The sequence below is a fragment of the Pantoea sp. C8B4 genome (genome assembly GCF_051336905.1).
Taxonomy (GTDB): domain Bacteria; phylum Pseudomonadota; class Gammaproteobacteria; order Enterobacterales; family Enterobacteriaceae; genus Pantoea; species Pantoea rwandensis_B.
The window spans coordinates 345,512-400,970 of record NZ_JBGMNK010000002.1 but is presented as its reverse complement, the minus strand read 5'-3'; the positions used below and the strand labels follow the sequence as shown (position 1 = coordinate 400,970).

General features: G+C 53.0%; 49 protein-coding genes and 1 pseudogene. 21 read left to right on the top strand and 29 right to left on the bottom strand.

Going from position 1 to position 55,459, the window contains the following annotated elements; translation table 11 throughout:
- Positions 1-652: 652 nt before the first annotated feature.
- Positions 653-1,003, top strand: a complete 351-nt coding sequence (mdtJ, locus tag ACCW76_RS04635) for a multidrug/spermidine efflux SMR transporter subunit MdtJ (RefSeq protein WP_038644517.1) — start codon at positions 653-655, stop codon at positions 1,001-1,003.
- On the top strand, positions 990-1,319 hold the full coding sequence (gene mdtI, locus ACCW76_RS04630) for a multidrug/spermidine efflux SMR transporter subunit MdtI (protein WP_436337892.1): 330 nt from the start codon (positions 990-992) through the stop codon (positions 1,317-1,319). Before mdtJ ends, mdtI begins: the two co-directional genes overlap by 14 nt.
- A 139-nt stretch (positions 1,320-1,458) precedes the next feature.
- On the opposite strand, the gene ACCW76_RS04625 is transcribed toward mdtI, so the two are convergent.
- The 10 genes from ACCW76_RS04625 to ACCW76_RS04580 form a co-directional block, all read right to left on the bottom strand.
- Positions 1,459-2,433 carry a glutathione S-transferase family protein gene (locus ACCW76_RS04625; RefSeq protein ID WP_436337891.1) on the bottom strand — a complete coding sequence of 325 codons (975 nt, stop codon included), beginning with the start codon at positions 2,431-2,433 and terminating at the stop codon, positions 1,459-1,461.
- An 80-nt stretch (positions 2,434-2,513) separates the two neighbouring features.
- Complete coding sequence (locus ACCW76_RS04620; RefSeq protein WP_034829198.1) at positions 2,514-2,924, bottom strand: DoxX family protein; 411 nt, start codon at positions 2,922-2,924, stop codon at positions 2,514-2,516.
- Between the two features lie 206 nt (positions 2,925-3,130).
- On the bottom strand, positions 3,131-3,415 hold the full coding sequence (locus ACCW76_RS04615; RefSeq protein WP_038644523.1) for a YqjK-like family protein: 285 nt from the start codon (positions 3,413-3,415) through the stop codon (positions 3,131-3,133).
- The gene (locus tag ACCW76_RS04610) at positions 3,412-3,807 is read right to left on the bottom strand and encodes a phage holin family protein (protein WP_034829196.1); all 396 of its coding nucleotides are present in this window, start codon (positions 3,805-3,807) and stop codon (positions 3,412-3,414) included. Before ACCW76_RS04610 ends, ACCW76_RS04615 begins: the two co-directional genes overlap by 4 nt.
- Before the next feature lies 1 nt (position 3,808).
- A complete protein-coding gene (locus ACCW76_RS04605; RefSeq protein WP_034829194.1) occupies positions 3,809-4,114 on the bottom strand; it encodes a DUF883 family protein in 306 nt (101 codons plus the stop codon).
- A gap of 34 nt (positions 4,115-4,148) precedes the next feature.
- Complete coding sequence (locus tag ACCW76_RS04600) at positions 4,149-4,520, bottom strand: DUF1090 domain-containing protein (RefSeq protein ID WP_034829192.1); 372 nt, start codon at positions 4,518-4,520, stop codon at positions 4,149-4,151.
- Between the two features lie 172 nt (positions 4,521-4,692).
- Positions 4,693-5,061, bottom strand: a complete 369-nt coding sequence (gene mzrA / locus ACCW76_RS04595) for an EnvZ/OmpR regulon moderator MzrA (RefSeq protein WP_045814841.1) — start codon at positions 5,059-5,061, stop codon at positions 4,693-4,695.
- A complete protein-coding gene (locus tag ACCW76_RS04590) occupies positions 5,058-5,735 on the bottom strand; it encodes a DedA family protein (protein ID WP_034829190.1) in 678 nt (225 codons plus the stop codon). The genes mzrA and ACCW76_RS04590 overlap by 4 nt, the downstream gene beginning before the upstream one ends.
- Positions 5,736-6,056: 321 nt before the next feature.
- Positions 6,057-6,830 (bottom strand): transcriptional regulator ExuR, encoded by a 774-nt coding sequence (gene exuR / locus ACCW76_RS04585; protein ID WP_045814840.1) that lies wholly within the window; start codon positions 6,828-6,830, stop codon positions 6,057-6,059.
- A gap of 95 nt (positions 6,831-6,925) precedes the next feature.
- Complete coding sequence (locus ACCW76_RS04580; RefSeq protein WP_038649846.1) at positions 6,926-8,227, bottom strand: MFS transporter; 1,302 nt, start codon at positions 8,225-8,227, stop codon at positions 6,926-6,928.
- A gap of 388 nt (positions 8,228-8,615) precedes the next feature.
- Between ACCW76_RS04580 and uxaC the strand changes: the two genes are divergently transcribed.
- From uxaC to ACCW76_RS04565, 3 genes are read left to right on the top strand one after another with little or no spacing between them, the layout of a single operon-like run.
- Positions 8,616-10,031 carry a glucuronate isomerase gene (gene uxaC / locus ACCW76_RS04575; RefSeq protein ID WP_045832876.1) on the top strand — a complete coding sequence of 472 codons (1,416 nt, stop codon included), beginning with the start codon at positions 8,616-8,618 and terminating at the stop codon, positions 10,029-10,031.
- Between the two features lie 2 nt (positions 10,032-10,033).
- Entirely contained in the window at positions 10,034-11,482 is a 1,449-nt protein-coding gene (locus tag ACCW76_RS04570; RefSeq protein ID WP_436337890.1) for a tagaturonate reductase, read from the top strand.
- Between the two features lie 4 nt (positions 11,483-11,486).
- Positions 11,487-12,977: a UxaA family hydrolase gene (locus ACCW76_RS04565; RefSeq protein WP_436337889.1), complete on the top strand. Its 1,491-nt coding sequence runs from the start codon at positions 11,487-11,489 to the stop codon at positions 12,975-12,977.
- A 134-nt stretch (positions 12,978-13,111) separates the two neighbouring features.
- On the opposite strand, the gene sstT is transcribed toward ACCW76_RS04565, so the two are convergent.
- From sstT to ACCW76_RS04550, 3 genes are all read right to left on the bottom strand, one after another.
- A complete protein-coding gene (gene sstT / locus ACCW76_RS04560) occupies positions 13,112-14,356 on the bottom strand; it encodes a serine/threonine transporter SstT (protein ID WP_436337888.1) in 1,245 nt (414 codons plus the stop codon).
- Positions 14,357-14,584: 228 nt separating this feature from the next.
- Positions 14,585-15,556, bottom strand: a complete 972-nt coding sequence (locus ACCW76_RS04555) for a TerC family protein (RefSeq protein WP_045831851.1) — start codon at positions 15,554-15,556, stop codon at positions 14,585-14,587.
- Between the two features lie 263 nt (positions 15,557-15,819).
- Entirely contained in the window at positions 15,820-16,800 is a 981-nt protein-coding gene (locus ACCW76_RS04550; RefSeq protein ID WP_200536607.1) for a Gfo/Idh/MocA family protein, read from the bottom strand.
- Between the two features lie 139 nt (positions 16,801-16,939).
- Here ACCW76_RS04550 and ACCW76_RS04545 point away from each other — a divergent pair, with 139 nt between their 5' ends.
- Positions 16,940-18,619 (top strand): chloride channel protein, encoded by a 1,680-nt coding sequence (locus tag ACCW76_RS04545; protein WP_436337887.1) that lies wholly within the window; start codon positions 16,940-16,942, stop codon positions 18,617-18,619.
- Here ACCW76_RS04545 and ACCW76_RS04540 read toward each other — a convergent pair.
- Positions 18,616-19,116 carry a M48 family metallopeptidase gene (locus ACCW76_RS04540; RefSeq protein WP_045831849.1) on the bottom strand — a complete coding sequence of 167 codons (501 nt, stop codon included), beginning with the start codon at positions 19,114-19,116 and terminating at the stop codon, positions 18,616-18,618. The two genes, ACCW76_RS04545 and ACCW76_RS04540, sit on opposite strands and share 4 nt — an antisense overlap.
- 81 nt (positions 19,117-19,197) lie before the next feature.
- Between ACCW76_RS04540 and rlmG the strand changes: the two genes are divergently transcribed.
- Positions 19,198-20,316, top strand: coding sequence for a 23S rRNA (guanine(1835)-N(2))-methyltransferase RlmG (rlmG, locus tag ACCW76_RS04535; RefSeq protein ID WP_436337886.1), 1,119 nt, complete (start codon positions 19,198-19,200; stop codon positions 20,314-20,316).
- On the opposite strand, the gene ACCW76_RS04530 is transcribed toward rlmG, so the two are convergent.
- Positions 20,317-22,320, bottom strand: a complete 2,004-nt coding sequence (locus tag ACCW76_RS04530; protein WP_436337885.1) for an FAD-dependent oxidoreductase — start codon at positions 22,318-22,320, stop codon at positions 20,317-20,319.
- 460 nt (positions 22,321-22,780) lie between these two features.
- Here ACCW76_RS04530 and idnD point away from each other — a divergent pair, with 460 nt between their 5' ends.
- The 3 genes from idnD (at position 22,781) to ACCW76_RS04515 (ending at position 25,985) form a co-directional block, all read left to right on the top strand.
- Positions 22,781-23,812: an L-idonate 5-dehydrogenase gene (gene idnD, locus ACCW76_RS04525; protein ID WP_436337884.1), complete on the top strand. Its 1,032-nt coding sequence runs from the start codon at positions 22,781-22,783 to the stop codon at positions 23,810-23,812.
- A gap of 9 nt (positions 23,813-23,821) precedes the next feature.
- Positions 23,822-24,586: a gluconate 5-dehydrogenase gene (idnO, locus tag ACCW76_RS04520; protein WP_436337883.1), complete on the top strand. Its 765-nt coding sequence runs from the start codon at positions 23,822-23,824 to the stop codon at positions 24,584-24,586.
- 79 nt (positions 24,587-24,665) lie between these two features.
- A complete protein-coding gene (locus ACCW76_RS04515; protein ID WP_045831845.1) occupies positions 24,666-25,985 on the top strand; it encodes a gluconate:H+ symporter in 1,320 nt (439 codons plus the stop codon).
- Between the two features lie 31 nt (positions 25,986-26,016).
- On the opposite strand, the gene ACCW76_RS04510 is transcribed toward ACCW76_RS04515, so the two are convergent.
- Positions 26,017-26,727: a polyphenol oxidase family protein gene (locus tag ACCW76_RS04510; protein ID WP_436337881.1), complete on the bottom strand. Its 711-nt coding sequence runs from the start codon at positions 26,725-26,727 to the stop codon at positions 26,017-26,019.
- Positions 26,728-26,836: 109 nt separating this feature from the next.
- Between ACCW76_RS04510 and ACCW76_RS04505 the strand changes: the two genes are divergently transcribed.
- From ACCW76_RS04505 to ACCW76_RS04490, 4 genes are all read left to right on the top strand, one after another.
- Positions 26,837-27,646, top strand: a complete 810-nt coding sequence (locus ACCW76_RS04505) for a 5'-nucleotidase, lipoprotein e(P4) family (RefSeq protein WP_038644554.1) — start codon at positions 26,837-26,839, stop codon at positions 27,644-27,646.
- A gap of 580 nt (positions 27,647-28,226) precedes the next feature.
- Positions 28,227-28,868 carry a carbonic anhydrase gene (locus tag ACCW76_RS04500; RefSeq protein WP_436337902.1) on the top strand — a complete coding sequence of 214 codons (642 nt, stop codon included), beginning with the start codon at positions 28,227-28,229 and terminating at the stop codon, positions 28,866-28,868.
- Positions 28,865-30,340 carry a SulP family inorganic anion transporter gene (locus ACCW76_RS04495; RefSeq protein WP_436337880.1) on the top strand — a complete coding sequence of 492 codons (1,476 nt, stop codon included), beginning with the start codon at positions 28,865-28,867 and terminating at the stop codon, positions 30,338-30,340. The genes ACCW76_RS04500 and ACCW76_RS04495 overlap by 4 nt, the downstream gene beginning before the upstream one ends.
- 294 nt (positions 30,341-30,634) lie before the next feature.
- The gene (locus ACCW76_RS04490) at positions 30,635-32,059 is read left to right on the top strand and encodes a GGDEF domain-containing protein (protein ID WP_045831843.1); all 1,425 of its coding nucleotides are present in this window, start codon (positions 30,635-30,637) and stop codon (positions 32,057-32,059) included.
- Between the two features lie 169 nt (positions 32,060-32,228).
- On the opposite strand, the gene ddlA is transcribed toward ACCW76_RS04490, so the two are convergent.
- The 13 genes from ddlA to ACCW76_RS04425 all read right to left on the bottom strand — a co-directional run bounded on the left by ddlA (position 32,229) and on the right by ACCW76_RS04425 (position 50,261).
- Complete coding sequence (gene ddlA, locus ACCW76_RS04485) at positions 32,229-33,323, bottom strand: D-alanine--D-alanine ligase (RefSeq protein WP_436337878.1); 1,095 nt, start codon at positions 33,321-33,323, stop codon at positions 32,229-32,231.
- A gap of 104 nt (positions 33,324-33,427) precedes the next feature.
- Positions 33,428-33,877 carry an IrmA family protein gene (locus tag ACCW76_RS04480; RefSeq protein ID WP_436337877.1) on the bottom strand — a complete coding sequence of 150 codons (450 nt, stop codon included), beginning with the start codon at positions 33,875-33,877 and terminating at the stop codon, positions 33,428-33,430.
- A gap of 8 nt (positions 33,878-33,885) precedes the next feature.
- The gene (locus ACCW76_RS04475) at positions 33,886-35,472 is read right to left on the bottom strand and encodes an SUMF1/EgtB/PvdO family nonheme iron enzyme (RefSeq protein ID WP_436337876.1); all 1,587 of its coding nucleotides are present in this window, start codon (positions 35,470-35,472) and stop codon (positions 33,886-33,888) included.
- Positions 35,473-35,521: 49 nt separating this feature from the next.
- A complete protein-coding gene (locus tag ACCW76_RS04470; protein WP_436337875.1) occupies positions 35,522-36,736 on the bottom strand; it encodes an ABC transporter permease in 1,215 nt (404 codons plus the stop codon).
- Positions 36,726-37,454 (bottom strand): ABC transporter ATP-binding protein, encoded by a 729-nt coding sequence (locus tag ACCW76_RS04465; RefSeq protein WP_436337874.1) that lies wholly within the window; start codon positions 37,452-37,454, stop codon positions 36,726-36,728. The genes ACCW76_RS04470 and ACCW76_RS04465 overlap by 11 nt, the downstream gene beginning before the upstream one ends.
- A complete protein-coding gene (locus tag ACCW76_RS04460; RefSeq protein ID WP_436337873.1) occupies positions 37,454-39,415 on the bottom strand; it encodes a vWA domain-containing protein in 1,962 nt (653 codons plus the stop codon). The genes ACCW76_RS04465 and ACCW76_RS04460 overlap by 1 nt, the downstream gene beginning before the upstream one ends.
- Positions 39,412-40,407 carry a hypothetical protein gene (locus ACCW76_RS04455; protein WP_436337872.1) on the bottom strand — a complete coding sequence of 332 codons (996 nt, stop codon included), beginning with the start codon at positions 40,405-40,407 and terminating at the stop codon, positions 39,412-39,414. The genes ACCW76_RS04460 and ACCW76_RS04455 overlap by 4 nt, the downstream gene beginning before the upstream one ends.
- A complete protein-coding gene (locus ACCW76_RS04450) occupies positions 40,401-43,064 on the bottom strand; it encodes a virulence factor SrfC family protein (protein ID WP_436337871.1) in 2,664 nt (887 codons plus the stop codon). Before ACCW76_RS04450 ends, ACCW76_RS04455 begins: the two co-directional genes overlap by 7 nt.
- Entirely contained in the window at positions 43,064-46,132 is a 3,069-nt protein-coding gene (locus ACCW76_RS04445) for a virulence factor SrfB (RefSeq protein ID WP_436337870.1), read from the bottom strand. The genes ACCW76_RS04450 and ACCW76_RS04445 overlap by 1 nt, the downstream gene beginning before the upstream one ends.
- Before the next feature lie 17 nt (positions 46,133-46,149).
- Positions 46,150-47,673, bottom strand: coding sequence for an SrfA family protein (locus tag ACCW76_RS04440; protein ID WP_436337869.1), 1,524 nt, complete (start codon positions 47,671-47,673; stop codon positions 46,150-46,152).
- Positions 47,674-47,722: 49 nt separating this feature from the next.
- A complete protein-coding gene (locus ACCW76_RS04435; protein ID WP_436337867.1) occupies positions 47,723-48,862 on the bottom strand; it encodes a tellurite resistance domain protein in 1,140 nt (379 codons plus the stop codon).
- Between the two features lie 84 nt (positions 48,863-48,946).
- Positions 48,947-49,429, bottom strand: coding sequence for a hypothetical protein (locus tag ACCW76_RS04430; protein WP_436337866.1), 483 nt, complete (start codon positions 49,427-49,429; stop codon positions 48,947-48,949).
- A gap of 91 nt (positions 49,430-49,520) precedes the next feature.
- Positions 49,521-50,261 (bottom strand): hypothetical protein, encoded by a 741-nt coding sequence (locus tag ACCW76_RS04425; protein ID WP_436337865.1) that lies wholly within the window; start codon positions 50,259-50,261, stop codon positions 49,521-49,523.
- An 858-nt stretch (positions 50,262-51,119) separates the two neighbouring features.
- Here ACCW76_RS04425 and ACCW76_RS04420 point away from each other — a divergent pair.
- The 7 genes and pseudogenes from ACCW76_RS04420 (at position 51,120) to ACCW76_RS04390 (ending at position 55,328) form a co-directional block, all read left to right on the top strand.
- Complete coding sequence (locus ACCW76_RS04420; protein ID WP_034828565.1) at positions 51,120-51,824, top strand: MgtC/SapB family protein; 705 nt, start codon at positions 51,120-51,122, stop codon at positions 51,822-51,824.
- Positions 51,825-52,470: 646 nt separating this feature from the next.
- Positions 52,471-52,653 (top strand): hypothetical protein, encoded by a 183-nt coding sequence (locus tag ACCW76_RS04415; protein WP_436337903.1) that lies wholly within the window; start codon positions 52,471-52,473, stop codon positions 52,651-52,653.
- On the top strand, positions 52,647-52,946 hold the full coding sequence (locus tag ACCW76_RS04410) for a DUF1493 family protein (protein ID WP_436337864.1): 300 nt from the start codon (positions 52,647-52,649) through the stop codon (positions 52,944-52,946). The genes ACCW76_RS04415 and ACCW76_RS04410 overlap by 7 nt, the downstream gene beginning before the upstream one ends.
- 182 nt (positions 52,947-53,128) lie before the next feature.
- Positions 53,129-53,500: pseudogene (locus ACCW76_RS04405) on the top strand (replication endonuclease); the annotation flags it as partial.
- Positions 53,501-53,601: 101 nt separating this feature from the next.
- On the top strand, positions 53,602-53,790 hold the full coding sequence (locus ACCW76_RS04400; RefSeq protein ID WP_436337863.1) for a hypothetical protein: 189 nt from the start codon (positions 53,602-53,604) through the stop codon (positions 53,788-53,790).
- A gap of 358 nt (positions 53,791-54,148) precedes the next feature.
- Positions 54,149-54,601 (top strand): hypothetical protein, encoded by a 453-nt coding sequence (locus ACCW76_RS04395; protein ID WP_436337862.1) that lies wholly within the window; start codon positions 54,149-54,151, stop codon positions 54,599-54,601.
- A 4-nt stretch (positions 54,602-54,605) separates the two neighbouring features.
- Positions 54,606-55,328, top strand: coding sequence for a hypothetical protein (locus ACCW76_RS04390; protein WP_436337861.1), 723 nt, complete (start codon positions 54,606-54,608; stop codon positions 55,326-55,328).
- Positions 55,329-55,459 lie beyond the last annotated feature (131 nt).

Here is a 55,459-nt window from a genome sequence, read left to right as displayed (position 1 = left end):
GGCGGGGTTTTTGCTATCTGACGTCCAGCGGCAAGATGAATGACTGTCCACTCCACTCTCTATGAAAAGAACGCGGCTTATCGGTCAGTTTCGACTTCTTTATGGAAAAAATCCGCTCCGGCGGGGTTTTTGCTATCTGACGTCCAGCGGCAAGATGAATGACTGTCCACTCCACTCTCTATGAAAAGAACGCGGCATACCGGTCAGTTTCGACTTCTTTATGGAAAAAATCCGCTCCGGCGGGGTTTTTGCTATCCACTACACTCTCTATGAAAAGAACCCGGCATACCGATAATTAAATAAATTCTCGTTCGCAGAGAATAAAAAATGCCAAAGCGTAAAGAAATGAAAATCCCGCATAATAAAATAGACCTTATGCCAGAATAGGCGCGTGTTTAACTACCGAGGACAATTATTCATCCACATCGACGAAAAGCAACAACGTGGATAAGTTGTAAAATTATGGACAAAATGCTCGCCCCAATGATGGCAACCTCTATTTATCTCTCTGAACACTTCCACTGCTCGATCTGCGACCAGCACTGGCGTTTCGCGCTGTAGCGCCACACTCTCCTTATTTAAAAATATTCTTAAAATTTTTCACGCGTCTATTCCGCGTGATGGCTCTTTATTTCTCTTAAGGAGAGAAAATATGCGCTATTGGTTTCTGTTAGCTCTCGCTATCCTGGCTGAAATAACCGGCACGCTCTCAATGAAATGGGCTAGCGTCAATGACGACAATGCGGGTTTTATTTTTATGCTGGTGATGATCGCGCTCTCTTATATTTTCCTGTCTTTCGCCGTAAAACGTATCGCTTTAGGCGTGGCCTATGCGATGTGGGAAGGTATCGGCATTCTGTTTATCACCCTGTTCAGTGTCACGCTGTTCGATGAAACCCTATCGCTGATGAAAGTGGCTGGCTTAATCACGCTGGTGGCGGGAATTGCGCTGATCAAATCTGGCACGCTGACACGCAAGGAGCTGCACCATGGCCACGTTTAATGCGATACACGTTGCCTGGCTGGCACTGGCGATTGGGCTGGAGATCGTCGCGAATATCTTTCTCAAATACTCCGATGGTTTCCGCCGTGTAATTTACGGCGTGCTCTCACTGGTCGCGGTGCTGGGGGCATTCAGCGCCTTGTCACAGGCGGTTAAAGGGATCGAACTCTCAGTCGCTTATGCGCTGTGGGGCGGTTTTGGTCTGGTGGCAACGGTGGCAGCCGGATGGGTGCTATTTGGTCAACGTCTGAACCGTCTCGGCTGGCTTGGTGTTGGGTTGCTGATTGCGGGGATGATGTTGATCAAGTTCGCTTAAACCTGGCTTTAGCGGCACGAGCTGTCCCGGGTTGTGCACAACAGGAATGGCTAATCGGGTGTTTTTACACCTCGCATTCAATCGGTAAACCGCGCTCAACGCACTCCTTCAGGAAAAGAGTGTGTTGAGCGCAACGTGCTTAACCGCGGCCGTGTGGCTCATCCCAGTCAAACGCCGGGCCCAGCGAAATTACGCCGCTCGGGTTGATGGTCTTGTGGCTACAGTAATAGTGATGGCGAATATGCGGCAGATTCACCGTATCGGCGATGCCCGGCATCTGATAGATATCACGCAGGAAGCCGCTCAAATTGCGGTAATCACTGATGCGGTGACGATCGCATTTGAAATGGGTTACATACACTGGGTCGAAGCGGACTAAGGTGGTCCATAAACGCAAATCCGCTTCCGTCAGGCGATCGCCAGTCAGATAGCGATGCTGGCCGAGGATCTGCTCAAGTCGTGCCAGCGAATGGAACAGCGCGGTGACTGATTCATCATACGCCGCCTGCGAGGTCGCGAATCCGCTCTTATACACGCCATTGTTCACCGTGTCGTAAATCCAACCATTCAGCTCATCGATCTTATCGCGCAACGCCGGCGGATAATAATCTCCGGCGCGGGCACCCTGTGCATCAAAGGCCGTGTTAAGCATACGGATGATGTCAGCCGATTCATTACTGACGATGGTGTGCTGAGTTTTATCCCACAGCACCGGAACGGTCACGCGGCCGGTGTATTGCGGGTCGGCGTGCAGATAGAGCTGATAAAGGTATTCGTTTTGATACAGTGAGTCGCCAGTTGCGTCCGGGAAATCGTCGTCGAAGGTCCAGCCGTTTTCCAGCATCAATGGATGCACCACTGAGACGGAAATCATCTCTTCCAGCCCTTTAAGCTGGCGCATCAGCAGCGTGCGGTGTGCCCACGGACAGGCAAGAGAAACATAAAGATGATAGCGATCGCGCTCGGCAGCGAAACCCGCCTTGCCAGTTGGGCCTGCACTGCCATCTGCGGTGACCCAGTTGCGCCAGACTGCTTCTGTGCGTTTGAAGCGGCCACCGGTTGACTTCGTATCGTACCAGGTGTCATGCCAGACACCGTCAATCAGTTGTCCCATAAGCCCTCCATAAAGAAAAAGGGCGGGGAAAATCCCCGCCCCTGCAAACCAGTATATGTGTTCTGGCAGCGCTTGTGTGCTTAGCGTGCGGCTGCTGGTGCGAAACGAGCACGAATCAGACGGTCGATGCTGTAAGCACCTGGACCTACCAGACCCAGCACCAGGAAACCACCGGCGATGGACAGGTTTTTCATGAACATCAGCTGGTTAACGCCTTCAGCAAAGTTGCTGTGGAACAGGAACGCTGTCAGCAGAGTAAAGCCCGCAGTGAACAGTGCGGTGAAACGAGTCAGGAAACCGAACAGAATTGCCAGACCGCCGCCGAACTCCAGCAGAATAACCAGCGGCAATAAGAAGCCCGGGACGCCCATCGCCTGCATGTATTGTGCGGTACCGGCATAACCGGTGATTTTGCCCCAGCCCGCAGTGATGAACAGAATGGTCATTAATACACGTGCCAGCAGCAGGCCTGAGTCTTCGAATTTTTTCATCATTTACTCCAACAAGAATTAAGAAGCAGGTTGTTGGCCTGCAAGGTTTTGATCCCGCTGAATCGCGGGTCGCAATTCGTTGGGCTGATGGAGGAAGATGATAGTCGCAGGTTGCAACAGTTGTAAGCGAGTTAAACTGTCAATGTTGTTCAGGGATTTTGATAAAGAAAAACCGAATCTCTTAGATCCGGTTTCAAATGAAGGCGTTAGCGAGGTTCGAGCGTGGATTTAATCATGCGCCAGGTACTCCAAAGACCAAAACCGCGTTTTGCCCAACGCAAAATACGGTTAGGACTGCGGATTGACCAGATGGCCAGCGCGCTGCTGCCAATCGCCAGATAGCGGCGTAAGCTGAGAAACGTTAGCCAGCCGCGATCGTAGTGAGCGGTGCCATCCAGCCAGTCACGGCGCGCAGCACTGAGATCCAATCGCTGCTGCTGAACCTGATTCAACAGTTCATGAATGCGTGCTTCACGTTCACGACGGCTCATGAGCGATGCTCCTCCAGCAAGCTGCGATCGGTTTCCAGCTCCTTGCGGGTATGACGCAGCAACGTTGACTGGCGTGACTTATACAGTGTCCACACACCAAATATCAGCGCCAGCGCAAACAGCACGGCGGTGGTAATGGCAATCGCCATCAGCCGATACTGCGCATCCACCGCCCAGATGATCAGCACCATCAGGCTCATTAAACCAAAAGCGGTAAACAGCATCGTCAGTCCAACCATCATCAGCATCTGAATCAGATTGGCTTTCTCCTCCTCCAGCTCGACAATCGCCAGACGGACGCGCGTTTCCACCATCCCGACCAGGGTGGTGACGATGCGCTGACCGATGTTGAAGACCCCTTTGCCTGGGCCGTGGCTCTGACTATCGCTCATATCAACGACGTGAGATCAGGATGCCGATCAGTACACCGACAGCTGCACCGATGCCTACGCCGTGCCACGGATTATCGCGCACATACTCGTCGGCCTTTTCTGCCGCTTCACGCGTAGATTGCGCGATGCGTTCACCGGAATCGCCCAGTCGCTCACGCGAACTTTCAATGGCGCCGCGCGCTTTGCTGCGCAATTTGTCCAACTCGGTTTTCGATTTATCCGCCGAGCTGCTCAGTACTTCTTCCAGGGTGTCAGCAAGGTTTTTCAGTTCCGCACGCAGATGTTCAGATGTGGTGTCTTTAGACATGAAGTTCTCCATTACATCATCTATTTAAGTCCGATTAGTAGGGCTCAGCTTCAAGCTTTTTCAGCTCGTGCTGTGCCTCTTCCAGCTTACGTTCGCGCTTCTCAATCTTATCTTTGTCGCCATCCTGACGCTCTTCCTTCAACTCACGCTCACGTTCCGCAATTTTGTGTTTTTGCTCTGCAATGCGTTCGCTGTGGGCTGACTTCAGTCTCTCATCAGTACAATTCGCACGTACTTCAGTGAGCGCGCGCTCCAGCCCGGTCACACGGCGCTGGTTATCGTGCTGTTTAGCCATGTCGATTTCGCGCTGAATGTCGTGCTCTTTTTGCTGACACAGGGATTCTGCCGCCATCAGTGAGCCCGAGAGAGAGAACAGAATAGCACCCAGCAGTAATTGATGTTTCATCAGGTTTTACCTTCCATTGTTGATGACCTGCCGCAAACCGGGCAGGAGAAGCGTCCCAGCTTGTCTTAACTCGCGCTACCTTTAAGCATAGACAGCAGACGAAAAAATTCAACGAAGACGCGGGGATAGCGAGGATTGATTCACCGTCTGGCTTATCGCCAGACGGTGGAAATCAGCTATAAGTTGGGCGGTTGCTGTCAGGTACTTGCTGCGAAGCTTGCGGTCCGCTTGCGACGACAAAGCCCTGTGGTAGCAAGCGTTTCAGCACTTTTTGGGCGGCAAGGCTTTGTTCTTCATTTTCGAAATGAATCACCAGCGCATCGCCCGCAGGTGTAATGCTTTTGATACGCACACCTTGCGCACTCAGCTGCTGATACAGATAAAAGCCATCCGGCAAGTTGGTACCATTGTGTGCGACGCGAATCTGTACCACGGTATCGTGCTGCAACATCGAAGGTACAAAGATCACCGCCAGCAGCGCCAGCGCAGCGCCAAGTGCCCAGGGCACGAAGCGCCTGGGGAACCCACGGAATCTGATCATGGCTGTGAATTCCCGTTGCGTGAAGACTGACGTTTACGCCACAGCACCACCAGAGAGCCCACCAGACCAATCACCAGCAACACTAGCGGTAACAGCATCAGGCAGAACATCAGTTCATCTTCATAGCGGCGGAAAATCGGCGTTTTACCCAGCGCGAAGCCCAGTACCGTCAGAATCAGCACCCACAGGAAACCGCTCATCCAGTTGAAGAACTGGAAGCGTGCATTACTCAGACCAGAAAGCCCGGCAATGGTCGGCAGCAGGGTGCGCACAAAGGCAATAAATCGACCGATCAGCAAGGCCGAAAGCCCATGGCGATGGAATAAGCTATGCGCGCGTTGATGATATTGCGCCGGAAGGTGTGAGAGCCACTTCTGTACCGTAGGCGTATTCCCCAGCCATCGGCCCTGAATGTAACTTACCCAACAACCCAGACTGGCGCCGGTGGTCAAAATCAGGATGGTCAGCGGGAAACCCATGGTGCCTTTGGCAATCAAAACACCGACTAAAATCAATAGACTATCGCCGGGCAGAAACGCGGCGGGTAGCAGGCCATTCTCGAGGAACAGGATCAAGAACAGCACGCCATAAATGGCCCAAACCAGTGTCGGGTCGGAGAGCATTTCGTAATCCTGCTGCCACAGGGCATGCAGCAATGCTTTCAAAATATCCATCAATCATTCCTGAACATCATTGTTAAACGTGCCCGTAAGGGGCTGAGGCGCAGGCTGGCTTGGTTATACATTTTTGGTATGCAGCCGTTGCGGGATTTCCGGATCCATCCAGAATTGATTGTTAAATCAGCGACTTTTTAAAGCCCTGTCGCAAAGGGTAAGAAAAGGGCGATAACTGTAACAAAAATCATGCAGGTCAGACAGTGTAAAGTGGCTCTCGCACAGGAGTTTTACCTTTTGACGCAGATGCTCAAAAGGAGCTTTACATGAGCTGACACTATTGCAGATTAACTGACTTATTCGCCTGGAAATGCAGCAGAATCAATAAGAATTGTCACTACCTTCCGGCAGGATGACGGGATTTTCCGCAAACATGTAACGGTCGACATTAAATTCAAAATCGTCGGCGGTGGCGTTAAACAGCATCTGTTTAGTATTTTCCAGGTGCTGCCACATTGCCAGCTTACTGGCGGCGGGATCTTTGCGCATGAGTGCTTTCAGAATCTGGTCATGATCGTCGCACCAGCTAGTGATGTTGCGCGCATCAATATGTTCGTGCAGTTTGAGCCAATAAGGGTTGTGCAGGCGATGCAACCACATCTTCTCGACAATCGCGGCGAGCGCGCTGTTTTGCGTGGATTGCGCGATGCGGACGTGGAAATGCATATCCCATTCTGAATCACGTGAATGGTCTTCCTGGCGGGCTTTTTCCTGAATCGCCATCAACGCCATGATGTCCTGACGCGTGACCTGGGTGGCGGCAAACTCGGCCACGTTGCTTTCAATTAACTGGCGCGCCTGTAACAGCTCAAAGGGTCCGAAGCTGGCAAATTCCAGCTGGCTGGGGGTGGTCTCACGATTTTGCTGCTGATTGCTAATGACGTGGATGCCGGAGCCCTTACGTACTTCAACATATCCTTCCACTTCCAGCATAATGATGGCTTCGCGAACCACTGTGCGGCTGACCTCCATCTCCTCAGCGATCAGGCGTTCAGCAGGCAGCTTATCGCCCACGCGATAATCATCCGCCTCGATACGACGTTTGAGTTCACTGGCGAGTTGTTGGTAAAGACGACGGGATTCGTTCAGATCCATTGCGCGGTTCGCTGTGGCAGGGAAGGATGAGTTGTTATACCACTTTGACCGGGTGGAGGAAATGGGCTGACGTGCGCCAGCCCAAATAGTGGAGATTAAGTGCGGGCCGTCGCCGGTTGTGCCACGTGTTGAACGTCCAGCTCAGATACCGGCTGATTTTTCAGCACGGTCCAGATCACACAGGCACCGAGCAGGTCAAACACCGCCAGCGCGGCAAACAGCGGGCTGAAGCCCAGCGTATCAGCCAATGCACCCACCACCAGCGCAAACAGGGTGCTGGCAGTCCACGCGGCCATGCCGGTCAGGCCATTCGCCGTGGCCACTTCATTACGGCCAAATACATCCGAGGAGAGGGTGATCAACGCACCGGACAGTGCCTGATGGGCGAAGCCACCGACGCACAGCAAACCAATCGCCACATAAGGGCTGGTAAACAAGCCGATGGTGCCCGGTGCAATCATTAACACCGCGCCCATGGTGACCACCAGTTTGCGCGACACAATCAAGTTAACGCCAAACCAGCGCTGGAACAGCGGTGGCAGGTAACCGCCGACGATACAACCGAGGTCGGCAAACAGCATCGGCATCCAGGCGAACATGGCGATCTCTTTCAGGTTGAAGCCGTAGACCTTGAACATAAACAGCGGGATCCACGCGTTAAAAGTGCCCCATGCCGGTTCCGCGAGGAAACGTGGCAGGGCAATACCCCAGAACTGGCGATTACGCAGGATCTGACGGGCTGACATTTTGCTGTTATTGCCGGTCTGATGCTGTACTTCCTGACCGGAAATAATGTAGTGACGCTCTTCTTCACTGAGTTTGGTTTGCTGTTTAGGATGTTTATAAAATATTAACCAGCACAACGCCCACGCCATGCTCAGCACGCCAGTGATGATAAAGGCCAGCTGCCAGCTGTGTGCCAGAATCGCCCATACCACCAGCGGTGGCGCCAGCATCGCACCAATCGATGAACCCACGTTGAAATAGCCTACCGCGACGGAACGCTCTTTGGCCGGGAACCATTCGCTACTGGCTTTCAGGCCTGCAGGAATCATCGCCGCTTCTGCCGCGCCCACCGCGCCACGGGCCAGCGCAAAACCACCCCAGCTGCCGGCCATGGCGGTGGCGGCACAGAAGATTGCCCAAAGGATGGCAAACACGGCGTAGCCAATTTTGGTGCCCAGTAAATCAAGCACATAACCCGCCACAGGTTGCATCACGGTGTAGCACGCCGAATAAGCGGCGACGATATAGGAGTACTGTTGTGTGGTAATGCCCAGCTGCGTTTCCAGCGTCGGCGCGGCCACGGCAATGGTATTACGTGTCAGGTAACCGAGAATGGTGCCTAACGTCACCAGCCCAATCATGTACCAGCGTAGCCCTTTGATCTTACGCATCATTAACCTCTTCCAGTCTGTCGTAACACTTGCCATTAAAGGTAGGGGAGCACTTGAGTACTCCCGCTGGCGGCGATGACGAATCAGACCTGCCGCCTTGTTGTTATGAGATGTGCCATGAGGTTCGGCATCAACGAGGCGAGAGATTAACTTGTTATACAACTTTAAAAGTTGAATGCCATCACAAAAACCCTGCATGTGCTGTGTGAACCGCTAAACAGGCGTTATAACAGCAAGTTAGTGCAATATAGCTGACTATTTTGTCCATATACCCACAGGGAAACTGTCATTATTGTGAGGTCTATCGCAAACAATTTTGCCGATCGTCAAAATTGGTATGATAACTTTGAATCAGAAGCCAATTGGCCCCAAACATGAGGAAGCAGGTATGTCGCGTTTTATGAGTGAGGATTTTCTACTCGATAGCGAGTTCGCCCGTCGTCTGTACCATGACTACGCCAAAGACCAGCCGATTTTCGACTATCACTGCCATTTACCGCCGCAGCAGATTGCCGAAAATTACCGCTTCACCAATCTCTATGACATCTGGCTGAAAGGCGATCACTACAAATGGCGTGCGATGCGTGCTAATGGCGTACCCGAAGCGCTGTGCACCGGCGACGCCAGCGATCGCGATAAATTCAACGCCTGGGCGCGCACGGTGCCGCATACCATCGGCAATCCGCTGTATCACTGGACGCACCTTGAGCTGCGCCGCCCGTTTGGCATTACCGATGTATTGCTGAATGAACAGAGCGCGGACCGCATCTGGCAGCAGTGCAATGAACTGCTGGCGCAGGATGCCTTTAGCGCACGTGGCATCATGCAGCAGATGAAGGTGAAAATGGTCGGTACCACTGACGATCCGCTCGATGATCTGCAGCACCATCGCACGCTGGCGGACGATGCCAGCTTCAGCGTTAAAGTGCTGCCAAGCTGGCGGCCGGATAAAGCCTTCAACATTGAGCTGGATACCTTCCTGCCGTGGATTCAGCGTCTGGAGCAGGTCGCCGATGTCAGCGTGCAACGTTTTGATGATCTGCGCCGCGCGTTGAGCCTGCGTCTCGATCATTTTGCCGCACACGGCTGCAAAATCTCCGACCATGCGCTGGATGTGGTGCTGTTTGCCGAGGCCGATGAAAGCACGCTGGATGGTATTCTGGCGCGTCGCCTGCAAGGTACTGCACCGTCGCAAGAGGAGGTGGCACAGTTTAAAACGGCGGTGCTGGTGTGGCTGGGTAGCGAATATGCGCGTCGCGGCTGGGCGCAGCAATATCACATTGGTGCGCTGCGTAATGCTAATCGTCGGCAGTTCGATATTCTCGGCCCGGATGTGGGCTTTGACTCCATTAATGATGCGCCGATGGCGATCCCTTTGGGGCGTTTGCTGGATGCGCAGAACCGTAACAACGCACTGCCGAAAACCATTCTTTACTGCGTTAACCCACGCGACAACGAAGTGCTGGCGACCATGGCGGGCAACTTCCAGGGCGAAGGTGAGCCAGGCAAGATGCAGTTTGGTTCCGCCTGGTGGTTTAACGATCAGCTCGATGGCATGCACCGTCAGATGACGCAGCTGGCGCAGATCGGCCTGTTGAGTCGCTTTGTCGGTATGCTCACCGACAGCCGTAGTTTCCTCTCTTATACCCGCCACGAGTATTTCCGCCGTCTGCTGTGCCAGATGATCGGCAACTGGGTTGAGCGCGGTGAAGCGCCAGCCGACGAAGCACTGCTGGGACAGATGGTGCAAAACATCTGCTTCAACAACGCGCGCGATTACTTCGGCATTGAGTTGGGAGCCTGATAATGCAGCGGCTAAACCGTCACGATTTCCCCGGCGCAAGCTATAGCGAGCGCGTGATCCAGTTTGGGGAAGGCAACTTCCTGCGGGCGTTTATTGACTGGCAGCTCGACTGGCTCAATGAGCATCAGGGCACCGATGCGGGCGTGGTGGTGGTGCGGCCGCGCAATCGCGTGGTGGAAGACTCACTGAATCAGCAGGACGGTTTGTACACTACGCTGATCCGTGGATTGAATGGCGAAGGTGAGCAGGTGAGTGAAACCCGGCTGATTCGTAGCCTCAATCGCGAAATCCAGCCCTATCAGCAGTTTGAGGATTTTCTCGCACTGGCTCGTGCGCCGCAGATGCGCTATGTGTTCTCCAATACCACCGAAGCAGGCATTGCCTTTGCTGAGCAGGATCGGCTGGAGGATGCGCCAGCCTCTTCCTTCCCAGGCAAGTTGACACAGCTGCTGTGGACGCGCTTCCGCCACTTTGCCGGTGCGGCAGAGAAAGGCTGGTTGATCGTGCCGTGCGAGTTAATCGATCACAACGGCGATGCACTGCGTGAGCTGGTGCTGCGCTATATCAAGCACTGGCAGCTCCCGCCAGAATTTGCCCGCTGGGTGCTGGATCACTGTGCGTTCTATAACACGCTGGTGGATCGCATCGTTACCGGCTATCCAGCCGAGGGTACCGACATCGCTGCACAGCTGGGTTACGAGGATCGCTATCTGGTGGCAGGCGAAGTCTATTACCAGTTTGTGATTCAGGGGCCGGATGCGCTGGCGCAGGAACTGAAACTCGCCGCGCTGGCACCGGAAGTGAAGTTCGTCGATGACATCACGCCCTACAAAGCGCAGAAGGTGGCGATCCTCAACGGTGCGCACACTGCGATGGTGCCGGTGGCGTTTCAGGCCGGACTGGAGAGCGTCGGTGAAGCGATGGATGACGCCGCCATTACGGCTTATGTCGATGCGCTGTTGCGTGAGGAAGTGATCCCGACGCTGGATCTGCCTCGCGATGAACTGCACGTCTTTGCCGATGCGGTACAACGCCGCTTCCGCAATCCGTTTATCCGCCATGCGCTGCTCTCGATTGCGCTCAACGGCATGACCAAATTCCGCACCCGTTTGCTGCCGCAGCTGTTGCTGTCTCAGCAACAAACCGGCCAATGGCCACCGCGCCTGACCTTCGCCTTTGCCGCGCTACTGGCATTTTATCGCGGCGAACAGGGCGAACAGCAGTGGCCATTACAGGATGACAGCCACTGGCTACAGCAGTTCGCAGAACTGTGGCCGGCGGTAAACCAGGACACATTGACCCCGGAACAGCTGGTGCAAGCGGTACTCAGCAACAGCTCACACTGGGGCGAAGATCTCACTCAGCGGCCCGGATTAGTGGCCGCAGTCAGCCAACACCTGCAAAACATCGTTGTCCACGGGATGCGGACGGCGCTGGTACAACTGAGATAACGCTATGCAAGATGCGATAAGAATCCATTCGCGCGACAACGTGGCGGTAGCGCTGCGCGATTTACCTGCCGAAGCCAAAGTCGAAATTGATCGCCAGTTTATTACCTTGCAGCAAGAGGTTGGGCGCGGTCACAAGTTCGCGCTGACGCCGCTGGCAACGGATGCGCTGGTGATCAAATACGGCTTGCCGATTGCCCATGCCACGCGCCCGATTGCGATGGGAGAAATCATCCACTCCAGCAACGCACGCACAAATCTGAGCGATGTGGATGAGTACGACTACCAGCCGGAATTTCTCGATATCCCCGCTCAGGCCGGCGATCGCGAGGTGCAGATTTACCGCCGCGCCAGTGGTCAAGTCGGTATTCGCAATGAGCTATGGATTCTGCCAACGGTAGGCTGTGTGAACGGTATCGCCCGGCAAATTCTGTCGCGTTTTCTAAAAGAGACCAACGAAGCGGAAGGGATTGATGGTGTGCATCTGTTCAGCCACCCGTTTGGCTGTTCTCAGCTTGGTCAGGACCATGAAAACACCCGCACCATGCTGCAAAACATGGTGCGCCATCCCAATGCCGGTGCGGTGCTGGTGATTGGTCTGGGCTGCGAGAACAATCAGGTAGATGTGTTCCGCGAGACGCTCGGCGGCTTCGACAGTGAGCGCGTGCAGTTTATGGAGTGCCAGAAGCAGGACGACGAAGTCGAAGCTGGATTGGAGCGGCTGCATGCACTGTACAACGTGATGCGCGGCGATCTGCGCCAGCCGGGCAAACTCAGCGAACTGAAGTTCGGACTGGAGTGCGGCGGTTCTGATGGTTTCTCTGGCATTACCGCCAACCCGATGCTGGGCTGCTTCTCCGATCAGATGATTGCCAACGGCGGCACCACGGTGCTGACCGAAGTACCGGAAATGTTTGGCGCAGAACGCATTTTGATGAGCCGCTGTCGGGATGAAGCCACCTTTGATAAAACGGTGGCGATGATCAACGACTTCAAGCGTTACTTTATCGACCACCAGCAGCCGATCTATGAGAACCCTTCTCCGGGAAACAAGGCGGGCGGTATTACCACGCTGGAGGAGAAATCCCTTGGCTGCACGCAGAAAGCCGGGCAGAGCCAGGTGGTGGATGTACTGAAATATGGCGAGCGTCTGATCACGCCAGGCCTCAATCTGCTAAGCGCACCAGGTAATGACGCGGTGGCCACCAGCGCACTGGCAGGGGCAGGTTGTCATATGGTGTTGTTTACCACCGGACGCGGCACCCCCTATGGCGGATTCGTTCCTACCGTGAAGATTGCCACTAACTCGCAGTTGGCAGAGAAGAAGCCGCACTGGATTGATTTTAATGCCGGGCGTTTGATTGAGGGCATGAGCATGCCGGAGATGCTGGAGGATTTTGTCGATATGATTGTGGCGATTGCCAACGGTAAACCTGCGCGTAACGAAGCTAATGATTTCCGCGAGTTAGCGATATTTAAGAGCGGAGTAACGTTGTAAATCGCCAGGTGCGCATAAATGCGCACCCTACGAAAACCGTGCCAGATTGTTGTGGGGGCGGCAAATACGCACCTTACAAAACCGTGGCAGATTGTCGTAGGGGCGGCATTTATGCCGCCCTCGTCAATCTCAGCTTACTCTGCTTCAGACACCGAGCGCGGTTCGCGCTCGGCTTCGGCCTGACACACCGCCGCAGTAAACAGAATATCGGTTGAGGAGTTCAGTGCAGTCTCGGCGGAATCCTGCAATACGCTGATGATAAAGCCGATAGCCACCACCTGCATCGCCAGGTCATTCGGAATCCCGAACATGTTACAGGCGACCGGAATCAACAGCAGCGAACCGCCGGCCACACCCGAGGCGCCACAGGCACAAATCGAAGCCACAAAACTCAGCAGGATGGCTGTCGGCACATCCACGGAGATGCCCAGCGTATGCACCGCCGCCAGCGTCAGCACCGTGATGGTGGTCGACGCGCCCGCCATACTGATCGTCGCGCCAAGTGGAATGGAGACAGAATAGGTATCTTCATCAAGATTCAGGCGTTTAGCGATCGCCATATTCACTGGAATGTTTGCTGCAGAACTGCGGGTAAAGAAAGCGGTCACGCCACTTTCGCGGATGCAGGTAAACACCAGCGGGTAAGGATTACGACGAATCTTTTGGAACACCAGAATCGGATTCACAATCAACGCCATGATGGCCATGCATCCCAGCAGCAGCGCCAGCAGCGTTGCGTACTCCTCCAGCGCACCGAAGCCGGTTGAGGCCAGAATCGAAGCCACCAGACCAAAAATACCCAGCGGCGCACAGCGAATCACGCAACGCACCACCCACGTCGCCGCATGCGAAGCATCGGTAAGAAACGCCTTGCTGCTTGAGCTGGCATGGCGGAAGGCCAGACCGAGGCCGATGGCCCACACCAGAATGCCGATGTAGTTGGCGTTGAGTAACGCTTCAATCGGGTTAGCCACCATGCTCATCAACAGACCGTGCAGCACTTCGGTAATGCCAGACGGCGGTGAAATTTCGGTTGCGCCCACGTTCATTGACAGCGTTTGCGGGAACAGATGGCTCAAGGTGACCGCAACCACAGCGGCAAAGAAGGTGCTCAACAGATAGAGCATGATGATGGGACGGATGTTGGTTTTCTGCCCTTGTTGATGATTAGCAATCGACGAAATCACCAAAACCAACACCAGCAGCGGGGCCACCGCCTTCAGGGCGCGAACGAACAGTTCACCCAGCAGACCTACGGCCAGAGCGGCATCACGTGAGAACCACGCCAGCGCCACACCGGCAATCAGGCCAATCATGATTTGTTTTACCAGGCTTCCTGCGAACAGCGCGCCCAGACGTCCAATAAAGTTATTTAGCATAGTTCGGTCTTTTTATAGCGGTATGAGTGTTGTGCGCGGTTCCTCCGCGCCAAACGGTTTGCCCGGCGGAGTATAAGGAAAAGTCCTGGTGAGGAAAGAGATAATTCTGTGCGTGCGGCGCAGATCGGTTTTTTGATCTGCTGACGATGTGAAATGTGACAGAGCTATGAAAGGTGAAATTTGCAGCTGGCGAAACAAAGCAGGGGCGATTACCGCCCCTGCAGAAGATTATGGTGAGATGCGCTTCTGGTCGTTTCTGTGGTTCACCCAGGCGTTGATCAGCAGCGTACCGCCCAAAATCACGCCCACTACCGACAGTGAGATGCCCACCGGGATATGGTAGAACTCGACGATCAGCATCTTGATACCGATAAACACCAGCACAATCGCCAGGCCATATTTCAGCATCGAGAAGCGTTCTGCCACGTTCGCCAGCAGGAAGTACATGGCGCGCAGACCGAGGATCGCAAACAGGTTTGAGGTCAGGACGATGAAGGGATCGGTCGTCACCGCGAAGATCGCCGGGATACTGTCAACCGCGAAGATCACATCGCTCAGCTCCACCATGATCAGCACCAGCAGCAGCGGGGTGGCAAACAGCACACCATTTTTGCGGGTGAAGAACTTCTCGCCTTCGAGATTATCGGTCATGCGCAGATGTTTACGCAGCCAGCGCACCACCGGTTTGTCGCCGACTGCCGCGTCGTCGCCCTCTTTGGCAAACGCCATTTTCAGGCCGGTGAACAGCAGGAAAGCCCCGAACACATAGAGGATCCAGCTGAACTGCGTCACCAGATAGCTACCGGCGAAGATCATGATGGTACGCAATACGATCGCGCCCAGCACGCCATACACCAGCACGCGGCGTTGCAGGTTTGCTGGAATAGCGAAGTAGCTGAACAGCATCAGCCAGACGAAGACGTTATCCACCGCCAGCGCTTTTTCCAGCACGTAGCCGGTGAGGAAGGCGAGGGTTTGTGCGGTCGCTACTTCTCGGCCGGCGGTGCCTTCGAGGTACCACCAGAAAGCGGCGCTGAACAGCAGGGAGACGGAGATCCACACCAGCGACCAAACGGCGGCCTGCTTAAATGACATGGTTTGCGCGCCGCGACGTCCCTGTAAGAAGAGGTCGATCGCCAGCATGATGAGCACAACAACAGCGAAGCTGCCCCAGAGTAACGGTGTGCCTACAGTGTGCATAGTTGTAATCCTGTCCGGAAAATAAAAAAGCGGCTAAGTCAGAAGACGTTAGCCGCTTTGATCAAGCTGCAAGCAAACCTCGCCTTCCGGCAAGGTCTCACTTACAACTCAGAATAGATTCCGGGTTGCCTGATGACCGGATGCGTTCAGCATCGTAATGACGATCAATCAGCTTACAAGTTACTCCCCTTTGCAGTGGCCAAGATACGTCCAACCGCTGAGGTATTCAATGGGGAGTTTGAAATATTCTGCAATATTTACACTTAAGCCTGGTCTGCCGGGAATACCACGCCAGTTTGGCGGCGGATTTCCGTCAACAGTTTTGCCGTGATACGCGAGGTTTCAAGAGCCGGATGCTCGACCTGACGCTGCTCAACCAGTTGGGCAAAGGTCTCGGCTTCATACAGCATGGTGTTAATGTGCTGCGGCTGCGTCAGATTCTGACTCTCACCACCGCGCGGGATAAAGCGCAACTGCTGGCATTCAGAGATTTTCTCAATCACCAGGGAACCGGCCTCACCCTGAATTTCGCTCGGGATCAGTGAATCGCTGACCTTAGAGTGCAGCAGCGTGACATCAAAATCGCCGTAGCCTAGCACCACCACACCGTGCGCATCGACGCCACTCTCCAGCAGCGTAGCCTGCGCTTGCACCTGCTGCGGCTCACCCCACAATGTGACGGCAGCGGCCAGGCAGTAAAAGCCTATGTCCATTATCGAGCCGTTCGACCAGCGCGGATTAAAGGTATTGGGATTTTCGCCGTCAAGATAACGCTGATAGCGTGATGAATACTGGCAGTAATTGATCAACGCTTTGCGCAGCTTGCCAAGTTGCGGCAGGGTGTTCTGCAGTTGCAGGAACGTCGGCAGGCTGGCGGTTTTAAACGCTTCAAACAGCACCACCTGATGCTGGCGAGCGCAGGCAATCATCGCTTCGGCTTCACGCAGGTTTGACGCCATCGGCTTTTCGCAAATCACATGTTTGCCGTGCGACATAAACAGCATCGCTTGCTCAGCGTGGAGTGCGTTCGGGCTGGCGATGTACACCGCATCGATTTCCGGACTGGCCGCCAAATCGTCGAGTGAAGTAAAAGTGAGTTTACAGGGATAGTCAGCGATAAAGGCATCAGCTTGCGACTGCTGACGCGAATAGACACCGCTTAACTTCATTTTACCGGTCTCATGCGCGGCGTCGATAAACTGGCGGGTTATCCAGTTGGTTCCCACAATGGCAAAACGAATCACGGGCTTGCTCTCCTGCAACAGTAAAGCGGCAGAGTAGCATGTTCAGCGGGTGGTTCGTCAGACGAAATTTGATCATGCGATCCGCATTCCAATATGATGATGCGGCACATTTTTTTAACCAGCTAGCGGGGACGCGCGGGTGAGTGGAAGTAAACATGCATTGAACTGGACCACACTGCTGATTGCTATCCCCGTGGGATTCGTCGCGTCGCTGGTGACCTTAGCCTTTCGCGGCGTCATTGATCTGATAAACCGCCTGCTGTTTAACAGCGACAGCGAAATCACCGTGGCGATGCACGTCTGGCCGTGGATTTTCTGGCCGCTGCTGGTGGGCGCGGGCGGCGTACTGGCGGGTTTCTTCTTGCGCTATGCGGTGGCGATAGAGAAACAGGAAACGGTCAAAACCGATTACCTCGAAGTGATCAACGCGCGCCTGGATGCGGTGCCGACCAAAACCTCGCTGTTTCGTGCACTCTCCTCGATTGCCAGTATCGGCAGCGGTGCCTCGATTGGTAAAGAGGGCCCGATGGTGCAGCTCTCCGCGCTGAGTGGCAGCCTGATGGGCCGCTGGTTCCCGCAGATGCGTAACAGCGATATTGTCGCCATGGCCGCTGCGGCTGGCCTCTCTTCGGTGTACCACGCACCGCTGGCCTCGGCGATATTTGTCGCTGAAATTGCCTTTGGTATCTCGGCGCTACAGCGGCTGATCCCGCTGATTGTCGCCTCGGCGGTGGCGGTGATGACCATGTGGTCACTTGGCTTTCGTAGTGCGCTCTATCCGCTCTCCGAAGCCTTGTTCCAGATGGATATCAGCAGTTTGTTGATGACCCTCGTGATTGGTTTGGTGGCCGGTTTAGCCGGTTGGTTACTGATCAAGTTGATTGCCCGCAGCAAAATGCTATTTGGTCGTGTTAAGTCATTGCCTGCACGCCTGGGGCTTGGCGGATTAGCCGTCGGTTTTCTGGCATTGATCTCCACCGATATTCTGGGCAACGGCTACGAAGTGATCGTGAAGATCATCGATGGTCACTATGTGCTGGCCGGATTGATTGGCCTGCTGGTGCTCAAAACCCTGGCCACCACGCTGTCGGTGGGATCGAACGCGGTGGGTGGTCTGTTTACGCCTTCGCTGCTGATTGGTGCGCTGCTTGGCGTGGCGCTGGCGCAGATGGGCGTGGCACTTCATCTGCCGGTTGGCGATACCCTGCTTTACGCGGCGATTGGTATGGCGGCGGTATTAGCAGCCGTAAGTCAGGCACCGTTAATGGCGATGCTGATGGTGCTGGAGATGACGCTCAACAGCAGCCTGTTATTCCCGATCATGATCGCCTCAGTGCTGGCCTCCATGGTGGTGTATCGACTGCAATCTGCCAGCACCTATCCGGTGGTGAGCAATCACTTTAGCCGTTCAGAGGCTAAATTTGATTTCGATAATATGCGCGTTGACCAACTGATCATCCCCGGCGCCGCGTTGCAGCCTGAAGAGTCGGTAGGCCAGGCGCTGGCAGTCAGTTCACTGAAGCGCGAACGCTATGTGTATGTGATCAACAGTGCGGGGCAGTTTCTGGGGGTCGTCTCGATCCATGACATCTCGCGCAAAGTGTTATCGCAGGAGATCACCCTGGACTCCCCGGTCAGCAGCGTGATGGATGATAACTTCCCGTGCATTTATCAGAACCAGAGCATGCGTGAAGGCTGGGAGGCATTCGCGCGGGTGACGCTGGAGCGCTTGCCGGTACTCAACAACCCGCAGGAGCGCCGCTTTATGGGCGCCTTGACCAAAACCAGTTTGATTCAAAAGGCGCAGGAGTTTCTTTAAGCCGCGTTACCGCGCATCGCCTGATCCGTCATCCACAGGCGCGCATCGAACTCCAGTTGGTGGTAATCCGGTTCCATATGGCAGCAGAGTTGGTAGAACGCTTTGTCGTGATCCTTCTCTTTCAGGTGCGCCAGTTCGTGCACCACGATCATGCGCAGGAACGGTTCCGGTGCCAGACGAAAGAAGGTGGAGATACGAATCTCGGCTTTGGCTTTCAGGTTGCCGCCCTGCACGCGCGAGATGGCGGTGTGCAGGCCAAGCGCATGTTTCATCACCTTGATTTTGTTATCCCAGATCACTTTGCTGATCGGCGGTGCGCTGCGCATATAACGGCTTTTCATTGCCTGGGTGTAATCATACAGCGCACGGTCACTGACAATATTGTGCGTGTCAGGATAGCGTTCCTGCAAAAAGCTGCCTAATCGCTGATTATCAATCAGCAACTGCACCTGTTCGAGGATGTTTTCAGGATAACCCTGCAGATAGATTAATGACATTGGGATTCCCGACGAAAGACAGTATACTGCGCCCCCTTTTTAGGGCGAAAATCGCGCAAAGTGTACCACGCCGGAGATTCCATGAGCCAACTTGAACTGACCAATCGCACGCTGACCTTGCAGCGCTTCCCGCCGATGCGTGAAGAAAGCCCGTTACAGGCGTGGGATTCCGCCGATGAATATCTGTTGCAGCAAGAACTGCCAGAAGGACCGGTGCTGGTGTTCAACGACAGCTTTGGTGCGTTGACCTGCGGACTGAACGGCCGTGAAGTGTGGCACGTCAGTGACTCGCTGCTGAGCGAGCAGGCGGCGAAACAGAATCTGCGTCTTAATGAGATGGACGAGGATCAGGTGCACTTTATCGATAGCCTGGCGCCGCTGCCTGCTGCGCCTGCTGTTGTACTGATTAAAATCCCGAAAGCGCTGGCTCTGCTGGAGCATCAACTGCGCGCACTGCGTAAAGTGGTGACGCCAGATACGCTGATCCTCGGCGCGGCCAAAGCTAAAGACATCCACAACTCCACGCAGCAGCTGTTCGATCGCATTCTCGGTGAGAGCAAAACTTCGCTGGCGTGGAAAAAATCTCGTCTGATCTACTGCACATACAGCGCACCTCAGCTGCCAGAAGTGTCGGAAACCACGGTGTGGCCGCTGGACGATTCCTCTTACCAGATTCACAACCACGCCAACGTGTTCTCTCGCGGATCGCTGGACGTGGGTGCGCGTTTCTTTATGCAGCATTTGCCGTCAGATATTGAAGGGGAAATCCTCGATCTTGGCTGCGGCAACGGCGTGATTGGTTTATTGGCGCTGGAACAGAACCCGCAGGCGGATGTGCTGTTCTATGACGAATCTTACATGGCCGTGGCGTCCAGCAAGCTGAACGTGGAAGTGAACCGTCCGCAGGATCTGTCGCGCTGCCAGTTCCGCGTCAACAACGTGCTGAGTGGCTTCCCGTCGGATCGTCTGCACGCGGTACTGTGCAATCCGCCGTTCCATCAGCAGCACGCGGTGACCGATCATCTCGCCTGGCAAATGCTGCGCGATGCCAAACGTTGCCTGCAGTATGGCGGCGAGTTGCGCATTGTCGGCAACCGCCACCTCGGTTATCACGTCAAAATGAAAAAGCTGTTTGGCAACTGTGAGCTGGTGGCGTCTAACGCCAAGTTCGTGGTGCTGCGTTCGGTCAAACTGCGTTAATCAGACGCTGAGCGCCAGCTCAGTGGCCTGGGCGATGGCGCGGCGAGCATCCAGCTCCTGCGCCACATCGGCTCCGCCAATCAGCTTTACCGCTTTACCGCGTGCGGCCAGCTCATCCGCCAGCTGACGCAATGGTTCCTGCCCGGCACAAATCACCACGTTATCCACCGCCAGCGTGCTCGGCTCGCCCTGATGGCGCAGGTGCAATCCGGCATCATCAATCTTCAGATACTCGACGTCGCCCCACATCTGCACGCCGTGCGCCTGCAAACTGGCGCGATGGATCCAGCCGGTGGTTTTCGCCAGCCCGGCTCCGGGCTTGCCGGATTTACGTTGCAACAGCCAGATTTGCCGATCCGCTGCCAGCGGCTGCGGGCGCACTAACCCGCCGCGCGCCTGTAAGCTCTGATCGATGCCCCAGCTCTGATAGAAATCTTCGTGGGCGTTTTGATGCAGCAAAAACTCGGCGGTATCAAAACCAATGCCGCCCGCACCGATAATCGCCACGCGCTGGCCGACCGGCTTTTTATCGCGAATCACATCGAGATAGCTGAGCACGCTGGCATGGTCGATGCCAGGAATCGACAACTGACGCGGCGCAATACCGCTGGCGATCACCACTTCATCCACATTTTCCAGCTCGTCAGCGCTAACGCGATGCTCGGTGCGAATCGCCACGCCCTGTGCCTCCAATTGATGGCGGAAGTAGCGCAGCGTCTCGCTAAACTCCTCTTTACCGGGAATCTGACGCGCAATATTAAACTGGCCGCCAATCTGTGCGTCCGCTTCATACAGCGTAACCTGATGCCCGCGCTCGGCCGCCTGAAGCGCGAACGCCATGCCCGCCGGGCCAGCACCGACCACCGCAATCTGTTTAGGCTGCTCAGCAGGGATCACCGGCATCAGGGTTTCGTGGCAGGCGCGGGGATTGACCAGACAGGAAGTGACTTTGCCGACAAAGATCTGATCGAGACAGGCCTGATTGCAGGCGATGCAGGTGTTGATGGCATCCGGCTGCCCGGCCTGCGCTTTGCGCACAAAGGCCGCATCGGCAAGAAACGGACGTGCCATCGACACCATATCGGCAATGCCATCGCGCAGCAGCGATTCTGCCACCTGCGGATGATTGATACGGTTAGTGGCAATAACGGGGACGGACACCGCCTCACGCAGATGCTGTGTTACCCACGCAAAACCGGCACGCGGTACGCAAGTGGCGATAGTCGGGATGCGCGCTTCGTGCCAGCCAATACCGCTGTTGAACAGCGTCACACCGCGTCGTTCCAGCGCCTTTGCCAGCGTCAGCGTCTCTTCCAGTGAGCTGCCGTTGTTCACCAAATCGAGCATCGACAGACGGAAGATGATAATAAATTCTGGGCCGACCGCTTCACGCACCGCCTGCGTAACCTCCAGCGCAAAGCGACGACGGCGCTGCACATCGCCGCCCCACTCATCGTCGCGGTGATTGGTGTGCGCTACCAGGAACTGATTAATCAGATAGCCTTCGGAGCCCATGATCTCGACGCCGTCATAACCGGCCTGCTGGGCCAACCTGGCGCACTGGGCAAAGTCCGCAATGGTCTGACGAATCTCGCCATCGCTCAGTGCACGCGGCGTGAACGGGTTAATCGGTGCCTGCAACGCTGAAGGCGCAACCAAATCGCGTTGATAGCTGTAGCGCCCGGCATGCAGAATTTGCAGCGCGATTTTGCCGCCTTCTGCATGCACCGCATCGGTCAGGGTGCGATGCCAGTCGCACTGGCTCTCCTGATTAAGGATGGCGCCGCCGTGTGCCACCACGCCCTGTGGATTGGGTGCGATGCCGCCGGTCACAATCAGTGCCACGCCTCCCCGCGCGCGTTCCGCATAAAACGCGGCTAATCGTGTGGCGCCATCAGTGTGTTCTTCCAGTCCGGTGTGCATGGAGCCCATCAGAAAACGATTCTTTAATTGGGTAAATCCCAGATCCAGCGGGGCAAACAGGTGGGCGTAATGCTCAGTCATGAACACAGTCTCAGAAAGTGGTCGGATGAGTTAACTCTAGCGGGAATTGGTTGGGATGGAAGTTCGTGTTGTTCAGGCTGTGAGAAACCTCAAAAAAAGCAGGGCGACAGGTCGCAGGCGAAAGGTTCGGACTCCTTCGCCCGGCACGGGAAGAGACCTGTGCACCCTGAAACAGCTTGAAGATGAGGGCTAATGATTTAGCTCTATAGTTATAACTCCTGTCAGACTCAATCCCGGGTGAGGGTGCGGCGATAATGACATAGCTCACTGTGGTTGATCCCCAAGACGGGTCTTGATTTACCCCAGCAAACAGTGATCCCGCTTCCATCTTCTGTACGAGCAGTTCACGTTCCAGGTAACAGCTATTTCGTAACATGATTTAGAGTGATCTGGTTCACAGTTTTTAGCCCCTGATCCCGCTTTGATAGCCCCCATTGCAACAGCAACAAATGGGGAAACCATGAATATCGAAACGCAATCCTGCGTGATTACCGGGAAAAAACAGGTCAGCGTCGCACCGCAACAGGTGAATTGGGACGGCACAGGCACGCTGGTGCGTATTACGCGCGGCGGCATTTGTGGATCTGACCTGCATTACTATCAGGAAGGCAAAGTCGGTAGCTTCGAAGTCAAAATGCCGATGATCCTGGGCCATGAAGTGATTGGCCATGTGGTGGAAAGTGATAATCCGGACCTGAAGCCGAATCAGAAAGTGGCGGTCAATCCCTCCAAACCATGCGGCGAGTGCAAATATTGCCAGCGCGATCAGGAAAACCAGTGCACCTCCATGCGCTTCTTCGGCAGTGCGATGTATGTGCCACATGTTGATGGCGGCTTCACCCAATACAAAGTGGTGGACAGCAAACAGTGCGTGCCTTTCCCACAGGATGCGGATGAAACCGTGATGGTGTTTGCCGAGCCGCTGGCGGTGTGCATTCACGCCACGCATCAGGCGGGCGATCTTACCGGCAAGCACGTGTTCATTTCCGGCGTCGGTCCGATTGGCTGCTTAATTGCGGCGGCAGCGAAAGCGCGCGGTGCCGCCTCTGTGGTGTGCAGCGACATCAGCGAGCGTTCGCTGGAGATGGCGCAGCAGATGGGCGCGACCAATGTGATCCATGCCGCCGAGGGCGATTTCACACCTTATCTGGCCGACAAAGGCTATTTCGATGTGGCGTTTGAAGCTTCTGGCCATCCTTCCTCGCTGCAGCGCTGCCTCGATGTGGTGTGCGCCAAAGGTACGCTGGTACAGGTCGGTATGGGGGGCACTATCCCGAACTTCCCGATCATGGCGCTGATTGCGAAAGAGATTCAGCTGGTCGGTTCCTTCCGCTTTACCCATGAATTCAACACCGCCGTTGAGTGGCTGGCGAACGGTGTGATCAATCCGCTGCCGCTGTTCAGCGGTGAATACGATTTGCAGGACATCGACGCGGCCTTGCAGTTTGCCGGTGATAAAACTCGTGCGGCGAAAGTCCAGTTAACCTTTTAAGGAGCAGTGATGAGTCAGTTATTTTCCCTCGAAGGCAAGCGTGTATTACTCACCGGATCGGCGCGCGGCATTGGTTTTCTGCTGGCGCGGGGTTTAGGTGAAGCCGGTGCGGAAGTGATCGTCAACGCCACCACGGAGCAGGGTGCAGAGCAGGGCGCGGCGAAACTGCGTGAGCTGGGTTTACGTGCCCATGCCAAAGCCTTTGATGTGACGCATTCTGCGCAGGTGCATCAGGCGGTGGATGAGATCGAAGCCGAGTGGGGCCCGATTGATATTCTGGTCAATAACGCCGGGATCCAGCGCCGCCGTCCGTTCCTCGAATTCCCGGAACAGGACTGGAATGATGTGATTGCCGTTAACCAGACTGCGGTGTTCCTGGTGTCACAAACCGTGGCGAAAAAAATGGTTGAGCGCCAGCGCGGTAAGATCATCAACATTGGTTCAATGCAGAGCGAGCTGGGCCGCGACACCATTACGCCTTATGCCGCTTCTAAAGGCGCCGTCACCATGCTGACGCGCGGTATGTGCGTCGAGCTGGCGCGCCATAACATCCAGGTGAACGCCATCGCTCCAGGTTACTTCGTCACGGAAATGACTCAGGCGCTGGCCGACGATCCGGCCTTTACCGGTTGGCTCACCAAACGCACGCCAGCGGCGCGCTGGGGTAAACCGGAAGAGCTGATCGGGGCTGCGGTGTTCCTCGCCTCGGGCGCCTCTGATTTCGTCAATGGTCACTTGCTGTTTGTTGATGGCGGTATGCGCGTCGCCGTGTAATGCCATGGTGCGGCTGGCATTTTCGCCGGGCCGCGCCTAAACCTTAATCACCCCTCTGTATTCCTAAGGATAATAAAAAATGCCAATAACCATTATTGTGCTGGGTGTGATACTGCTGCTGGTATTGATGATTGTATTTAAGGTCAACGGCTTTATTGCGTTGGTGTTTGTCTCGGCGGTGGTGGGTATCGCTGAAGGGATGACGCCGCTCAACGTGATGGCCTCGATCCAAAAAGGTATCGGTTCGACGCTCGGCGGATTAGCGATGATCCTCGGCTTCGGTGCCATGCTCGGGCGATTAGTCTCGGATACCGGTGCGGCGCAACGCGTGGCCACCACGCTGATTGCTGCCTTTGGTAAAGAGCGGCTGCAATGGGCGCTGGTGGTCACCGGGCTGATCGTGGGTCTGGCGATGTTCTATGAAGTGGGCTTCGTGCTGCTGCTGCCGCTGGTGTTCACCATCGTCGCTGCGGCCGGTTTGCCGCTGCTGTACGTCGGCGTGCCGATGGTGGCTGCACTCTCGGTGACGCACTGCTTCCTGCCGCCGCATCCCGGTCCAACCGCGATTGCCACCATCTTTGGCGCTAACCTCGGCACCACGCTGCTGTACGGTATGATCATCACCATTCCGACAGTGATCGTGGCCGGGCCGATCTTCTCGAAATTCCTCAAGAGCTTTGAGAAGTCACCGCCGGAAGGCTTATACAACCCGAAGATCTTCACTGAAGAAGAGATGCCAGGTTTCGGTATCAGTATCTTTGCCGCCATCATCCCGGTAGTGCTGATGGCGATTGCGGCGGTATTTGAGCTGACCACGCCCAAAGAAAACCCGCTGCGCCAGTTCTTTGAGTTCATCGGTAACCCGGCGGTGGCGCTGTTTATTGCCGTGGTGATCGCCGTACTGACGTTGGGTCTGCGCAACGGCCGCAAGATGGAAGAAGTGATGGATATGTGCGGCGAGTCGATTGCCGCCATCGCCATGATCGTCTTCATCATTGCCGGTGGCGGTGCGTTTAAGCAGGTGCTGGTGGACAGCGGCGTCGGCAACTATATCGCTGACATGATGAAGGGATCGTCGCTCTCTCCGCTGCTGATGTGCTGGACGGTGGCAGCGATGCTGCGTATCGCGCTGGGATCGGCCACGGTGGCGGCGATCACCACCGCCGGGATCGTCACGCCAATAATCGCGGTGACCCATGCCGATCCAGCACTGATGGTGCTGGCAGTGGGATCGGGCAGCGTGATCGCCTCACACGTTAACGATCCGGGCTTCTGGCTGTTTAAGGGGTACTTCAACCTGAGCGTGGTAGAAACCCTGAAAACCTGGACGGTGATGGAGACGCTGATCTCCATTCTCGGTCTGGCCGGTGTGCTGGCACTTAACGCCATCATTCACTGATGCAACGGGCTGCACAGGGACGTGCAGCCACTCAGTCGCGACGACGAATCCACGAAAATCGCGATTGATAGCCGCTGTCAAAATGGGTGTTGTAGCGATAGCTCGATCCCGACTCCGCCATGCAATAAGTGCAGACGTTTAACACTTCGATTTGTTCAGCAGGAATACCGCGCTGTAACAACAACCCTCGCGCAAGATGCGGTAAATCAAACCATACGCCCTGATGATGCGCCCGCGCCTGCGGACGGATGGCCGCGCCATTGTGCGGTTGCTCGCTTGCCCACTGTAACGCAGGCAAATCTGCGCGTTGCTGCATCTGCGACACTAAATCTTTGCCCAGCTCATAACAGCACGGACCGATGGCCGGGCCGATGGCGACATGCAGCGTTTCAGTGCGGGCACCGCGCGCCAGCAGCGCATCAATCGCACTGTTCAGGATTCCGCTTAAGGTGCCCTTCAAGCCCGCATGCACCGCCGCAACCTGATGTTGCTGCGTGTCGGCAAACAGCACCGGTAAGCAATCTGCGGTATACACCGCCACCGGCAGCTGGTTTTCCCCAATCACGCCATCGGATTCGCAGCTTTTCGGCGGCAGATTTTGTGTTGCCAGTACCACCTGGGCGCTATGGCGCTGCTGGCCATAGGCGGCATCCGTGGGCACCGGTTGACCCGCAGGCTGGAAGGCATAATCGAGCCACGGCAGAGCATCAAGCAGCGTTGAACGCGGTCCGGCATGTGACATAAGTGTCTCCTTTGACAGGGCGGCAGCTTTCTTCTGCCCACAGCTTACGTTAACTGCTACATTTTTAAAGCTTTACACAAACTGACCATAATCACTTAAGGATGATCTGATGAAAAACACCTCTTTGCTGGCAGCGTCCGGCATTCTTGCGCTGCTGCTAACAGGATGCGCGCAACCGGCCAAACAGCAGGCGCAGCAGCAGCTTGGCCAGCAATCGGTATTGGCAGTGAACTGGTTCCAGCAGTCCGGTGAGTATCAGGCATTAAGCTGGCAGGCATTTAACACTGCGCGTATGGCGTTTGATGCCGCGCCATCGCTGACGGGCAAACCGAAAGCGGTGATCGTCGATCTTGATGAAACCATGATCGATAACAGTGCCTACAGCGCATGGCAGGCGAAAAATGGCCAGCCGTTCTCTGGCAAAACCTGGTCAGCCTGGACTCAGGCGCGTCAGGCCACCGCCGTGCCGGGCGCGGTGGAGTTCGCGAACTACGTCAACAGCCACGGCGGCACCATGTTCTATGTCTCGAACCGCGACCAGAAGGATTACGCCGCCACGGTAGATAACCTCAATAAGCTGGGCTTTAGCGGCGTGAGCGACAAAACCGTGCGTCTCAGCACCGGAAACTCCAATAAGCAGGCGCGCTTCGATGCGATTAAAAACGCGGGCTACAACGTGGTGCTGTACGTGGGCGATAACCTGAATGACTTTGGCGGCGCGACCTGGCATCAGGGCAATGCGCAGCGCCAGCAGTTCGTTAGCCTCAATCATCAGCACTTTGGTACGCAATTTATCGTGCTGCCTAACCCGCTGTACGGCGACTGGGAAAGCGGCATGGCGGAGAACTACAACAAACTGACGCCGGAACAGCAGCTTCAGGTGCGTGAAGAACGTATGAAAGCGTGGAACGGTAAATAATTCGTCAAGCGAATTAGCGCCTGTTTTGGCAGGCGCTGCATTCTTCGCTTCAGGGCCAGCAATATTTACTTTTCATCGTCATTATTATTCTCCTTATTATTTTCCTGATCTCTTGCCGGATAATAGATTAATCTCCAGCGGAAAATGTCGAGAACAAATCATTAACCCAGCGAATAACGCTAATCATCAATTTTATAATTAAGATTTTTCTCAGCCCTGTATCGTTATTTCACCATACTAGTGCAAAGGCTTAATAACAGTGCTTGTATATTTTTGTTGATTCATCTGAGATGAAAATTTTATTTTAATATTTAATCAATTGATTTTAATGAGATGTATTTGATTTTATCTATTCTTTCTGGCTTGCATTAAATTACGTTGAATCGACACTTCCTGACGTTTGTTTTACAAAGGATGTGAATTCGTGGCGCGTAAAAATATTCCCTGTGCAACATCATGCTTAAGCGTCTATAAACAATTTCTGTGAGGAAGCTCTGCTTTTACCCTCCTTTAACGTCGTGCTGGCGTTTTTATGCCCGTGACTTTGCCCGAAAGCGATATTTCTGGACGTAGAGAGAAGATAATTGTGACGACACTTAAACCCTTATTAGCGAAAAATCGCAGTTGGGCATTACAGCGCCGCGAGCGTAATCCCGATTATTTCGAACAATATTTGCATCAGCAGAAACCCCATTCGCTGTGGATTGGTTGTTCGGACAGCCGCGTGCCTGCCGAGGTGCTGACCGGCTCGCATCCCGGCGAACTGTTCGTGCATCGCAATATCGCCAATATGGTGGTGCCCGATGACGACAACCTGATGAGCGTGCTGCAATACGCGATTTTCTACCTCGGCGTGGAGCGCATTGTCCTGTGCGGCCACTACGGCTGCGGCGGTGTGCAGGCCGCGCTGGGATTACCCGCCAGCCCACTGGCAAAAGAGGATTCGGCGCTGGCAAGACGCATCGCCGCGTTGCGCAGTGGCCTGCAACAAGGATTGGTGGAATATCACGCCAGCCGCGCCGGAGAAGAGGAGAGCAACAAGCTCAACCGTTTAGTGGAAGCCAACGTCATCGCCCAGTTCGCTCATCTGGTGGCATGCGAGCCAGTGCGACAGGCCTGGCAGGCGGGACAGGCGCTGGATGTGTTTGGCTGCGTGTACGACCTGCAGTCGGGTCATCTCAAAGAGCTTACTCAGCAATCTGCAGAGGAATGGGTGCCATGAATCTGAATACACTGCGTCAGGATATCCCCGCCGGTTTGGTGGTGTTTTTGGTGGCGCTGCCGCTGTGTCTCGGCATCGCGCAGGCCAGCGGGTTACCGCCGTTTGCCGGGTTGCTTACCGGGGTGATCGGTGGCTTGCTGGTGACGTCGCTCAGCCCCTCGCGCTTTGCCGTCAGCGGCCCGGCTGCGGGTTTGGTGACCATTGTGGTGGCCTCGATCCAGACGCTCGGTAGCTTCTCGGCTTTCCTCACCGCGCTGATTCTGGCGGGCGTGTTGCAGTGCTTGCTCGGATTATTGCGTGCCGGGCGCTTTATCTCGCTGGTGCCGGGCAGCGTCATCAAAGGGATGCTGGCGGCAATCGGTATTTTGCTGATTATGCAGCAGATCCCGGTGGCTTTCGGCGCCGCAGGTGATGCTGAACTGGTGTCGCTGGTAAACGGTGAGTTTCAGTTTTCGCTGAGTGCAATGCTGGTCGCGGGCATCGGTCTGGTGATTCTCGGGCTGTGGACCACGCCGATGGTGAAATCGGTCAAGCTGCTTGGCTGGATCCCGGGGCCGCTGGTGGCCGTGTTGTTCGGCTGCATGGCGACAGTGTTTGGCGACCGCCTGTTCCCAAGCCTGGCGGAAGGGCTGCCGCGTATCGCGTTGCCGGCCTTTGACAGCCTGTCAGCCCTGGTGGCGGAACTGGAAACCCCGGACTGGCTGGCGTGGCAAAATCCTTCTGTCTGGGTGGTTGCCGTCACCCTGGCGCTGGTCGCGAGCCTGGAAACGCTGCTGAGTCAGGAGGCGCTGAAAAAACTGCGTCCGCAGCATCCGGCACCTTCGCCAAATAAAGAGATGTTCGCACAGGGCATCGGCAACCTGACCGCGGGTTTCCTTGGTGCGATGCCGATTACTGCGGTGATCGTGCGCAGCTCGGTGAACGTCAGCGTCGGGGCGCAGACCAAACTGTCGATTCTGATCCACGGCGCGCTGTTGCTGATATGCGGTCTGTGGTTCAGCGATCTGCTCAATGCCATCCCTTTAGCCAGCCTCGCCGCGGTCTTGCTGTATACCGGCTATAAGCTGGCGACGCCGCGTCTGTTCATTGAACAGTTCCGCATGGGCGCTCAGCAGTATGTGCCATTCCTTGCCACCATCGGCGGGATCATTGTGTTCGGCATGCTGGCGGGGATTGGTATCGGTATCGCCACGCAGATTCTCTATAGCATCTACAAAAGCCACCGTAATGCGCTGCAACTCACGCGCTATGACGATCACTACGTGCTGCGCTTCCAGCAAAATCTCACCTTTATGCACAACCCGAAACTGCAGGGATTACTGGCGGAGATCCCGGAAAACAGCACGGTGATTGTCGATCACGATAACGCCGAGTACCTCGATCCCGACGTCAAAGCGGTACTGCAGGATTTCGGCGAAAACGCGCGCGATCGTGGTATTCGTCTGAGTCAGTGGCCCGTTGCGGTTAAATAGCAATAACGCTTCGCTGAAAAACTGGTTTTTCTCGTAAAAATCGGATATCTCGGATATCCGATTTTTTTATTTGCAGGGCATAATTGCAGCAGATCTCATCCTTGTTTCTCGGGTTTCAACCCTGCTAGCGCGCTCACATCTCGCCGATGCGGCTCATTGAGCGCTGCCCAGCCGCAGAGTAGGATGACGAACACTCGCTTAATTGCCGAATCATCGCACAGTTATTTCAGGTTAAATGCTTGCTGATGCCCGTGGGCAGAAGGCAGCGATTTCCAGGTTACAGGGTTCAGACGTATGCGCGTTAAGCTGTTTGCTGAGAATAATTTAAAAAAGAATGCACTCTCGCTGTTCCTGATTACGCTTTTCTTCTGCTTTATCGGCAGTCATCTGCGCATTCCGGAGGAGTTCTCCCTGTTTTGGCCGGTGAACGCGCTGATTGCCGGTTTAATGGTGCGCAACCCCTTCTTGCATACCACATCGAGCTATCTGGTGTGCTTTGCCGCGATGATTTTTAACGACACGGTGTTCTCCGGCTGGGCGCTGCCTGCGGTGACCGTGAACTTCGCCAATATCCTGTTTATCCTCGTTTCGGTCAGCATGTTGATCAAACACCTGCAGCCGCCCTCGGCCAACAGCCAGGTGTTCAACGCCATGCGCATCTTCCCGGCCTGTTTCCTTGGTGCCGCAGCCTGTGCCACCTGGGGCGCGTGGGCGCAGGATATCGATTTCAACGCGCGCTTTGTGGTGGCATGGGGCGACTGGTTTAGCGAGCAGTTCTCGACTTCCCTGATGCTGCTGCCGGTGATGCTGGCGCGCTCATTGCGCAACGTCTCACCGCGCACCTTGCTGCATCCCGGCAAACTGTTGCCGCTGGCGGCGGTGGTGCTGTCACTGACCATGGGGGCGATGATTGGCGGGGCAGGTAGCTTAACCTTCCCGGTGCCGGCGCTGATCTGGTGCGCCATCGTGTTACCAATTCCTGTTACAAGCCTGGTGATCCTGATTACCGGCATCACCGAGATCGTTCTTGTTTCCCACGGCGTAATGAATATTCAGGGCGATGACGCTTTGCTGCCGATCAGCCATCTCACTTCGGCGCGATTGGGTGTGGCAACCGTGGCACTCAGCCCGCTGCTGGTGGCGGTGAGTATGGATGCGATTCGCCAGCTCAATCATCGTCTGGCGCTGCGAGCGAATTTCGATTTCCTCACCCAGCTGCTGTCGCGTTCCGGCCTGTATGAAAGCCTGAAACAGGAGCCGTTCTCCTTACAGCGCGAAGCGGGCGTAGTGATGCTGGATGTTGACTATTTCAAAGCCATTAACGACAACTTTGGTCACGATGCCGGTGATGGCGTGCTGGAAGAGATTGCGCGCCGCATGCAACGCGTGGTGGGCAATCGCGGCATGGTGTGTCGCTTTGGTGGCGAAGAGTTTGTGGTGGTGGTGTTCGATTACAGCCATCTGCAACTTTACCAGCTGGCTGAGGCGATACGCCAGGCGATGGTCAAAGAGAAGTTCTGGATTCAGGGCAACACGGTGACGGTTACCGCCAGCTTAGGCCTAGCGCGCGGCAGTGCGCTGAGTGAGCGGGAATGGCCGGGCGTGATTAACCGTCTGGTGTCGGCCGCGGACAAAAATCTCTACCTCTCGAAACGCAATGGTCGCAACCAAACCTCTCCGGCAATGGAACCGCGCAGTATGGTGAATGACGTGGCGTGAAGTGCGTGATGGTCGCCGTGGATGGCGACCATAAGATGGCTTGATGCTGGGTTGTACTTTAATGATGACTTCACAATTGCCTGATGCGAGTTTGTTTCGACAACCATCAATGACGAAGCTGTTTTTACCGTCGTAGGGTGCACATTGCTGCGCACCTGGAAATTGATGGTTAAACGCTGCTTTTCAACTGGCTGCTCTGTTGATGGCGCTGCTGCGCCAGCTCAATCAAACGCGTAATCAAATCGCTGTAGCTTAATCCTGCCGCCTGCCACAACTTCGGATACATGCTGATATTGGTAAAGCCCGGCAGGGTATTCACCTCGTTCACCACGATCTCGCCGCTCTCGGTCAGGAACACATCGACGCGCGCCATACCGAAGCACTCCAGCGCCTGGAACGCGCGAATCGCCACGGCACGAATCGCGTCGCTGGCTTCCTCGCTAATGGCAGCAGGCACCACCACTTGTGCACCATCGGCGCTGATGTATTTGGTGTCGTACGAGTAGAAGGCATCATGCACCACCACTTCGCCACACGGGCTGGCTTCGGGTTCATCGTTGCCCAGCACCGCACACTCAATCTCGCGGCCTTTGATGCCTTGCTCGATCAGCACTTTACGATCGAAGGTAAAGGCCAGATCCAGCGCGGCCGCCAGATCGTCGATATGATCTACTTTGCTCACGCCGACAGACGATCCCTGATTGGCCGGTTTGATAAACAGCGGCAGACCAAATTGATCGACCACGGCTTGCGCATCCAGACGCGCACGCTGTGCCTGCGTCACGCTGATCCACGGCGCGACGTTTAAGCCGGCATCACGCAGCAAGCGCTTGGTGAAATCTTTGTCCATGCTCACCGCCGAGCCCAGCACATCCGATCCGACAAACGGCAGGTTCGCCATGCGCAACAAGCCCTGCAGCGATCCATCTTCACCCAGCGTACCGTGCACGATCGGGAAGATCACATCCAGCTGTGACAGCGGCTGCGCCTGCTGACGGGTGATCAACTGCTGCGAAGCACTGCCCGGCACTAGCGCAACATTTTCGCCTGAGCGGTTCAGGGCAATCAGCGCCGGGTTATCGGCATTCAGCAGGAAACCGGAAGCATCATTCAGATGCCATTCACCTTGTTTATCGATGCCCAGCAGCACCACCTCGTATTTGCTCTTATCGATGGCTTCGAGGATGTTTTTCGCTGATTGTAACGACACTTCATGCTCGGCCGATTTGCCACCAAACACGATTCCTACACGTTGTTTTGCCATTGGTCTTGATCCGATTGCGGTATAGCGAGTGGGTAAGATAGCACGGTGAAAAAAGGCATCAACAGGTTGGTATTTTTCTCGCCCAACTCCCTATACGCGAAAAACTATTCGCCCTGGCTGACCAAAATTTTCAATGGCTTGTAATATTGCGGATCAAAGGTAGAGAGCGGCAACGCGACTTTGGTGCTATTACTGCGAGCTTCGCTAACTCCCACAATACGAATGTTGCTGGCCTTTTCCACCGCCTCGCAATCAAATTCTGCTGCGGCATCTATTGAGCGAGTGGCATCACTGTCACCAAAAGGCGCTACATTGAGTGTGCCTTTTTCGAGAACATGTCCCGTTTTATCATTGAGCTCAATATTCACTTCCAGTTGGTTAAACTCTCCAGCCCCTCCATTATCTAGTCTGAATACCAGTGAACAGACGCCTTGAGCCCACAGGCTATCGGTATTACGAATACTGATATAGCGCTGCGCTTCGGCAAGACTGGTTGTCTGCCAGCCCATTACAAATAGCAGCGTTACCCAAATATGCTTATTTGACCGTTTCATCTTCTTAACTACTTTTCCTGAACAATAGCCTGAGGGGCTGCATTGATCTTTTTGCAGCTATCCAACCAGCCTGCGGTATCAATCTTGCCGTTCTCCAGATACTTCTGCTGATTCTGCCAGTGGGCTGCGAGGAAAGGCTTTAGCCCTGAAAGACGTTTGTTCAAGGTGAGCATTTGATCAAACACAGTGACTTCGTGTTGCAGCCCGTCTTTGCCATACAGGGTGGCTGCATCGACGAGACTACTGGCGTAATATCCTGTGAGCTGTTGCAGTCGGTCAGATTGCTCGCCAAGTTTGGTTTTGCGGATGGCACAATTGGCATCGCTGGCATCTTTGTTCTTGCACAGCAGTTCGTAGTTATGGTTTAGGAAATCGAGGAATCGACCGTCATCCTGTAGCTTGGTGCAGAGGAAAGAGCCTAAATTCAGGCTGGCTCGGATAGACTGATCCCGCTCTTCCTGCTGTTTTTGATTGCTGGCACGCAGCTGATTTTCCAAATCTTTTAATTTCTGTTTTAACGCTGCGTCGTCAACATTTGACGCAAGGCTTCCCAGTGCTTTCACTGTGTCTTTAGCTGCATCGTCTTTCTTATCGTTAACCTGATTTTCAGCGCCAAGGGTTTCCCAACTTTTTTCCAGCTGCTTAACTTTATCGGTTGAGGTGATGGTGGGAGCCACCAGAACCAGACGCAGGCCCGTGGTTTTGCTGATGGAGGGAGTGGCTTGATCGTAGTAATTCACTTCTTTACGCGTTGCACTGCGAATTTCTGTCGGGCCTGAAAGGAAGTTGCCACCACGTACGACAAAACCACCAGCCTGACCATGCAAGCGGTTGAGCTTGTTGAGATAAAAGGGATTGAACATCATCTCTGAGACATTGCCAAGCATGTCATACAAACCCAGTGGATTAGGCTGTAACAATCCAATCAGCTGTACTCTGCCATTGGATGATTGCGCACCTGAGTACCACTCATAGTTCTTCATGTCATCCATTGGATAATGCTGGTCGCGAAATTCGGCGCTGTTGACCTTTAAGCCGCCACGCGCGGCAAATTCCCACTCAACTTCTGTTGGCAAGCGTAAGAAGCCAGCATCACCGTCTTCTTTTGGCAGCTTATCCATGGCATGACTGCGCAGCCACTGGTTGTATTTATCGGCGGCGCTGACCGCGTCAAACCAACTGATCCCGGTAACGGGTAAACTGAGTTTGCGCAAAGGAGTGGGGCACGTACCCTCCGTTAATGCCTGATACTGCAACGTCGTCAGCTCATATTTTGCGACCAGGTAATAACGTCCTTTTGCCTTTTTATCCGTGAAGCTACCAGCAATAAAGGCCGGATAACTGTGTTCAATGACGCCCCAATCCCCGCTGTCCTGACCCAAGGTAATCGGCAAATCATCAAGTGGCCCTGCCATGGGAATCTCGACTCGACGGAACGCCATAGAACCTTCACAGGGCATAGGCAGAACGATATCTTCGCCATCTGGTTTAGGGTTCCAGGTGTTCTCGTTCCAGGGTTCCGCTAAGGCGGAAGAGGCAGTGGCGAGCAGGCCGAGAGCTAACCAGTACGGCAATGAGGCAGGCGTTAAGGTCACGAACAATCTCCGTTAATCTTTCTGTTAACTAAAAAGTGGGTAGGACGAATTACACCTCTCGCAGACTCTGCGCAGGTTCTATTTTGATGGCCCGATAAGCACCAATACTGGCAACCACCAGTGCCACGACTACTGTGATCACCATAGCCAAAATGCTGTGCGTTAAGGTTATTTTGCACAGCATTTGGTCGGTCGCGTGGCTACCTGCCAGCGCCCGATTAAAAATCTGGCTGGCGATCAGGTAAATGCCATAGCCACCCACATAAGCCAGCAGGCTAAGTAGGCAGCCCTGTACGATGACATAGCCACCCACCGCCGGGCCGGTAAAACCTAAAAGCCGCAGGACGGCAATATGTTTGCGTTTGCGATCGACGTTAGCGATAAAGGATCCGATCAATGAGGCGATGCAACCTACCAAGGCAGTGGCGGCGATGATATTGAAGATCAGCCCCAGCACTCGATTAATGCTTTTTACATTTTCAATATCAGCCAGTCGGCTTGAGGTTTCGATGCGTTGTGCGCGCAGATCGCGTTCAAGGCTGGCAACGTGGTCGATGCTCTTGGCATATAATCTGGCACGCGCATAACGTGGTGGATTGGCGTTTAACGGCTGCCCGCTGCTGACCCCAAGGCCAGGGATCGAATAGCCGTCTCTGAAATGCTCAAGTATCAGCAGCAGAGAGGACTGGGTGAAAATCGCTGCCCGATTAAAATACGTGGCGGGTAATATGCCGGCTACGACCAGTCTTTTTCTCCCCCATTCCTGGCTCTCATCAAGCTGTCGGCTGACGCGCAGGGTCACGCTATCGCCGATCTTAACATCCAGTTTTCTTGCCGCTTCCTGCGTGAGGACTACCTCATTTTCCTGTTGGATCTTGAGATTGCCTAAGAGCGGATCGCCCACATCGGTCGGGATCACTTCAGCATTTTCAATGAAATGGCTGCTGTCCACTTGCAAGTCTGCCACCGTATTCAGTGAACGTGTCTGCCCGATGGCAAATCCTACATCGGAACGTTGGCGCAGTTGTGCTATCCACTCGGGATCATAACTGCCGCTACTCAACATTCGGATTTCAAGGTTGCGTGGATCATTGGCAAGCTCGTCCTGTAACTGGCTGACAATGCCAAATCGCAAGCCAAACAGCAGCAGCAGCGGCGCGATCACGGCGACCAGAGAGGAAGCAATACAAAATGAGATGATGCGGTCGTGCCAAAGATCTTGCAGTGCCAGGCGCCCTAACAGCAGGGTACGATTAAAGGACAAAGTGAGTTCCCCTTTGGGCTTGATCCCCTGGCAGGTCTGATGCACCTGAGCCAGTACGGGCAACTAAACAGGGTAGATTGAAACGCTGCACCAGGGGCCAGTCGTGACAAACTACCAGTGCCATCATGCCCTCTTGCGCCACCAGATCGATAAACAGGCGAAACAGTTGCTGGGCATTGTGAGGATCGAGTGCGGCAGTGGGTTCGTCAGCCAGCACCAATCCGGGCCGATGGAGAATAGCGCGGGCAAATGCGGTGCGTTGTCTTTCGCCAAAGGACAACTGGGCAGGGAGCTTACCTAACAGTGGGCCCAGTTTTAGCGTATCAATAATCCGCTTCAACATCCCTTTTTCCGGCTGCTTACCCAGGAGCTGACACGGCAGTGTGATATTGTCCTGCACGCTGAGAAAGGGAAGCAGCCCGCCATTTTGCAGCACGAAGCCCAAATGGCGAGCACGGGTGTCGGCCAGCTCTGCTTGCTGATTGTGGGTGAGGAGTGCGCCTACATCGAGTAGCGTTTCAGTCTCCAGTGTGAAGCGCTCAACGCTGGCGGGTCTCAATAAAAGACCGATCGCTTCAAGGAGTGTGCTCTTGCCGCAGCCGCTTTCACCGGTCACCGCCATCACCTGGCCTGGCCGCAGACTGAGCTGCGGCAGGTAAACAGCGTGCGACTGATCCCCTTCACCACGCACGACACACAAATTGTCGATGTGCAGCATCAGGGCATCATTTCCAGCGGCACCGGGTAGACACGATCGCGAGGATCGCTACCTTTGGCGAGTTCCACCCAGCGATCGACGTCCGCATTATATTTCTGGTAATAACGTAACTTGGTCGAGAGCGTGCGGATGAATTTCTCCTGAGACAGGCCATCCCAGCTTTTCCATGTTTCTTCGTCCAGATTCAGCACGTCGCTTTTATAGGGGAGATCCGCCAGATATTCGCCTAATACGCCGAGATCATTAATTTTGGCGTTATCCTGCTGCTTGAGCTGATTAGGATCGGCACCCATAGTCGCAGCTACGGTACGCAAGCGTTCAAACATTTTATTGGGCGAAATCATGCCTTCGTTAGCGGCTTGCAGGATCTGGCTTACCACATCGCTTAAATCGCTCAACTGCCCTTTGGTTAGCAGTACGCGAACGTCCGTGGTGGGGATATTCTGTTTGATAAGATCGCGGTCACTGATCCAGGCTTTGAACACCAACGGTGCCTGAGTGTCATTCTTTTTACCCAGCCAGGCCAATTGCATGGCATGGCCAATCAGCGCGGTGTCTTCAAGCAATTTATCCTCTGGCGCGGGCTTCTTGCCGTCATCCTTAGAGTAGAGCGCACTGCCAATGGCGGGGTCACCCATATAGGCAGATTTAACCTGTTCGGTAATCGCGGCTGCCAGCGTATCAACCTGTTGACCAAAGGCTTTCAGATCGCCCGCATCGACGGATTGATACAAGTTGGATTGGGTGCTGTCAAAGTTGGAAAGATCGCGGTACTGGCCTTCTGCTTTCGCATGATCAGCTTTGCCTGAAGGAGTCTTGAGGTGCAGGGTATAAACGGCAATACCTTTATTTCCCGCTTCCAAACGCAACTGCTTAGCATCGAGCCCGGTTGATGAAAGTTTATTGCTGCCATCAATGGCACCTGCATCGGTGATTAAGACGATGTAACGTGCGCCAAAAGGACGCCAGTCGATGTTATCAATGGCGGACAGGACACCAGAGTAAGCGTCCTCATCGACCAAAGAGCTGGAGACCTTGGCTTCTTTCAGACCGGCAACCTTTTGCAAGAAGTCTGCGCCATCTTTCACCTGATTCGGATCAGCGAAGATTTTCGAGGTAAATTCCAGCCCGGGTACGGCTTTGGTGTTTGAGCGGAAGGAAACCAAACCAAATTTCACCTGATCCTGCAGGTGTTCCTGCTGAATCTTGTCATAAATTTTGTTGACCGCTTCTTTGGTGCGGTCTATGTACGGACCCATCGAGATGGTGGAATCGATAACGAACACCACCGAGGCGTTAAAGCCTTTGAGCTGATTCACATCATCGGTCTGCTTCGCGTTGGGATCCGCTTTGCTCACAGAGGCAACGTTAAGCAAGCGTGTGTAGAAGCCACTTTCGGTCATCACCTCTTCACCGCTGAGGATCGGCAGCAGGTAAAACTGCTTTTGCAGATCAACGAAATATTCTGGCTCTTGTGCCAAAACGCCGTCGGCATGACCATCACGTTTTAAATGGGCGCGTAGAGGGGCCATCAATGAAACGGGATCGGGCGCGTTAAGAATATCATCCAGGCTTTTTTTATCTTTGAAGAACACCAATCGGTCACGGTTAGCCGGGTTGGTAAAGGCCAGAGTTAACTGCATTTTCCAGTCAACGGTACAGGACTGTGGTAGCCAGCCAATGGTTTTTCCGTAGCTATCGGGTCCCACTTTGACCCAGCCTTTACCGTTTACATCCGCTTTCTGATAAACATAAAAGCTGCTGAAAGCCGGTTGCAGTGGGCCCTTATCATCACCTGCTTCGGTGCCCAGTTTACATCCCGGTGTGGTTAACACGCGTTGGAATAGCGTTTTCTTACCTTCTTGCAGCAGAGGTTTATCTTCCTCTGCAGCCAATACCTGGCTGGCCAAAAGCAGGCCACATAACGGCAAAGCGAGCCGACGAAAATGTTTGGTCATCATTTTCTCAACTCCGCGAGGCGTTGCTTCGCTTTCTTGTTTTCTGGATCAGTTTGCAGCACGGTGTCATACCAGTATGCGGCGGTATCCGAGTCTGGTGTTTTGAAGCATTCACTCGGTTTATGATCTTGCGGATCGTATTCAGCGGCATAAGCGAGAGCGACTTTGGTATCACCACCTTGGGCGCTGTGCGCGTACAGACGTTGAGCCACACCACATTTTTTGGCGTCTTTAGCTGCCTGAATGATGGCCAGCAGTTTGTCACTGTCGAGCTTTTGTTGCGCGCAGCTTTGCACGAAATCAAGCTCACTCTGACTTGCCAGGTTAGCTGGGGAACATTCGCTTGCATCCGGTTTGGCTGCAGCGGCAACGGCTGGCACTTCCGGTAGTTTTTCTGCTGCAGTTGGCGTGGTGTGTCCGCGTCCAAGGAACCACCACGCCGCAGCGGCCGCAATCAGCAGAACCAGCAGCACGACAACGATGATTGGAATAACCGAAGCGTTACGCTTTGGACGCGGTGCCGTCGGCGCCAGGGGTGGTTCAGGGGGTGTTGGCTCGGCTTCTTTCTCCGGAACAGGTTCTGGTTCAGGCGCTGGAGTAGGCGCGTCCGCCACGCTACGGCCACCGTAGTTGGCGGTTTTCCCGCTAGCACCTGAAGAGAACAGCTCATCACGCACCAGTTGGAGTGTGGTGTTACGGGGTGCTCCCGAGGCTAATTGGGCCTGAATTTGCACCTGACTGGCGCTCGCCAGCAGTGGATCAAGCAAGTTCGGGCCAATACGAAAACCGCTACCTTTATTGAATTCATAACCACCGTTGAGAGTAAATACGTGTGGTGCCGGGCTCCAGAGGCCGTCAGGCTGCAGATAATTCTGCTCATTATTGCAAAGTGTAAAGTTCAGCGTTGACAGTAAAGCGTCTTCGCCACGCAGGCGAATCATCAGTTGTGCAAAGCCCGGCTCTGAAGGTTGGCAGGGGAAAATTTTCGCTAGCATGGCTGGGTCTCTTGTTTCATTTTGCCAATGATCTGGCCAAGTTTCTGGTTTTGTTCAGCGGAGATATCACTCGTGGCACTGTGGCCCGCGTTATCCAGCGTGATTTTCATTAATGCTGAGAGCCAGTCACCCACATAGGCGACGCCGGGCTGTGGGGCCACAGCAGGCAGCTGCGGTAATTCATCGCTGGCAAGGGAGACCTGACGGGCAAAGACTTTCTTCTTTTCTCCGACATAGCTGTTCGGGATTTGTGCTTCTGGCATCGCGAGGTAGCCAAACCAGGCAATAAAGTCCCGTATCGCCAGCTGAGCGCGAAGAGTTTGACGTGCCTGTAGTTGCTGGCGGAGTGTTCCCGCCTGTTCCTGCCCGGCCAGTGCACGTTTGAGCGTACCTTCCAGATCTTGGCGGGTGGCGGCGGTGATCAGTTCTTCGCATAACAGGTTGATTGCGTCACTGTTGATCCCGAGTTGCTGCCAATACGCGGTTTGCTGCGGCAGATCTCGCAGATGAGCGACCCAGGCTTTGAATGCCTGGTGGGCGAATTCATCATCCTGACCAACGCGTTCCGGTGTGGCTTCAACGGCGGTGGTCGGTTCTTCGGCTGATTCTTCGCCGAACGGATTACTGCCAAATAAACTCGCGGCAAAGGCATTCAGCGGACGTTGTTCCGCACCCGCTTGCGGCTCTGGCTCCTGCTCGCGAATGCTCAGATAGATATTGCTTAATTCATTCGAGGATATATCTAAACGACTGATGATTTCTCCCATACTCTGCGGAGAGGCGGAAAGGCCTTGCCACAGATCTTTTGCAATCGATTGTTTTTTAATTAGTTTACCGTCGCCGTCATGCTGGTACCAGCGACCAAGGCGTTTATCGACCTTTTCACTACGACATTGTTTTAACTGCTCACGCAGTCGGTCTAATTTAAACGCCAGTTTAGCGACACCGCGTAAACCCTCTGTCAGGCGAGTGATACCTCCATCATTGAATTTCATCATTTCCAGCCAAGCCTGCTCAGGATCTGCGATATGTAAAGCGACTTTTTCCCTGGAGATAAAAGTCCGGCGCATGGTATTGAGCGCTTCGTGATGACGCGTATTCAACGCGACCTCTTTGCTGGAACCCTCTTCCAGCTGCAGGAAAGCGCTCTCCATGCCTGGTTTACGCACCAGGAAGCAATTATCAAATGCTTTACCGGGAGACCACTGTTCTAACCAGTCGGAACCGGAAAAATGTTCCAGCAGTGTCATCTTAAGCAGGCCATCCCAGGATTCGTTCAACTGGCTTTCCGTATGTCCTAAAGTATCGGAAATACGCTTGTCAAACATGGTGATAGCCCAGAATAGACCTGCGTTATTATTTGCTCGCTCTGCGGCATCTCTGCCTTGTGTCCTCTCCACCCAACGATCTAGCACTGGACCCACATCTGACACATCACTCTGCTTAGCCGAGCTGGCACAGACCACCAAAGCATTCATCTCTTGGTTATCGGTATAGCGCTCAAAAAGGTAGGCAACCTTGCCACGCAATAACATGGTAGCGACTTGATCAGGTTCCTTTTGAATGGCTTCTTTCAAATTGCGAAGTTTGAGTCGTCCGCGATAGCCTGGGAAATCGAGGAGATCGACCTCCTCTACCACACTGTTATCGGCGATTTCTGCCAATGGAAAAATAAGTTCCGAGGTCAGTGCTGCGAGTTCGGCTTGCGTCAGAATAGCGCTGCCGGTTTGCTGATTCTCTCGCCAAAAACGTATCTCGACAGAGCGATCCTGGCTTGTGCCAAGGTGACTCAAGCAATCAACATTAATAATGCTGCTACTGCGGTCGGTGAGGGTTTCTAAGGGGGCAAACACCATTTTCGCGTGGTTGAGTTTTTCCAGCACGCGGGCGAGCGAGCGATAAATCTCGGTGAGCTCCGGTTGCTCTCCCCAAAGCAGAGAGAACAGCGTTGCGCGATCCTGTGACTTGAGAGCCGGTGCGATAGTCAGTACATGTGGCAACCAGCTATGCTCTAACTTCTCCACCGATCTTTTAAAGGATGTCTCGACATAGTCCCATAGTGCGACCACGTCCTCACTGCTGACACCGTTATTGGCGCTAGGCTGGCCCTCATATTGAAGGAACGGTTGCAGGCACGCCTCAATCCGCTGCTCGTCAATTTGATAACTTATTTGCTGTTGATCAAAGTCATTAAACCAGCTGTTAGCAAGAATCTTGGCCAGATCGATCTCACTGAAGAGACGCAGGGGGATCGGGTAGCCCTGCGGTGCTTCAGGTGCGTGTTGGGTAAAACGCGTGACCAGCCCAGTAGCCTCTTTACCGTTGCCGACGGGATTGACGTCACGAATGAAGTTGACGCGTTTGTTGTCATAGCGCGCTTCCAGTTCGCCGTTGCTGCCCGCGGCTAATGCGGAGATCAAATAAGATTTACCCGCCTGCGAAATACCAAAGAAGCCCACCGTCATGGGAGTGGAAGAGACTTGGGAAAGCGCGTTGGCTAAATTGCGAGTGCGCAATAAATCCAGGTTGAGCTTATCGGCTTCGTTATCCAGGCGGCGAGAGCCGGGGCGCACGTCGCCCACCCAACTCAGCGCATCCTGGCAGCCCTGAGCGATAGCCGCCCATCCCTGTTGCAGGGTAATTTGATCGTTGTTCATTATTTTTTCACACTCCCGCTATCGAGCCAGTGTCGGCTATCAATGAGTCCCGTATCGGGCATGGTATTGAGTTCCAACTCTAAATCTCTCTTTGAAAAAGATTTATCGGTATTGCTGCTGACATCTGCGATCGTCAGACGGTCGCTGATCAGCCCCAATTTGTGAGCCGCCTTGTCTTTATCAATCATCAATCTGATGTTGAGATACGGAGATTCACCGTTTGAAAGGCTTACCTTGGAGAACTTTTCACGTCCAGATTCGCTGAGCCGTAGCGTGTATAAGGGCGAGGCAGACCAGCGCTCAGCATCCAGTTGGCGATAGCCCAGTCGCATATCACCTCGCATCACAATGCTGGCCGTGTTGCTTTCTCCTTCCTCATTCAAGACCTCCGGTAAGATGATCTGTCCGTTTTCAGATTTGATATGACGATAAATCACGTCGGCATCGTGAATCAGGTTATCCATATCAATGGTGCCGATATGACGAATCGTGGAGTAAGGCTTCAACGCCGCAATACGGAAATGGAAGTTGGGGATACTATGATTTGCACACAACTGCGACAGCATCGCACCCACGGAGGCGGTGCTTTTCGGATCATGTATATGGCCGTTTTTATGGAACGGATACCAGGTTCCTGTTTGATAACCGTGCAACGCCAGAATACGCCCTGGTGGTAAGGGCAGGTTGCGTCGGACAATGGCCTGAATGCCCGGCAGTTGCGACGGACGGCCCGTCAGCAGCAGCAGATCACAGTGGTAGCAGGACAAGACTTCACACAGTGCAGTAAGTACTTTGTCGATGTTGAACTTACCTGAGCACACATCGTTGTGTACTTTGGTCAGCGTGATATTGAGTGTTACGTCGGCCAGTTTGAAGTTATCCGTGCCTCCCGCCTTTTTCACTTCACGGCGCACAAAGTTTTCAACTTCATCACTGATATTACCCGCGGGCAGTAATTCACTGACGCGCTGGTTAATCAGCAAATGAGTCTGCTCATTCTGGGGATCGTACTGCTCGTAGCAGGACAAAATGTGCAGTGCTAAGGGCACAAACAGTTGCAGGCTGAGTTGCTGACGCAGTACCGCTTCCGCGGCACTGACATTTTGCGCACCGCACAAATGAGACATCGATGTTTCAACCGAACGCACACCGGCTTCACGCAGCGATAGTTCAAAAGCGGGCAGCACATAGGACTGGATCACATCAAGCAGGATGTCATCACCGGCAATCTTGAAGCTGTCGCGGAAACGTTGCTGAGGAATGATATGCACATTCGCACCGCCGCCGGACAGGCCATTACGATCCAGACGATAATCAGTAATCACCAGATCGGTGGTGCCACCGCCAATGTCAATTGAGGCAATGGTAAGCGTTTCCCGGTCCTGACGATCAGGACGGCCCAGAGTTTCGAAGAATATTTCTGGGTGGCCGGCAAAGTTTTGATTAATTTCGGTGTACAGATAAACCAGCTGAGCACAAGAAGCTTCATCCCACTCAACGCGGATCTTAGGCAGCGGAATTTTGACGTTGTCTTTGCTGTGCTCATTGCCTTCATCAATATACGGATCATCCTCACCCGTATGCCAGCGCAACGATTTCCATACTAAGCCCACCGCCTGGCGCATTCTGTCATCCAAAATGCAGCGTTCCGCCATCGGCATACCGGGTGGTACGGTCAGAATAATGTGGCGAAGCTGGCGAGGAAGCCCCGCATGACCTTCACGAATACGCTGTTCGGGGCTGTTAATCTGGCTAATGGCTTGGGTTAACACCTCCGCTAACATAAAGGTCATCAGAGAGCTGCGAGAGTAGCGCGGCGTGAACACCGGAATGCGATCCATCTCATCGTCGATGGTATGCAGTGCATCGCCTTTTTCATTAATTAAGTTGGCGAAGGGGGCAGCCGTGGCGAGAGGGTTGGTATCCAGCGCTGAGCCGCTGTTAAAACGCCAGCCTTGCCCATAGAACTTTTCATCCCACAAATAACGTTTGGGACTAGATAAGCCTGTGGAGCCTTCGCTTCCGCGCCGGCGTGAGGCTAAGCGGCTCGCTTCTCCACCTATACGGGCGATGGTGGGCCACTGGAAAGCATCATGGCGGCCGCTGCGCACGGAATAAATATCTTTGCCAAAAGAGGCCTGTGAGAACTCAACCTTACTTTCAAAAGGATCGGTATAGACGTGTTCAGGCGTGCTGAGATCGCGCAGTTTCAGCACATAGTTGTGCATGAGGCCGGATCCAGACTGTCCGTGATCCTCAATCAAAATACCGCAGGTACGGGAGTTGCCGACATCAAGGATCAGATCAACGGGGATCGGTTTAATGGCATTTACTTCGCGATTGGCGACCACCTTAAACTGTGGCAGCGCGATAGAGGCTTCCGTCTGCGCTTGCAGACCCTCAAGCGGTTCGGCCATGAGTGAAAGCAGGTTAAGATAGTGCGCCAGCGGATACTGCTGAGCAATCTCATCCTCACGTTCATCGAGATCCCGGCCTTTGCTGGCGTCATTGAACGCATCAACTAACCAATCTTTCACCCAGTCTTGCGTTAAGTACCAGTTCAGAGCGTAAGTCGCGGTAGCCACGGCAAAGGTTGCACCGGCATTCACATCTTCATGATTAGGGCTGAGGTCAGCGGCCGATTGTTGTTTGGCCATGACGCGGGTATCAATGGCCAGTGTCATGCGATGAGTGTGGCCATCCATATCCTTTTCAGGCAGTTTTACAATACGAAAACGCGCCCAGTTCAGTGGCCCCTCCTGGTAAATATTGGGCAGGCTGAAACGGAACAGAGGGAGCGGTAACCAGGTGCCATCCAGCAACTTAAGACTTTGCGCGACGGGAATGTCGTATTGGCTTTTCGCCTTCTCAATCTTGTCCGGTGTCGGCTGGTAGAAAAGGTAGTCGCGAGGCTCGTTGTAAAGCAGACGCGTCAGTACGCCGTTGGCGAGTTTGACGAATTCGCCCGCGGGTGGAGAGTTGAGCATTAAACCGAAATCCATAAACTGGATTCCCGAATCACCCACCAGCGTGACCTGGCGATCATAAGAAATAATTTCAGGCAACATAATCTATTCGTCCCTGTTTATGAATGGGGTTGCAACATGCGGATGGGGAAGGTTTTGTCCCCAGCATTGTTACCGACACAATCGGTGTGAACAGCATTGAGCGATTTGCACTCTATGGTTGGGCCAATAAAGTTAGAGTCATCGCTACATTTCATCTGTTCAGGATTCGTGATGTTGAGTGCGCCTTGCTTAACACTCCCTTGGGCTGGGCCTTTGCAGGTGACACCATTAGATTGACGTACACTGACCGTGCCATTGCCCTGCTTAAAGTCGTATTGCAACTGCAATGGACGGCCCGTGAGTTTGTCTTGAATACCGCCGTTCACTCGCCACTGGCCGTTAAGAAACTGTGCCGGGCCATCGGGCAGTGCGGCAGGAAGCGTCAGCGGTTGCCCCTGTACTGGCTTAACGGGTGGCACTGTATTAGAGGGCTCCGCAGGAATCTGCGGTTCGCTGTTCTGTGGCTCTGCTGCGGGCGCTGGCGTTGCAGATGGCTCCGCATTAGCCGCAGATTCTGCGACTGGCGCTTCGTTGTTTGCGATAGGCTGTTGAGCCTCAGCGAAAGGCTGTGTTCCCGGTACGGTTTCATCAGCTGTTGTCGGGCCGCTGATCGGCTGAGAAGGAGTATTTTCCTGTGCTGTCTCAGTGGAACTCACTCCCGACGTAGTGTTGGCAGTGCCTGAAGTGGTGGAAACATCTGTACCTGAAGTTGCAGGAACATTCAGACCTGAGCCAGTTGGAGTCTGGCCTTCAACCGTTGGGCTATTGCCCACGTCGCTGATGGGCTGGCTATGATGATTCAGGCCAGGCAGCGAGAGTGAGGGGACGCAACCCCGTAACAGTCCCAGAATCAGCGCCAGACACAACAGGGCGACCAGTAACCACAGCAGCCAGCGCCAGTTCCATCTCCATCTTCTGCGACGCGTGTGCGTTACGGTCTCGAGGGTCTCAATCGTTTGAGCCGTCGTCGTTAGCGGTTGCGCCAATGGCGGCGTGGCGGGGGCGATGGGAGCAACGGGAGTTTGCACCGGTACTGAACCGGGTTGCAGCCAATGCATTGGGCTATGATGCTCCCCCGTGGGGTGCACAAACCCCCAGAAGGTGATCACCAACACTCCGTTTACCAGATAAAGGAACTCATCGTCGGGGAAGTTAACGACAGACTTTAATAATTGAGCGAATACGCGTCTGTCACCGCCTGCACCACCATTCTCCGCGTTTAGCATCTTCTCGCTTAACGCCTGGACTGCCATCTGGAATTCGGTGAATTGCTGACGCGCTGAGGCTCGTTCGCTTTCGGATGCACTATTCCAGGGAATCACATCGCCAGCAAAACTGCTGTACCAGTCCGTCCGATCGCCGCCCTGCTCATTTTGCGGAACGGCAAGATGGCGGGCTAAATCACGCCCGGCATCCAGGCGGTAAATGGCTTCACGCAATTGAAATGCCATCTTGAATACGGGATAGCCTGTTTCACCCAGCGCCTTGAATGAAGAGTTGTTCCCGGTACGTAACAGTGGTCCCTGAATCGAATTTCTCATTGTCTAAACCTTTTAGGGCTGCTAATTAACGTAAGTCACATGGCGATGATTAATTTTTGCTGGCACCCGGCGTCCATTCAAAGCTCCAGCCGTAATGCTTAGCCAATGACTCACGATCGGGGAAGAAGCTGTTGAGCCGCTCAACATGGAGGTCACCCCCAACGTTCTTTAAACGTGCAATTGCTGCCACTTCATGACGTTCATCCCCATTCACTAACGTGGAGGTGATCGGCGGCTGGTTTGGAACTGAGAGGGTGATAGTGGCATCAAGTCCTTGCCAGTTATTCGCGCCGCCGTATATGAAGCTGTAGATCAGGACTTCATCAATATCCTGCCATTGGCTGCCGTTGATGAAGAGCCATTCGCCATCTTGATTTCCGCCGTCGCGCAGATCTTTTTGCAATAGCATGAAGGGCGGTTTGTCGTAGTCACCAAGGAATTTACTGAGTGCTTCTACGCCACCGTTTTTTCCATTTTTCAATCGAACAAAAGCGGCGACATCCAGATCTACCGGCTGTTTGTTAGGTCCCTGTTGCCATGTCAAATTGACTTTGATTCGGCCAAAATCCTTGGTTTTGGCAAGATTAACGCTGGGATTGTCCGGCGTTAACTGGGTCTTTTTCGGCGAGGTATCTGTCACGGCAGCAGGCATTTCGCGTTGCGCGGGGAGGGCGGCTGGTGAACGGCTGTGAGACCACCACCATACGAGGGCCAGCAAAAGCAATAACAGCAGCAAGAGCAACCATGGCAGCAATTTTCGCCTTTGTGGTGCAAGTGTTATCTCTGCTGGCGTTTGTTGAACTGGAATGGCCCAGTTGATTAAAACCGGTTCACCCCCAACGCTATAGCACGCCAAAGCCTGGGAATGAGTGAGCAAAGTTTGCAGTGCATAGGCCGGATGAGTTTCTCCGCGCGCGGTCAGCTGTTCAATCAAGCTGGCAACCGTATCTTGGTATTCCTGCCGCTTAGACTGAATCTGGGTTTGTTCAGCATCGCTCAACGCTGACAACGGCGTAGCGAGACCCTGCCGCGCGGTCCACCACTCCAGATTGCCTTCTGCGCTGCGACGCGCTGTTGCATACAACAGCGCGAGAGCGGGGGGGAGATAACGGTGGATAATGGCGACCGTTTCCTCGTAGGTATTGAGCGTTGCCTCATCAATCGGCGCAGATCTTGTTAATCGTTGCATGGCCCAGATTCATTTTGGTTTTATTAGCGGAAAATGCCGATTGGCTCTGTGGCGAGCGAACCTTCCCGCCACCTCAGTGACGGTTTATTGAATTGAGTTAGCCTGCTCAAGCACTTTAATCCTGTCTTTGGCGGCAGCGATTTTCTGCTCAATGTCGGCAACGTCGCTGGCACTGCTAGCCTGTTGTGACTGTTGCTGCAACTTCACGAGTTGATTTATTTCTTGCTGGCGTTGCTGACTATGGGATTTGCTCGATTTGAGCTTTTTCAGTGTCTGGGCCAGATCAGAACGTGCTGCTTTTAAGCGCGTTTGTTCATCTGCTAGCTTCTGGCTGGATGCTTGTTCCCTGATCTGGGTATCAGCCAGGTTTTGTTGTGCAATTTTATTGTCACGCTGGCTTTGCAGAACATGGCGCTCTTGATCGTCAACTTTTTGTCTATAGCCACCCGAGGTGGTGCAACTTAATTTGGTAAGGAAACTGGGGTCTTGGGCATGCAAATCACAGTCCTGAGGGGAGGTGGCGCATCCGGCAAGGAGTATTGAAGCGAGTAAAACGTAAAGTCTCATGAAGGCGTCCATGTATTCAGAAAGCTGAACAAAATGTCGTATACACCGAAAGGTACTAAATAGGGCCGATAATAGTACCGGCCCGTCATTATCAACCCAATGAAATAGCCTGGCGTTGGCTGTACAAACCATCGGTCTCAGATTCCAGCACGGTAATCTGATTGTTGAGTTCGTTATATTCGGTCTTCAGTTTAGTCAGCTGAGCTTTGTCTTTAGCATTGCTGGTTGTTTGGCCCTGGATGGCGACTTTATAACCATCGCTCTTCTCTTTCATGACTTTAATTTTGTCTTTCATCACGCTGACGTTGGCGTCAATCTGGGCCAGCTCTTTTTTGGCACCGGCTTTATCAAAGCCAGCTTTGTCTTTCTGCACGCTAATTTTGGTCAGAGTTGCACTGTTGTCACGAATTACCGCCTTCATGGCTGCGGTTGTTTTCGCGATATCTGCAGTATCTTTGTTGATGTCTTTATCCATTGCTTGCAAGCGGTCGGCAGTGGTGGCGTAATCTTTTTTCAGACTATCGAGGTAATAGTTTGCTGCTACACCTGCAGCACATCCTGCAGCACCGCCGACGGCAGCGCCGACAAGCGCTTTTTTACCATTTCCTGCCAGTGCACCGGTCAAGGCGCCCAAGCCTGCGCCCGCCAGAGCCCCCATACCGCAACCCTGTGCAGCTGAGCTGCTAAATAATTGAGATTGTTCACCGCTGGTCAGACGCGGATCAGGTTTGGTGCCTGACAAGAGGGAACTACCGGTATTAGCACAGCCACCAAGCAACAGAGTGAGAGAAACAAGGAGACAGGTTGTACTGCGTTTAAACGTATTCGCCATTATTTTATCCTTAAAATATCGAATGGAGCAGAGCGAAGAAGTGTGCTGTCCATCGACACTATTGCTGTTATTGATTTTACGTGCGACTGGTTATTGCTTCCCAGCATAAATTTTAATAAAAAACTACTACCATAAATAGCAGTGGGTCGTTGAACTTGTTCTTACCCATACATCTCAAAAGCAGGAGTAAAAATCAGAGGTCTTAACGACGCTTAATAGACATCGGCAGACCAAATCAAATATTTAGTGCTTGGGAGTAAAATTTATGGATATGGAAAGATAATTCAACTAACTGGATTGGTATTCTTCACGGCACCCTAAGTTTGAGGGGGCAGTATTTGAAAGGTTAAATACCACATCCATTATTCCGCGCCTTAAGCTATCTGATTAACGTTAGTAAATAAATTGCAAAATCATTAATCTTGCTTAACTTTGGATGGTGTTTTTTGTCCACTGAAAAATTGGGCGCTACTTTAATACTGGTTTTGGCGGCATTGAGATAGAAGCCAACGCGCGCGGTTAACCTCGCTGGCGGTGTGCGCTGCTACATAAACCTTCAATAAATCGAAGTGATATTGGATAGCAATTCACCAGTGTGAGGGATACAATCCCGGCGAATTTTTACCCCAAGAGGATAACTGCATTGGACACCTGTCCCGAACGATTACAAAAGGTCCCTGCGGTAAGATAGCCCTCAACGCTGTCTTAACCGTGCGTTAAGACGGTGGATTTCCTTCCAGAATCTCCCCCTGTTTTTTGCGTGATACTGCTGAGTTTCAGCGGTAGCGGCACTGGCTGTAATCCATTTACTACCCCCCTGATGTTCCGCCTGCCTGAAGCAGCGGAGTGAGGTTTATTATGGATTGGAAAATCTTTTTACTGCGCGTCACCGTCGCGCTGGTTCTGGGCGCGCTGATTGGCAGCGAGCGCCAGCTTCGCCAACGTATGACCGGTTTGCGCACTAACGCGCTGGTCAGCACTGGCGCCTGTTTATTTGTTTTGATGACGCAAAGTGTACCCGGCATCGCCACTGATGCCTCACGCGTAGCGGCCTATGTGGTTTCTGGCATTGGCTTTCTTGGCGGCGGGGTGATCATGCGCGATGGCCTTAACGTGCGTGGACTGAATACTGCCGCAACGCTTTGGTGCACCGCTGCCGTGGGCGTGCTGTGCAGCATGGGACTGCTGCTGGAAGCGGCGATAGGTTGCATGGTGATTCTGTGCGCCAACATTCTGCTGCGCGATTTGGCGCAGGGGATTAATCGCCAGAGCCTGGTGCCTGCAGAAGAAGTGGTGCAGCACTACAAAGTGCAGATTATCTGTCTGGCGCAAGATGAAGTGCAGGTGCGCAGCCTGATGCTGCACAGCCTTGGCGGCAGCGGATTACGTCTGCAATCACTACACAGCGAGGATATGAATCCACCGCATCGCATGGAGGTTAATGCGGAAGTGCTGGGGAAACCGAGCATGACGGATCAGCTTGAGAGTCTGGTGGGACGGATCAGTCTGGAGAAGGGCGTGAGTTCGGTGCGTTGGCAGGTTTGCGGGTTGGAAGGGGAGTGATGGGCTAAGTGGCGTCGTCGCACCCTTCACATATTGGGCTGCGCTCTCATCGATGATTTGGGTTGGAGTGCTGATAGATGGTGTTGGAAATATTCAATACCATCTGTTGTATTTGATATAGATGAAGGAAACAACGATCACCCAGGATATGCTGAGAAAGGCCGCGTAATTAGGCATAAAGCGGACGAAAATGTAGATCCCTGCTACAACAGCCGCGAGGGGTATGAGGTAGATAAATGACTGAATTAACCATAGAAGTGCTTTCTTCATTTTTTTAAATCTCGTATAAAGCATCTCATTATTTCCTCTTAATAGTGCTTACCAATATTCTTGGCATTGAATTTTGAGTCTATTTTTGTAAGGTAACCGTTTGTTATTTGGCTTAAAGCGTGTTTTTAGAAGGCTATTCAGGCCTGCGTTTTGGGTAACTATACGTCGATGATACATCTGATTAACGATATTTTCCGAATTAGCGCGCTAAACCGATAGTTTTTGCCTACGCTTGATGCTTTCAAGACGTTGCTCAATTTTCTGCACAGTTTAACCCGTTTCAATAGCCGTTAAGCTAGCTACGGATCGGTAGATTTGTTGAATCGTCACGGGTTTAACGGACATAGCAGAGTCATTGGAGATGACTTGAAGAGAGATGCCCAACTGGCTCCAGCGACAGTTTAATCCGGATGCTCCGTATCAGCGTTGGGTAACGGGCATTGCCTATATTAGTAGCCACGAAGGCTGGCTGTATCTGGCCGCTGATGTGGCGGAGATAGGCTGGAAAACTATTAAAAAATATAATCGTATTGCCCATAAGGAAGACAAGATATGGTAAACGAGGATATAGAGAAGGCTGTATTTGCGCTGGTTGAAGATTATAACGGAAAAAGTTTGTTCACATTAAGACGTTATAAGCTTGAGCTGGATACTGACCTTAACAACGACTTTCGCATGGATCCCATTGACGCTTATGAATTGTTTGAACGTTACGCTGACAGTTTTGGCATTAACCCCAGCACGATCACATTTAACGAGTATTTCCCGGAAGATTTCTCCGCAGCACATGATCCAATTACTATCCGTCTGTTGATTGAGTCTGCTCAGGCCGGACGCTGGTTGGGTAAATAATTAACGCCTGCAAAGGTAAGCGTTCAATCTTCAGTTTGTTGCGGTCGCTTCCAGCGAGTAATGGCTGAACGTAATCACTTCTTAGCGCAGCAAGTTACTGGTTTCCTTAAGAGGCTCTTGCAGTAGCATCACCTCATTTCGGACGAGAATCTGCGATGCCTTTACCGCGTCACCAACCCCACCTCTGCTACGAAATCACCTAAATGGGCAATGAGTACGCTGAAGACGTGCAGCGCGTACAGGAAATCTATTCGCCTCACTATCACGATTATGAAGTATTCACGCGCATGGTGAAGTGGGAAACCGTTGCCAATTTAGCTGACACGTCAACGGAGGTTGGCCCTTCGGGCGGCACTGCCAACCCTTAGAGTTCTGTCAATAACTGTACGGGGTCAGAGCGCCGACGATTAGAGCTGGAACTAAAAGCCCGTGGTTTTGAGGGCCACGAGGAAGAAATTAGCCTCCTTTCCAAAGGATGTAGCCTAAATGCGGGGGCGAGGAGACGGCTTTTTTACCAGAACGGAAGGCTTCAAGAGGCTAAATTGGACCGGTGACAATCTGGAGCAATCCCATTGAAAGATAAAAAAGAGTTTCACATTAATGTGAGTTTTATATACTGTATGCATATACAGTCAGTTGTTGAATGGGAGGCAACATGCAGGATTTTCTTTTGGAGTCGGTGAAGCTCCAGCGCATTGATTTGTTTTTGAAACTTGTTGCTGTTAGTGACTGCACAGAGTTGGAAAAGAGCATGGCAATTGAGTGGGTTTCAGAGCTAACTGATGAGCTTATGGCGCGATTACGTAATCACGAATACAGTCGGTCAATGCATCAACTAGAGTAGGAATGAGTGGTCCTGATAGCCACTGCGAGCGTGCATGTCTATGCTGCATGAATTCGCATGATCCAAAAAGGATCGCATCTCTCTCGGCCCGCCTGTTCTGGCGGGCTTTTGCTTATGTCATGCAGTGCATGAAAACCATAACGCAAAGCGGGCAGGCGTGGCGGGGGTACGAGCGCGCGCTATGACTTTAGATATCAGAAATGATGAAAGAAAATTATGTTGCAGCTGAAGCATAACTTGGTGTTTAATAGCTTTAGATAAATTGTTGCATTTATTATTTTCACATTAATTATTTCATAAATTAGTGTGATCTTCTTATGTTTTTAAGAAATAACAACCTGAAGATTCTCATCATAAAATGAAAAAACAACGAATTAAAAGCAAGCCTTTTATTAATGAATCCAATGTTGATTATGTTAAGATACTAAATGAGATTTCATCTATATCTGACGTGATAGTTAAAACTCCTTTTGAGGAAAATAAGTGGGCGGAATATGAGTTTACTTATAACAAAGCTAAGTTTACATTTAGAGTTGTTTCCAATAAATTATTTAAAGTTATGACCTTAATAAACTTTTTTGATTTTGAAGATGCAAGGAATAAGCTAAAGAAAGACCTTGATACTTCGATTAAGGATTTTAACGACACTTCTATTGGCTTTAAAGCATGTAGGGTAGGAAGTGAAGGGTTTATAGTATCATTTAGTTCAGAATTTGTTTTTTTAAATGGTGTTATTAATTCTAATAATATTAGAATTAATGCGTCAATTCTTTCGGCAATTCCTAATAATTTATTAAAGTCGGAAGAGTGACAGGATGATTAAAGATAACACTGAAACTGCGATTTCTAACAAATCTCCAGGGCCAGATTACAAACAGAATACGGTTCAAGAACTATCAGAAACTCATCCTAGCGCTGCAAAGTTGAAGCCTGATGTTTCTTCTGGGGATGTTTTGCCGATAAGTTTGTTAGCCTTAGTATTGATATTGGTAGCCATAGTTTATATGGCGTGCTCATGGCTTAGGACTCAGTTAGATAAATTAATTGAAATTAAAGGCATTAGGCTGACGTTTAGCGTGGTTATATTGCCTTTGGCTGTGATTATTCTTTCTTCATATTTTTTGGATGACAATAAAAAATATCTGTATCTTTTGGCTTTAATTATAAGTCTTGTGACATCCGAGCGTTCTACGGCATTAACGGTTAATAAAAAAGCAGAGGAAAAAGATAAGGAGATTCAGGACAAAGATGCAAAAATTAAAGAAATTAAAGCCATCCTTTTAGACAAAATTCGGGAATTTAAAAGTGTACATTTGGGGAAGCTATTAAGTATTTCCAATGACCGCACACCATGTGGCGCCGATGATGTTCGTAAGCAGGTTCATGACTTTACAACTTTCATGATGTTTCAAAGTTCATTTTTATATACAATTGATGAAATTGAACATAAAGCTAATTCAAGCGTTTCACCTAAACCAGCAGATGAATTTGATATCTATAAAGTAATGTTTAATAGCACCTCCATAAAGGATGCATAAAAATTGTCAATGATGGACGGAAAGCGTTTTTAAAAATCAAACTCCATTTGATTTTATTAGAATGATTAGATTAGGTGTGTTTGACTTTTTTGATTGGTATGGTTGTTTGAATTATTTAGTGCTTATAATTT

Coding starts and splice junctions, on each gene's coding strand:
- ACCW76_RS04515 (WP_045831845.1), top strand. CDS start 24,666: ATGCCAATAACCATTATTGTGCTGGGTGTGATACTGCTGCTGGTATTG.
- mzrA (WP_045814841.1), bottom strand. CDS start 5,061: ATGATCAGATTCCGTGGGTTCCCCAGGCGCTTCGTGCCCTGGGCACTT.
- ACCW76_RS04540 (WP_045831849.1), bottom strand. CDS start 19,116: ATGTCATTAATCTATCTGCAGGGTTATCCTGAAAACATCCTCGAACAG.
- ACCW76_RS04605 (WP_034829194.1), bottom strand. CDS start 4,114: ATGTCTAAAGACACCACATCTGAACATCTGCGTGCGGAACTGAAAAAC.
- rlmG (WP_436337886.1), top strand. CDS start 19,198: ATGAGCCAACTTGAACTGACCAATCGCACGCTGACCTTGCAGCGCTTC.
- mdtJ (WP_038644517.1), top strand. CDS start 653: ATGCGCTATTGGTTTCTGTTAGCTCTCGCTATCCTGGCTGAAATAACC.
- ACCW76_RS04570 (WP_436337890.1), top strand. CDS start 10,034: ATGCAGCGGCTAAACCGTCACGATTTCCCCGGCGCAAGCTATAGCGAG.
- ACCW76_RS04440 (WP_436337869.1), bottom strand. CDS start 47,673: ATGAGAAATTCGATTCAGGGACCACTGTTACGTACCGGGAACAACTCT.
- ACCW76_RS04395 (WP_436337862.1), top strand. CDS start 54,149: ATGAAAAAACAACGAATTAAAAGCAAGCCTTTTATTAATGAATCCAAT.
- ACCW76_RS04460 (WP_436337873.1), bottom strand. CDS start 39,415: ATGATGACCAAACATTTTCGTCGGCTCGCTTTGCCGTTATGTGGCCTG.
- ACCW76_RS04620 (WP_034829198.1), bottom strand. CDS start 2,924: ATGAAAAAATTCGAAGACTCAGGCCTGCTGCTGGCACGTGTATTAATG.
- ACCW76_RS04625 (WP_436337891.1), bottom strand. CDS start 2,433: ATGGGACAACTGATTGACGGTGTCTGGCATGACACCTGGTACGATACG.
- ACCW76_RS04410 (WP_436337864.1), top strand. CDS start 52,647: ATGGTAAACGAGGATATAGAGAAGGCTGTATTTGCGCTGGTTGAAGAT.
- ACCW76_RS04600 (WP_034829192.1), bottom strand. CDS start 4,520: ATGAAACATCAATTACTGCTGGGTGCTATTCTGTTCTCTCTCTCGGGC.
- ACCW76_RS04555 (WP_045831851.1), bottom strand. CDS start 15,556: ATGCACACTGTAGGCACACCGTTACTCTGGGGCAGCTTCGCTGTTGTT.
- ACCW76_RS04435 (WP_436337867.1), bottom strand. CDS start 48,862: ATGCAACGATTAACAAGATCTGCGCCGATTGATGAGGCAACGCTCAAT.
- ACCW76_RS04480 (WP_436337877.1), bottom strand. CDS start 33,877: ATGAAACGGTCAAATAAGCATATTTGGGTAACGCTGCTATTTGTAATG.
- exuR (WP_045814840.1), bottom strand. CDS start 6,830: ATGGATCTGAACGAATCCCGTCGTCTTTACCAACAACTCGCCAGTGAA.
- ACCW76_RS04430 (WP_436337866.1), bottom strand. CDS start 49,429: ATGAGACTTTACGTTTTACTCGCTTCAATACTCCTTGCCGGATGCGCC.
- ddlA (WP_436337878.1), bottom strand. CDS start 33,323: ATGGCAAAACAACGTGTAGGAATCGTGTTTGGTGGCAAATCGGCCGAG.
- ACCW76_RS04530 (WP_436337885.1), bottom strand. CDS start 22,320: ATGACTGAGCATTACGCCCACCTGTTTGCCCCGCTGGATCTGGGATTT.
- ACCW76_RS04420 (WP_034828565.1), top strand. CDS start 51,120: ATGGATTGGAAAATCTTTTTACTGCGCGTCACCGTCGCGCTGGTTCTG.
- ACCW76_RS04580 (WP_038649846.1), bottom strand. CDS start 8,227: ATGCGTAAGATCAAAGGGCTACGCTGGTACATGATTGGGCTGGTGACG.
- mdtI (WP_436337892.1), top strand. CDS start 990: ATGGCCACGTTTAATGCGATACACGTTGCCTGGCTGGCACTGGCGATT.
- ACCW76_RS04415 (WP_436337903.1), top strand. CDS start 52,471: ATGCCCAACTGGCTCCAGCGACAGTTTAATCCGGATGCTCCGTATCAG.
- ACCW76_RS04445 (WP_436337870.1), bottom strand. CDS start 46,132: ATGTTGCCTGAAATTATTTCTTATGATCGCCAGGTCACGCTGGTGGGT.
- ACCW76_RS04490 (WP_045831843.1), top strand. CDS start 30,635: ATGCGCGTTAAGCTGTTTGCTGAGAATAATTTAAAAAAGAATGCACTC.
- sstT (WP_436337888.1), bottom strand. CDS start 14,356: ATGCTAAATAACTTTATTGGACGTCTGGGCGCGCTGTTCGCAGGAAGC.
- ACCW76_RS04615 (WP_038644523.1), bottom strand. CDS start 3,415: ATGAGCCGTCGTGAACGTGAAGCACGCATTCATGAACTGTTGAATCAG.
- ACCW76_RS04510 (WP_436337881.1), bottom strand. CDS start 26,727: ATGTCACATGCCGGACCGCGTTCAACGCTGCTTGATGCTCTGCCGTGG.
- ACCW76_RS04505 (WP_038644554.1), top strand. CDS start 26,837: ATGAAAAACACCTCTTTGCTGGCAGCGTCCGGCATTCTTGCGCTGCTG.
- ACCW76_RS04390 (WP_436337861.1), top strand. CDS start 54,606: ATGATTAAAGATAACACTGAAACTGCGATTTCTAACAAATCTCCAGGG.
- ACCW76_RS04610 (WP_034829196.1), bottom strand. CDS start 3,807: ATGAGCGATAGTCAGAGCCACGGCCCAGGCAAAGGGGTCTTCAACATC.
- ACCW76_RS04565 (WP_436337889.1), top strand. CDS start 11,487: ATGCAAGATGCGATAAGAATCCATTCGCGCGACAACGTGGCGGTAGCG.
- ACCW76_RS04465 (WP_436337874.1), bottom strand. CDS start 37,454: ATGCTGCACATCGACAATTTGTGTGTCGTGCGTGGTGAAGGGGATCAG.
- uxaC (WP_045832876.1), top strand. CDS start 8,616: ATGTCGCGTTTTATGAGTGAGGATTTTCTACTCGATAGCGAGTTCGCC.
- ACCW76_RS04450 (WP_436337871.1), bottom strand. CDS start 43,064: ATGAACAACGATCAAATTACCCTGCAACAGGGATGGGCGGCTATCGCT.
- idnO (WP_436337883.1), top strand. CDS start 23,822: ATGAGTCAGTTATTTTCCCTCGAAGGCAAGCGTGTATTACTCACCGGA.
- idnD (WP_436337884.1), top strand. CDS start 22,781: ATGAATATCGAAACGCAATCCTGCGTGATTACCGGGAAAAAACAGGTC.
- ACCW76_RS04425 (WP_436337865.1), bottom strand. CDS start 50,261: ATGGCGAATACGTTTAAACGCAGTACAACCTGTCTCCTTGTTTCTCTC.
- ACCW76_RS04590 (WP_034829190.1), bottom strand. CDS start 5,735: ATGGATATTTTGAAAGCATTGCTGCATGCCCTGTGGCAGCAGGATTAC.
- ACCW76_RS04495 (WP_436337880.1), top strand. CDS start 28,865: ATGAATCTGAATACACTGCGTCAGGATATCCCCGCCGGTTTGGTGGTG.
- ACCW76_RS04400 (WP_436337863.1), top strand. CDS start 53,602: ATGCAGGATTTTCTTTTGGAGTCGGTGAAGCTCCAGCGCATTGATTTG.
- ACCW76_RS04455 (WP_436337872.1), bottom strand. CDS start 40,407: ATGCTAGCGAAAATTTTCCCCTGCCAACCTTCAGAGCCGGGCTTTGCA.